The organism is Granulicatella sp. HMSC30F09, from assembly GCF_001806915.1.
Lineage (GTDB): Bacteria > Bacillota > Bacilli > Lactobacillales > Aerococcaceae > Granulicatella > Granulicatella adiacens.
Window position 1 is genome coordinate 57,672 of record NZ_KV786427.1, and the last position, 42,932, is coordinate 100,603.

The following is a 42,932-nucleotide window of genomic DNA, read 5'->3' on the forward strand; positions in this document are numbered from 1 at the left end:
AGGATGATTTCATGAATAATCGATTTAGAATTTTATTATTATTCATCGTCGATTCGTTACTTGTTGTTGGTTCAGTATTTTTAGGATTTCGATTAGTAACTGAAGGGTTGATTCGTAATATTCACGGATTAACGATTACGGCGATTCTATCTTTAATCGCCTACTATATTTTTTCTTATTTCTTCAATTTATATTGGAGAGATTGGGAATATGCCAGTGTCTATGAAGTCATTACGGTTGTGAAATGTGTTTCTGCAACGGTAATTGTTTCTACAATTTCAGGCTTAGCGTTCTTTGACACGAAAGTAACGTGGCAATTTTTAATCGTATGCTGGTTATTGCTGGTGATTTCAATCGGTGGAGTTCGTCTATCGATGCGTGTGTTCCGTGAATTCTTTGCAGATACTAGCGTTATGGAAAATGCGAAACCTACTTTAATTGTAGGAGCAGGAGCTGCAGGTACTTTATTAGTTCGTCAAATGCTCATGCATCCAGCAATGAGAATGGACCCGATTGCCTTTGTGGATGACGATCCAGATAAACTTCGTAAAGATATTTATGGAGTTCGTATTCTTGGTGCTATTAAGGATATTGAGCGTATTGTGGATACAATGGGGATTACAAAAGTAGTTATTGCGATGCCATCTCTTCCGATCAAGAAACTCAATGAAGTATATGATGTAGCCCGTAAGACCGGTGCAGAATGCGTTATTTTACCAAACATTGATGATGTTATGAGTGGGAACTTACATGTTCAACAACTAAGAAATGTGGAGATTGAAGATTTACTAGGGCGTGACCCAGTAGAACTCGATCAAACGATGATTGAAAAACAATTACGTGGTAAGAAAATCCTTGTTACCGGAGCAGGGGGTTCGATTGGTTCAGAAATTTGCCGTCAAGTAGCTAAATTCAAACCAAAAGAAATCATCATCCTAGGACATGGTGAAAATAGTATTTACCAATTAAATATGGAATTAGTAGGGAAGTATTCACAACACTTCACGATTACGCCAGTGATTGCTGATGTGCAAGATCGAAAACGTATCTTTGAAGTGATGGATAAGTATAAACCAGATGTGGTTTATCATGCTGCAGCTCATAAACATGTACCTCTAATGGAAATTAATCCTCGTGAGGCCGTTAAAAATAACATTCTTGGAACAAGAAATGTTGCAGAAGCTGCTAGTCATGCGCGTGTTAAATCGTTCGTAATGGTATCGACTGATAAAGCCGTTAACCCACCAAATATTATGGGAGCGACGAAACGTCTTTGCGAAATGATTGTGCAAGATATGGCGACTCGTAGCGAATATACAAAATTCGTTGCAGTTCGTTTCGGGAATGTTTTAGGTTCACGTGGTTCAGTAATACCGCTCTTCAAGAAGCAAATTGCTGAAGGAGGACCTGTTACGGTGACTCATCCTGATATCGTGCGTTACTTTATGACGATTCCAGAAGCTGCTCAATTAGTCATTCAAGCGGGTTCTCTTGCTCGAGGCGGAGAAATCTTCGTTCTTGATATGGGAAAACCGGTGAAAATTGTAGACTTAGCGAAAAACTTAATTCGTCTTTCAGGATTTAGCGAAGGTGATATTGAAATTAAGTTTACTGGATTACGTCCAGGTGAGAAGATGTACGAGGAATTATTAAATGAAGGGGAAGTAAATCCAAAACAAGTCTTTCCGAAGATTCATATTGGAATTGCAGACAATTCTCAAATTAATCGTGTATATAATTTTATCGAAAATTTTGAAAGTTATTCTGAACAAGAATTACATGATGAATTGATTGATATTGCGAATAAAAAGAAATAAAATAAAAAGGATTGGGATGTTTTGTTCCAATCCTTTTATCATATGACCAAGAGGTGGAAAAATGTTAGTTTCCGTTAATATTAGCGCATATAATGAGCAAGATTATTTGCCAGAAATTTTTGAAAGCTTAAAAAATCAAACGTATCCATTAAAAAATATCGAAGTCGTTTTAGTGAACGCAATGTCGACTGATGGTACGCGTTCTTTAATGGATCAATTCAAACTAGAAAATGAGCACTTATTTTACGGTGTTAAAATTTTAGACAATCCAAGAAAAACTTTAAACACAGGCCTTAATTTAGGGTTTAAAAATTCTGAAGGAGAGTGTTTCTTAAAGATTGATGCGCACTCCAAAATTCCAGTGAATTTTATTGAAGCAAATGTGAAAGTCATTGAATCTGGAGAAAAGGTTTGTGGAGGAAGAAGACCGACTATTGTGCAGGCGGATGATGATTTTTCAAAAACGTTACATATTGTAGAAGAATCTGCGTTAGGGAGTAGTATTGCAAACTACCGTAAAGGGGATGAGAGTCGTTATGTAGATTCTGTGTTCCAAGGGATGTATCACCGTGATGTTGTAAATCAGGTTGGATATTTTGATGAAAAACTAACTCGTACAGAAGATAACGAATATCATTATCGCATTCGTAAAAATGGTTTTAAAATTTGGTACGATACCTCTATCGAATCGTTTCAATATATTCGCCCAACATTGTCTAAAATGATCCATCAAAAATTTGCCAATGGATATTGGATAGGATTAACATCCCATGTTTGTCGTGATTGTTTATCTCTATTCCATTTTGGGCCAGGAGTATTTGTGGCAACTTTATTAGGTTTAATGTTGTTAACGCCGATCAGTTTTGCGCCGCTCGTGACCGTATTTTCGCTATATATATTAGCGGTCTTAGGATTATCAGCGTTTGAAATTTCGAAGCAAAAATTTAACCCTACATTATTATGGATTCCGTTGATTATGATAGCCATTCATTTTGCATATGGAATAGGAACCATAAAGGGTTGGATTTTTGGGTTTCAGTTTAAAAAGGATTATTTTAACGAAGAAGTTAATTCTTAAAAAACTATAAATACTCATGAGTTCAGGGGAATCTATGGTATAATTAACTGATTGTATAGTTATTGGAGTGGAATGAATGAGAGTAAACGAAGAAAAAATATCAAATAGAAGAAAACAAAGAAAAAGTCAAAAAAATAGAAAAATTATCCTTACCGTAGCAATCGCTATTGTTGCTGTTCTAATTGCGGGAGTAGCATATGCATGGAGCCGTATTTCGCAAGCAGAGGATGCGATTCATCAGGAAGTAGATACGCTGCAACTAAGAGATAAAGAATTAACAGATGATAGTAGTTTTTCAGTATTACTTTTGGGGATTGATAATGGTGCCTATGGCCGTGATACAGAAGTGGGCCGTTCAGACACAATGTTGTTGGTAACCGTTAATCCAAAACAAAAGAAAACAACGATGATTAGTATTCCCCGTGACTCTTATACGGAAATTATCGGGTATGGGACTTTTGACAAATTGAACCACGCGTATGCATTTGGGAAAGAAAAATTTGCGATTAATAGTGTTCAAAATATGTTAAATATCCCGATTGATTATTATGTAACAGTAGACATGCAAGGCTTGATGGGGCTTGTAAACGCAGTGGGGGGATTAGAAATTACTCCTGCATTGACATTTACTTATGAAGATGAGTCGTTTACGGAAGGTGTGACACGACATGTAGATGGAGAAGCAGCATTACGATATGCACGTATGCGTTATGATGATCCAGAAGGAGATACTGGTAGACAGAAACGTCAACAATATGTGATTCAAAAATTAGTCGAAAAATTACTGTCATTAGGTTCAGTAACGAAATATGAAGAGATTTTAAAAACTTTAGAAAATTCAGTAAAAACGAATTTTACAGTTGAAAAATTATTCCAAATTGTGCAAACTCACAAAGAAGCTCTTCAACATTTTGAAACAGATACCATTAATGGGGACGGAGCGATGATTAATGGAATTTATTACTTTGTCATCCCAGAAGAAGAAAAATTGAGAATTTCGAATGTACTGAGAAAATCACTTGATTTAGAAACAATTTCTGAATTGCAGCATATTGAGACAAAAGAAACACAATCAACTGTGGATATTCAAAAAAATGCGCCACAGCAGAACTCACCAGTACAAGAAAAAGAAGACACTTATGTAGAGCCAAATGTGACTCCAAATTATAACTATAACTACAATAACAATAACAATAACAATTACAATTACAATAATAGTAATTCGAATAATAATGCTGAGGAAAATGATGCAACGCCTTCAACACCGTCAAGTGCGGCGGATACAAGTGCAGCTACACCAGTTGCTCCTGCTACAAGAGCTCCTGAAGTAACAGCAGCTCCAGAGCAACCTCAAACCCAGGTTCCAGCAACACAAGCAGCACCTGTGACCCAAGAACCGGTAAAGCCAACTCAGCCAACTAAAAACCAAAATCCATAGAAATAGTATTGGAGTGAAACGATGAACGAATCAAATGAATGGAGTAGACAAAGCAGACGTCAACAAAAGAAAAAGAAAAAAGGACGTGTAGCATTTGTATTCATCTGTCTTTTTGCAATTATTGCGGTTCTAGGAACGTATTATGCAAGTAAAATTAATAATACGATTAATACGATTACTCAAAGCGTTGGAAATCGTACAGAACAAGAGGCTAATGAGATTATAAAAAATGCTAAACCAATTAATGTTTTGCTACTAGGAATCGATAATGGTGCATACGGACGTACCGAAGAAGACGGGCGTTCTGACACGATGTTACTTTTGACAATTAATCCTACTACTAAAAAATCTCAATTATTAAGTTTACCTAGAGATACTTATACTGAGATTGTAGGGACAGGTGGGTATGATAAATTAAACCACGCCTATGCATATGGGAAAGCACCAATGGTTATTAATTCCGTTGAGAAGTTGCTTGATACAACCATTGATTTCTATGTACAAATTAACATGGAAGGATTAATGGAGTTTGTTGATGCGGTGGGTGGTATCGAAGTGACGAGTCCATTGACCTTTACGTATGAGGAACGAACATTTATCCAAGGAAAAACAGAAACACTAGACGGAGAAAGTGCCTTACGTTTTGCACGTATGCGTTATGATGATCCAGAAGGAGATACAGGACGACAAAAACGTCAACGAATCGTGATTGAAGAACTCGTTAAGAAATTGATGACGTTTAATTCTATTGCTAACTTCGAGCAATTAATGAATGCGGTAAGCAAAAATGTTAAGACAGACATACCAATTGGCCAAGTAATGGCACTTAAAAACACTTACGGTCCTGCTATTACAGGAAATAATTTAACACAAACCTTTATCGAGGAAAGACAGTTATTATTAACAAACAATGCGGGAGAACAAATTTATTATTCTTATGCAACAGATGATGTCTTGTTAGAAAATAGTAATTCTATCCGTAAATTGATGGGACAACCAACTGTTCAAACGTACCCATTACTTCAACAAAGAGAAGATTTATATTATTTAACAACTCCGTAATTAGGAAAATAAGAGGTGTAGAAAATGATTTATGCAGGGATTTTAGCCGGTGGTACCGGAACTCGTATGGGAATCCAAGAAATGCCAAAACAATTTTTACCATTAGGAAACAAACCAATTATTATTCATACAGTTGAAAAATTCTTGTTTGTTCCAGATGTAGATGTTGTCTATGTGGCTGTTCATCCAAACTGGGTGAGCTACTTCAATGATTTATTGGACAAACACATTTTGACAAATAAAGACAAAATCCGCGTGGTGAGTGGCGGGGGAAATCGAAATGATAGTATTTTAAGTATTATTTCAGATATTAAGAATAGCAGCTCGTTTTCTAGTGAAGATGTACTGATTACACATGATGCGGTTCGTCCGTTTGTTTCATACCGCATGATTGTGGACAATATCGAGGCAATGAAAAACTACGATGTTGCGGATACGGTAGTAATGGCAAATGATACCATTGTGGAATCCGTTGATGGTAAAGTGATCTCTTCCATTCCAAACAGAACTCATATGTATCAAGGTCAAACTCCTCAAACATTTAAAATTCAAGCCTTCACTGATTTGTATGATAGTTTGGCAGATGATGTCAAAGAAATTTTAACGGACGCTTGTAAAGTATTCGTAGTTAATGATGTAAAAGTAGCTCTTGTCGAAGGTGAATACTCAAATATCAAGATTACGACCGTTACGGATTTAAAAATTGCGCAAGCGATGTTAGGGGAGATTTAAAATGATTAATCGAGTGTATCAACTCATTCGCCCATCGTTTTTCTCAATTAAATATGAAGATGTATCTTTTTATGAAAAAGATACTGTAGTCGTAAGACCGAATTACTTAGCCTTATGTCATGCAGATCAACGGTATTTTCAAGGGACAAGACCTGCTAAAATTCTTCAAAAAAAATTACCGATGGCATTGATTCATGAATGTTGTGGAATCGTTGTTGCGGACCCAACAGGAACCTATAAGCCAGGAGATCATGTGGTGATGATTCCAAACCAACCACCACGTGACTTTGATCATAATACTGAATTTTACGAAAACTATGTGAATGGAACATACTTCCGTTCGAGTGGTCACGATGGATTCATGCGCGAATTTGTGACGATTCCAATCGACCGCGTTGTGAAATATGAAGAGGTTCCAGATAAAGTTGCTGCCATTTCTGAATTCGTATCAGTGGGAGTTCATGGACTTCGTCGTTTTGATAAAGTAGCCCATAGTCGTCGTAATCGTATTGTGGTTTGGGGTTCTGGAAGTTTAGCGTATGTCGTAGCAACGATTGCAAAAGCAAAATTCCCTGAATCAACAATTATTGTAGTAGGGAAAGATCCAGAAAAATTACGTTTATTCTCATTTGTGGATGAAGTATATGATGTGAGCAATCTTCCCGAAGATTTTACCTTCGACCATGCGATTGAATGCGTTGGTGGAAGTGGAACACAAGATGCTTATCGCGAAATTATCAGACATATTCAACCTCAAGGAGCAGTTGTAATGATGGGGGTTAGCGAGTTTGAAGTTCCTCTAAATACACGAGATATTCTTGAAAAAGGATTGACATGGGTCGGAAGTTCTCGTTCTGGTCGTAAAGATTTTGAAGAAGCTGTTCAATTCATGTCTGATCCAAAAGTACATGCACGTTTAAATCTAATTATTTTTGAATCCAATCCAATTCAAGAAATGAAAGATATTTATCATTTCTTCGAGGAAGATAAATTAACGCCATTTAAAACAGTGGCAAAATGGGATATTTAAGAAAGTGGGGAACATATGGAACCATTACAGGAGAAATGTTTAGAAATGGCAGAATACTTTGTGTCATTTTGCAAACAACATGAATTATTATGTTATTTATGCGGTGGTGGGGCCATTGGAGCACTTCGCCATAAAGGATTTATCCCTTGGGATGATGATTTAGATTTCTTTATGCCACGAAAAGACTATGAAAAACTCATTGAATTGTGGCCTAAAGAAGCGGACGCGCGTTATGTGATGTCAAACAGTGACGAACATTACTTAGACCGTAATTTATTCGTAACGATTCGAGATAAAGAAACGACTTGTGTGAAACCATATCAACAAGATTTAGAGATTCCGCATGGTTTAGCGATTGATATCCTTCCATTAGATTATTATCCAAAATCAGAATCAGAACGTAAGAAACAAGTGAGATGGGCACTGATTTATTCATTATTCCGTGCACAAACGATTCCAGAAAAACATGGTGGTTTGATGAAATGGGGAAGTTTATTCCTATTAGGATTATTCCCAACAAGTTCATTACGCTATAAGATTTGGAGCAAGGCTGAGCGCGAGATGACAAAGTATACTCGTGAAGAAAGTGACGGGATTACAGAGTTGTGTGCAGGCCCTGGTTATATGAAAAATAAATATCCAATTGAAAGTTTTGAATCGGCATTGTTCCTACCGTTTGAACAAACAGAGATGCCAATTCCTGTTGGATATGACGCTTATCTAAAAACAGCATTTGGAGATTATATGACACCTCCTCCTGTTGAAAAACAAGTTGCACATCATGATGCTGTATTTGTTGATTTAGAGAATGGATATGAAAAATATAAAGGGGAGTATTATGGAACCAAAAATTAGTATTATCGTTCCTGTTTATAACGTTGAGAAGTACTTAGAACGATGTGTAGAATCTTTAATGAATCAATCCTATAAAAATATTGAGATTCTTTTAATTAATGATGGTTCTACCGACAATAGCGGAAAGATTTGTGATGAAATTGCGAAACGTGATTCACGAATTATCGTCCACCATAAAGATAATGGTGGGTTGTCCGATGCCAGAAACTACGGTGTTGATAAAGCGACTGCTGATTTCGTTGGATTTGTGGATAGTGATGACTATGTTGATGAAGATATGTATGAAGTCTTACTCTCAAATCTTTTAAAATATGATGCGGAGATTTCTTTCTGTCGATTATATGATGTTTATAACGATCAAGTTCTAAAAGATGAATCAAAGAATGAGCCTTACTTAATGACAAGTGAAGAAGCCATTAAGATGGTTCTTGAGGCAAAGATATTTTCAGTAACTGCAGTAAATAAACTGTATAAGAAGAGTTTATTTAATCAAATCCGATTTGAAAAAGGAAAAATTGCGGAAGATGCATTTCTAATGGTGGATCTTTTAAGTAGATGTCAAAAAATTGCAGCTACAGAAGTTCATAAGTATTATTATATGCATCGTGAAAACAGTATTACTACACAAAAATTCACTCCGAAATTTTTAAATGTGATAGAAGCCTATGAAAAGAATGCAAAAATAGTTGCAGAAAAATATCCTAATTTACAATATCAAGCAGATACTCGTATCTGTTGGGCTTATTTCTACGTTTTAGATCGTCTTTTAAAAGATGAAGCGTACAAAGACAGTGCTTTAGAAGCTCAATTAATTCAAAATTTGAAGAAGTATAAGAAATTTATTTTAGGAAATTCTTTATTCAATAATAAGCGGAAATTATCATTCTTATTACTATTGATTCATAAGAATCTATACAAAATAATTATTAAAAGAGTTTAGGGAGTAAACATAAGATGTTAAAATGGCTAAAATCAACAATGGCTCATTTATTAGGGAACCACAAAGAGAAAATTTTAAAGTTGCCTATTATTAAAAACTTAAATGATTTAGCAAATAAGAAGATTGATGGAGACCGTCAACTCTTATTGAAAGAAAATGCTCACCAAATTTTGAAAGAGTTTGAAGAAGTGAATCGTCAGTTAGGACACAAAAATTGGATTGAAGCTGGAACTTTACTAGGTTATGAAAGAGAAGGGGCTATTTTAGCTCACGATATCGATATGGATTTTGCAATGATGAGTCCCAAAGACTCGAATGAATTAGAAACCATTATTGAGTTTTTATCAAAAAGAAATTTTGTATTGAATCGTAAATTAATCTATCAAAATCAAGTGAAAGAAATTTCGTTTTCCTATAATGGGTTAAATGTTGATATAATTTTGTTTGACCGAGTAGACGATAATGTGATTTCTACGACCATGATTTGGTACGGAATGAATGCATTAAATAAACCTGTCAATGTTGAAGCTTTTTATTATGAACTACCTATGGAAGACCTTAAAGAAGTCACTTTTATGGAAGCAAAAACTTATGCGCCAACAAATGCAGTAGATTATTTGAAAGCTTATTATGGTGAGGATTATTTGATTCCAAATACCAACTATGATTGGCGTCAAAATAAAATCTATGTTCCTGTAGACGGTAAAGAAGCAAAAGTAGAATTGATTTAAAACGAAAGAGAGTGTTCAATGAGTAAAAATAACATTAAAGTGAATGCGATAGCGAGTACTTTAGTGAGGATACTAAATATTATTTTTCCATTATTAACAGGTCCCTATTTAACAAGAATTCTGGATCCAGAATTATTTGGAGAATTTAATAAAGTAAATTCATTAGCAGCTTGGTTCATTCCTTTTGCTGGATTTGGGGTTTACAACTATGGGATTCGTCTGGTTAGTGGAGTAAGAGAAAATAAGGCTAAAGCATCTCATAATTTTTCTCTTTTATTTTATGCTAGTACATTGAGTTCAATCGTAGTTACATTGGTTTATATTCTGTATATTTGGTTTGCGAATCCTAATAACATGCTATTATACGGGATTTTTATTTTCCAAATTATTGTACAGTTCCTATATGTTGAATGGATGGCAGAAGCGTTCGAAAGCTACAATTTTATTTTGTATAAGACGCTATTTGTTCGTGTATTCATGTTAGTTTCCATCTTCGTATTCGTAAAAAATAGTGACGACATCATTCCTTATGCAATGATCATGACAGTAGCAAACTTCTTAAATTATTTTACAAGTTATATTTACATTCGTAGGAAAGTGAAATTAGTTCGCATTCCATTAAAAGAATTAGTAAAAGTATTTAAGCCTTTGTTTTCAATGCTACTACTTGCAAATGCGAATATGTTATATACGATTTTGGACCGATTATTCCTTTCTTCAGTAAAAAATAATCTTTACATCAGTTATTATACGATATCGCTTAATTTATCGATGATGATTACGGGTGTAGTAGTTTCTATTATTATTGTTAGTATTCCGAGACTGGCTAAGTATAATGCCGAAGAACAGTTTGAAAAATTTAATGATTTACAGTTAAAGACAAGTAGACTTTTTCTATTCCTAGTGATTCCAATTTCTATGGGATTAGCCTGTGTTAGTCAATCCATTATATTCTTGTACGCAGGACCGAAATATATATTAGCTGTACCGACTATGATTATTTGTTCGATTCGAATTTTATCATGGACTTTAGATACGATTTTTGCAAATCAGATTATTTTCCTAAAAGGACATGAGTTGAGTTTAACAAGAATTTATTTTGTCGGTGGATTCTTCAATTTGATTTTTAATAGTGCGTTATATATTTTCGGTATAGAAAATCCAGAATATTATATTTTAACGACTGTGTTCGCGGAAGTTATCGTATTATTTTTAGAAGTTAAATTTATTCGAGATCGTTCTTTATATGATATTCGAAAGATAAAAAATAATTTTATACGATATACAATTGCTTCCTTACCTTTTATTGCAATTAAATTAGCCGTTGATTATTTCATTCCATTTGAATATAATTTAACGAAAGGCTTTATGTTAAATACTGGATTGGTAATTGTAGGCTGTGTCGTCTATTACGCATTATTTGCTATTATTTCAGGCGATATTAAAAAAGTAATTAAACTTTAAGGAGGTAAAAGTATACAAGGTTATACAAACTGATTATGAAAATTTTAGACTTTTTCGAGCAAAACTATTTTAAATTTGGAATATCCTATCTATTATTCTTCACTTTATATATGATGACGAGTATTATTGTTCCACTAAATTTTTTCAATGCTAATAGTTATGTAACAATTTTATTAAGTGGATTAGGAGCTCTTTTCGGACTTTATAATATTGTTGTGAAGAAAGCTTTGACTAAAACCAGAGGAATTCGACCTCTAATAGTGTTATTTGTTGTTATCATCATTTCATTAGTGGTGAATATGAAGTACGGATATATTGATAATGTAAAAGACTTAATCGTGTTTTTCGTATATTTCTTTTCAATCTATCCATTTATTAGTTTTATTACTAAAGAACAAGCCAATCAAACTTTATTAAGTGTTGGTGGTGTTCTAGCAGTGTTATCTACAGGGGCGGTTATCGCTTCTCTATTCCAATTTGTGACCTTTGATGGTTATATTATTGAATCCTATAAAGGGAACGTGTTTCGACAAGGATTTATCGATTCTCGTCTGTTTGGGGTATTTACAGATCCTAATATTCAATCTGTGGTTTCACTATTAACCATTACATATTTAGGGTATTTACAAAATAAAGTTTCTAGACCTTTAAAAGTCCTTCTTTATTTAGCAATATTCTGTAACTTTACTTATATTGTCCTTTCTGGTTCTAGAACGGCTTTAATTATTATTTCTGCAGTATTTGTATATATTTTTATCGTTGCAATCTGTAAGAAAGATCGAAAAAAACAAGTTCTAAATGTAATAATGTTTGGTTTAATTACTTTTGGATCATATCATTTAGTTTACCAAGGCTCTCAGGTGATTCTAAAGGCCAATACACAGGTTATTACTAAGATTAATCAAGAACATAAAAATACCGGGAATTATAAAGTTTTAGCAACATTGCAACGAAATGATACCGATGCGAAAAACATTTCAAATAACCGTTTTTCAATTTGGCAGGATGCTATTAGATTCTCAGTGAAAAGACCGATTTTTGGATATACTTCTGGGAATTGGGAAAAAATTGCAAAAGAAATTGATCCAGATAGCTATATTGTTAAAAAGAGCTATAGGGTCCATAACGGATATTTAGAGATTTTATTCTATAGTGGATTCATTGCCCTACTGGCATTCTTCTGGTATGTAGGAAAACCTATTATCAAAACGATCGTGAATGAATTAAAGACGAATAGCCAAAACCTAATTATAGAGTTTATCTTGATTGGATTAATCATCCTAGGTGTGACCAATATGTTTATTAGTGCAACAATGTATGGTTTTTCAATCTTGGGATTAGTTTTACATTTATCGATCAGCTATTTAAATAATGGGTATTTGCCTCAGTTAGAAACTAAAGACAAATAAAAAGGTCCGGCAGGAATTACCTGCCGGACCTTTTTCTATTTATAATTCAAGATGGTTAATGCTACTTGTAGAACAATAGCCCCAAGGGTTCCGATTAACATTAATACAGCAACCACACGTGTAATTTTTTCAACGGTTGAAAGATTACGTTTTTTCTTTGCCAACACAATCGCTCCTTTTTTCTAGCTTCTGTAATAGTTTACCGTAAACTAGAGTGAATTACTAGTCTTAAATGCTTAAACTACCTTTATAAAATTGAAAATGATTGAAATGAAAACAGAAGGAAAGAAAAGCGGCCAAAAATCTTTCAAATATTAACGATTTTTGTTAACATAAGAATGGAAAATAAAACAAATTGGAGGAAGATTCATGTCAAAACAACAAATTGGTGTCGTTGGTATGGCCGTAATGGGACGTAACTTAGCGTTAAATATTGAAAGCCGTGGATATAGTGTTTCAATTTTCAACCGTTCATCATCTAAAACAGATGAGGTTGTTGCACTACATCCTGATAAAAAATTAGTACCAACATACACTGTAGAAGAATTTGTACAATCTTTAGAAAAACCAAGAAGAATCTTATTAATGGTAAAAGCTGGGGAAGCTACTGATAAGACCATTCAAAGTTTACTTCCACATCTAGATAAAGGTGATATTTTAATCGATGGAGGAAATACATTCTTCAGAGATACAATGCGCCGTAATGAAGAACTAGCAAACTCAGGAATTAACTTCATCGGTACTGGTGTATCTGGTGGGGAAGAAGGAGCCCTAAAAGGACCTTCAATCATGCCTGGTGGACAAAAAGATGCTTATGACTTAGTAGCACCAATCTTAGAAGAAATCTCTGCTAAAGCAGACGATGGCGCTCCATGTGTCACTTACATTGGACCAAACGGAGCAGGTCACTACGTAAAAATGGTTCACAACGGAATCGAATATGGGGACATGCAATTAATCGCTGAAAGTTACGATATCTTACGTCGTGTTGGTGGATTATCTGTAGAAGAATGCGCTGAAGTCTTCCAAGAATGGAATCAAGGCGAATTAGATAGCTACTTAATCGAAATCACAGCGGACATTTTAACAAAGAAAGATCCTGAAACAGGTCGTCCAATGGTTGACGTAATCATGGATACTGCTGGAAACAAAGGTACTGGCAAATGGGCTTCACAAAGCGCATTAGACTTAGGGGTGCCACTTCCATTGATTACGGAATCTGTATTTGCACGTTTCGTTTCTACATTGAAAGAAGAACGTGTGGCAGCAAGTAAAGAATTAGCAGCAACTAAGATTCCTGAATTAACAAATTCAGAACGTCAAGCTTTAATCGAACAAGTTCGTAAAGGATTATACTTCTCTAAAATTATGAGTTACGCGCAAGGATTCGCTCAAATGCGTGTAGCTAGTGAAGAGTTCGATTGGGACTTAAACTACGGCGAAATCGCGAAAATCTTCCGTGCAGGATGTATCATCCGCGCACAATTCTTACAAAAGATTACAGATGCGTTCGAACGTGATCCTCAATTGAAGAACCTATTATTAGATAAATATTTCTTATATGTGACTGAATCCTACCAAGATGCAGTTCGTGATGTTGTTGTAACGGCTGTTCGTGCTGGTATCCCAGTACCAACATTCTCAAGTGCATTAGCTTACTATGATTCATATCGTTCAGAAACATTACCTGCAAACTTAATTCAAGCACAACGTGACTACTTCGGTGCACATACGTACAACCGTGTAGACAAACCAGGAACATTCCACTTCGAATGGGCACAAGAAAAAGAAATTGAACAATAATTGTAAAACCAGTCTTTACAGACTGGTTTTTTATTTTAGGAAGCAAGTGGAGACTTGTTTCGAAATTGGTAACTACCAGTTGATTACGATATCGTTTTCATCTATAATAAACGTATCTATTAGGAGGGAGAATGGAAATGAAATTAAGAAAAGTATTTTTGTGTTTGATTACGTTTTTAGTAGTGGGAGTAGTTCCGTTAAATGATTCAGTAAGTGCGAATGAGATTCACTTTAGAAACTGTTCTGAAGCATGGGCTGCAGGATATGGAGACATTTCAGTTGGCGAAGACGGGTATGCGGATCATCTTGACCGAGATAAAGACGGAACTGCATGTGAAATTGTAAAATCAAAGGGACAATATCGTTCCCGTAGAGCAGATGGAACGCCTTTGAATAAAGTAAAAGCCACTTATTGGGAACAAGTGGGTGGCAATTGGTATTACTACGAAAAAAATGTTCGAGTTACTGGCTGGAAACAAATCAGCGGTACTTGGTATTATTTCAATAGTAATGGAGTAATGCAGACTGGTTGGAGACAAATCAATAATATTTGGTACTATTTCAGTAGTAATGGATATATGCAAACGGGCTGGAAACAAATCGGCTCTAACTGGTATTATTTAAAAGATTCTGGAGCAATGGTAACAGATTGGCAATATTTAGATGGTACGTGGTATCTATTTAATTCTTCAGGTGAGATGCTCACTGGCTGGCAAAAAAATAATAATGTTTGGTATTACTTCAGTAAAGAAGGATATATGCAAACCGGTTGGAAACAAATTAGTGGTAACTGGTATTATCTAAATCAATCAGGTGGTATGGAAACTGGATTGAAACGCATTAGTGGAGAGTTCTATTATTTTGCAGAGTCTGGCGTGATGCAAACCGGTTGGAAACTTATCAATGGAATTTACCATTACTTTAAAGATAGTGGAGCTATGTTGAAAGGTTGGTATCAAGAATACAATCATTGGTATTATTTAGATGAAGATGGAAGAATGGTGACAGGCTTCTATACGGTTTATAAATCAGATTATTACTTTGAAAAATCAGGTGTGATGCAAACTGGCTGGAAATTCATTCAAAATAATTGGTATTATTTTGAACAATCAGGAGCATTGTTAAAAGATCAGTTAACACCAGATGGGTATCGAGTTGATAAAGATGGTGTTTGGAGAGTTGCGGTGGAAACTACAACTACGACAACTACCACAACGGTAACGACTACTTCTCAAGAAGCACCAAGAGAAAACACAGAACCCGCTACACAAGAGACAACTCAAATCCAAATTACAACTGAAGAAGTGAAAGCTCAGTAATTTTCTAGTGAAAAGAATTAAACGATTTAATCGTTTAATTCTTTTTTTTTTATCATATAGAAAAAATTCATTAAATTCTGTTAAGAAACTTATGAATATGGTATGATAATTCTATTAGGGAGAATAATGGAAGGGAGTTTAAATATGCAAGGAAATCAACGTATTTTAATTATTGAAGATGAAAAAAATCTAAGTCGCTTTGTAGAATTAGAGTTGCAGCACGAAGGATATGAAACTAAAGTTTGTTCTGACGGAAGAACGGGATTACAAACCGCAATAGATGAGTCTTGGGATGCTATTTTATTAGATTTAATGTTACCAGAAATGAATGGATTAGAAGTTGTTCGCAGACTACGACAAGTCAAACAAACACCAGTCATCATTATGACTGCACGTGACTCTGTGATGGATAGAGTAGTTGGACTAGATCAAGGGGCAGATGACTATGTGGTAAAACCATTTGAAATCGAAGAAATATTGGCTAGATTACGTGCCTTGTTTAGACGCTTGCAGATGGAAGAACAATCTCGTAATATTAAACAAACAAAAGTAGAGTATCGTGACTTAGTGATTGAAGTTGAAAATCGCGTAGTACGAAGAGCTGGAGAAGTCATTGACTTAACTAAAAAAGAGTATGAACTCCTTCTTTTATTGATGGAAAATATTGATATTGTTTTATCACGGGAAATCTTACTGAAAAAAGTCTGGGGATATAAAAATGAAGTTGAGACGAATGTTATTGACGTTTATGTTCGATATATCCGTAATAAAATTGATGTCCCTGGAAAGGAAAGTTATATTCAAACAGTCCGTGGTACGGGTTATGTAATGAGAAGTTGAGGAAAAGATGATGAACTCAAATAGTCAACATAAATCAGTAGCAAAAAAATGGTGGTGGGTTATTTCGGCCACCATTTTTGCCTTGCTGGGGATATTAACGACAATTCTTATTCATGGTCAAATTATGACTTTACGTGAAAACGAAAAAAATCAGACAATTGTTTATGCTCAAGTAGTTACCGACTTACTTTCAAGGAAGTCAGAAAATTTAACGGCTGCGGATATTGTTTCTATCTTAAATGAAGCGGAGCAGTATGAGCAAGGACAAAACGGCATCTATAAAAAGAACAGTAGCTTTTATCCAATGAATGAGGAATTAAACATTCGTGTATTTGATACAAGTAGGGAACTAATCTTCCAAACACAACAATGGCAAGATCCTTTACAAGTATCTAGTACGCTAGAAACCAAATTCGTTCCTTTATCAACCGGAGAAGAAAGCATTCAAGTAACAATGCCGATTTTATCGAGAACGAATCGTTTGCTAATTGGTCATTTGCAAATTATTAATCGAATGGCAAAATTAACAGAAATGAAAAAACAGTTGCAGAAATTATATATCCAATTGTTGATTATGGAAGCTTTGGTAGCTATTGGGTTGGCTTATTTCATCTCTAGACTCATTTCGAAACCTATCGAACAGATTCATGATATTATAGCGTCCATTAACGAAGATAATATTGATAGTAAGCGTCTGATTATTCCTAAGAAAAATGATGAATTTGCAGTAGTTTCTCAACAGTTTAATGAATTACTAGATAAAATTAGTTTTTATATATCTCAGCAAAAACATTTTGTGGAAGATGTTTCTCATGAGTTACGAACGCCTGTAGCAATTGTCGAAGGACACCTTAAACTGCTGAATCGATGGGGAAAAGATGATCCAGAGGTACTTGAAGAGTCTTTAGAAGCCTCATTAGCAGAAATAAAACGTATGAAAACTCTTGTTCAAGAGATGCTCGATTTGTCTAGAGCTCCTCAAGTAAGAGAGCAGTATAAAGATGCGACTGCAGAAGTGGTGGATACTTTAACCCAAATAGTGTCTAATTTTAAAGTATTGTATCCAGACTTTACGTTTGTCTTCGATATTGATTCGAAGGCTGACCTATTGTCGCCTATCTATAGAAATCATTTTGAACAAGTCATTATCATTTTGTTGGATAATGCGGTCAAATATTCAACGAATCGTAAAGAAATTATCGTTAGCTTATCAACGGTAGCGGATCAAGTGGAAATTGGAATCCAAGATTTTGGGATGGGGTTAAGTGAAGAAGATAAAAAGAAAGTGTTCTCAAGATTCTATCGAGTTGATAAAGCCCGTTCAAGAGAACGTGGGGGGAATGGATTGGGTCTCTCAATAGCAAAAGAACTGATAGAAGGATATAACGGAAGTATCAGCTTAACGTCCCATTTGGATCAGGGAACAGTTTTTAAAGTGAAATTACCGATTGTAAGTTCATAAAAAAGATTAAAATTTCACCCGATTTTACTAGATATCTTTCTAAAAGATGGTAAAATTGGGTGAAAATTATTTTTGAATGGGGAGAATCATTTGGTTAGGATAAAAGCTTTTTGTATTGCAATCGTGCTATCGATTATTTCAGTGGTAGCTTTTCTATTTTTCTATATTCCTTATATTAATAGCTATTATAAGGTAACAGATAATTCTATTAGATATGGGATTAGTCAGGAAAAATACAAAAGCGTTGATATTATTAAAGAAAATTTGGATAAAAATACGCTTGTATTATTCGGTTCATCCGAATTAGAAATTACAAATCATAAAGAATATAGTTTTAATAAAGTATTCAATACAGAAGATTTTCATATTATGCAAATTGGAAGTGGGAATTATCAAAATATTATCCATGCAGCAATGATGGGAGCTCTAGGAGATTCCATTCCAAAGAAAAAAATTGCGATTGTTGAGTCTATGCAATGGTTTGAAGAAAATGATCAGAACCGCAAAGCCTTTGCGAGCAAAGTTTCTAAAGAAGCGGTTTATGGTGCTTTAACAAATGAAAAGCTGAGTCTGGATACAAAGACAAAATTGATTGATCGCATTATCAGTTTGAGTAGCGAAAACAAATCTTTAAAAGAGACATTTGAACGTTACAAACGAGTGCTAGTGGATAAAGAACCTCTTCCAGGAGACGAATGGATTATGCAAGTAGATTTAATGCAGTACAATCAGATCTTGAAATCCGGTTTTGCAAAAAACAAAAAATCTTTTGGACCAAAAGGGGTTAAGTCTGAAAAAGCAGCAGATATTGATTGGGCAAAACTTGAGGATAATGCCGTTAAGGATGCTGAAAAAAATACTCAAGATAATCCTTTTGACATGGATGATACTACTTATAAAAAATATTATGCAGGCAAAGTAAGTAAGGTAAAAGATTCTAAGAAGAATGTCAATTTTGAGAATGCAGCGGAGTTTGATGACTTCAAGTTATTTCTACAGATTGCTAAGGAGCTTGGCATTGAAACTAAAGTAGTGCTGTTTCCTGTAAATGGAAAATGGTATGATCATCTAGGGCTAAATAAAGAAACTAGAGAAAAATATTATTCAAAGATGAAATCTATTATTGAATCTTACGGAGCTTCTGCTTGGGATTTATCTTCTAAAGAATATGAACAAGATTATATGCATGATGGAATTCATCCAGGCTGGAAATCCTGGATTGAAACCAATAAAGCATTGTATGATTTTTTTAATAAATAAATGAAGTTCACTGTTATTAACAGTGAACTTTTTTTGTGATACAATTTACTTGTTGAGAAAATGTAAAGATTAAGCTTTGTTCAACAATGGGAGGAATAAAATGAAAAAAAGAGTAAGTGTGTTACTAGGGCTTGCATGTTTGCTATCCTTGAACATGAAAAATGTATACGCAGATGAACATTCCGTGAATAGAATTCATTTCATTAATACAAAAGGGAATTCAGGAAGCGATGCAATTTTATTAGAAAGTAATGGGCACTTTGCCCTTATTGATACAGGAGAAGATTTTGATTTTCCTGATGGAACGAATCCGCTGTATCCTATTCGTAAAGGAAATACAACTCAAAATTATAAAGTGCTGGAGGATAGGGTCCTCCGTCATCTGAAAAATGTTGGAGTGAATAAATTAGACTTTGTTCTAGGTACCCATGTGCATAGTGATCATATTGGGGGAGTAGATGAAGTATTGAATCACTATTCTGTCGAAAAACTATATTTAAAACGATACAGTGATAATAGATTAACAGATTCTACTAGACTATGGGATAATCTATTCAATTATGACAATGCCCTAAAAGCAGCCAAAAATAAAAATGTTAAGATTATTCAAGATATTTCTGAAAAAGATAGTCACTTTAAATTAGGGGATATGGATATCCAACTTTATAATTATAAGAATGAATATGACAATAATGGAAATCTAAAACGAGTCTATGATGATAATTCAAACTCAATTGTCGCAGTCATTACCGTGAATGGGCAAAAAATCTATTTAGGTGGAGATTTGGATAATGCAGAAGGTGCAGAAGACCAATTAGGACCACAAATTGGGAAAGTGGATTTGATGAAATGGAATCATCATTCGGAATCTACTAAATCCAATTCTATTAACTTCTTAGAAAATTTAAAACCAAGTTTAGTTGTTCAAACAACTGGACAAGATATTAATGTTCCTTCTACGAAAAAATGGTTAGAAGATCGAGGAACAAAAATTGTAAAAGCTACAAGTAAACAATATGATGCAACTGTTTATGACATCAACCAAGCTGGATTTACAGATGTTTCCAATCAATTCCCTCAAATTCCAACGGTTGAAACAAAATGGTATGTAAAAGATGGTTTCCGTATGTATCAATTAGATTCAGGAGAAAAGGCCATTGGATGGCATACGATTGATAATGAAAGTTATTTCTTTGATGGAAAAGGACATCTACAAACAGAAAAGTGGCAATTATCTGATGATTATTGGTATTACTTGCATAAAGATGGGAAGATGGCCAAAGCTGGTTGGCTCCAACTAGGGGATGATTGGTACTATCTAAATCCAAGTGGATCAAGAGAAAATGATAAGTTGTCGCAAATTAATGGCAAGACTTATTTATTCGATGAGAATGGAAAAATGCAGACTGGTTGGAAGACGGTGAATAAGGAAGCAATGTTCTTTGAAGAGAGCGGAGCTTTAAAAGAAAAAAATATCAAACCGTCCTCTTGGAAGCAACACGATTCAAAATGGTATTACTTTGATGAAAATAATCAGATTGTCAAAGGGACAAGAATTGTAAATGGTAAAACATATTACTTTGATTCTAAAGGAATTATGCAAACTGGTTGGAAATGGCATAATGGAGCGTATCATTTTTATGAAGAAAATGGCTCTCAAAAGACAGGATGGTACGAAGAATCTGGTAAGTGGTATTATTTAACTCCAGAAAATGGCGAAATGGCTGTAGGAACTGCTAAAGTATATGGTCTTACTTATTATTTCAATAACGCAGGTGAAATGCAAACCGGATGGAAATGGCATGATGGAGCATATCGTTACTATCAAGAAAGTGGTTCTCAAAAGACAGGATGGCTCCAAGAATCGGGTAAATGGTACTATTTAACTCCAAAAGATGGAAGTATGGCTGTTGGAATGCATGAAATTAAAGAGGCTAAGTACTACTTCAATAATGCAGGTGAAATGCAAACTGGTTGGAAATGGCATGATGGAGCATATCATTATTATCAAGAAAGTGGTGCCCAAAAGACTGGCTGGTTCCAAGAATCTGGTAAGTGGTATTATCTACAAGCTCCAGAAGGAAGAATGGTAACAGGTCTTCAAGAAGTAGCCAATGAGTATTATTACTTCAATACTGCAGGTGAGATGCAAACCGGATGGAAATGGATTGAAGGATATTATCATTATTTCCAAGAATCTGGGAAAATGATTCGTGATGGAGAAACTCCGGATGGATATAAAGTAGATCATAAAGGAAGATGGATACAAGGCGTGGAAACGACGACTACAGTTGAGACAACAGTAGAAACGACGACTAAAGAAACCACTGTTGTTCCAACGACTGAAGTGCCTACAACCCAAGAACCAACAACTGTTGAACCAACAACTGTTGAACCTACAACTGTTGAAGAAACGACGGCAGAACCAACGTCTCAAGAAACAACCACGAAGGAAAAAATTACCATTCCGATTATTCGAGATGATAAAACAATTCGTAGAGTTCAAGATATTTTTTAAACAAAACGCCCTTTCTGAGAGGAAGGGCGTTTTATAGTTTACTTTTCTATTCTTATAACTTAAACTAGAAAAGTAGTATTTAACGTTAAGCAGGCCATAAGCTTGCATATTGATTCAAGGAGGACAATTCATGAGCGAACAACATGTACTTATTACATTGTTTGGAGCAACTGGTGATTTAGCTCATCGTAAACTTTATCCTGCAATTTTCCGTTTATTCCAAAAAGGATTTATTAAAAATCATTTTGCTGTTATTGGGACAGCACGTAGAGAGTGGACTGATAACTATTTTAGAGATGTCGTAAAACAGTCTGTACAATCTTTAGTAAAGAGTGAGGAAGAATTAAATGAATTCTTATCGCATTTTTACTATCAACCACATAATGTGAATGATACTCATCATTATGTCGTTTTAAAAGAACTTTCTGAAAGATTAGATGAAACTTATCAAATCAATGGGAACCGTGTTTTTTATCTTGCGATGGCTCCAAATTTCTTTGGGACTATTACAGAGCACTTAAAAGCAGAGCAATTATTAACACCAAATGGTTATAATCGCTTAATTATTGAAAAACCATTCGGAAAAGATTTTGCATCAGCTCAAGAGTTGAATCATCAACTTCGTCAATCGTTTGATGAAAATCAAATTTATCGAATCGATCATTATTTAGGAAAAGAAATGATTCAAAATATTTCAGCGGTTCGATTTGCAAATCGAGTTTTTGAGGCATTATGGAATAAAGAAAATATTGACCATGTCCAAATTTCATTGTTGGAGCAAGTCAGTGTAGAAGAGCGTGGCGGGTATTACGATACTAGTGGTGCACTTCGTGATATGGTTCAAAACCATATTTTACAAATCCTTGCTCTAGTAGCGATGGAACCACCCGTTTCATTTGGAGACATTCGTAAAAATAAAATTAAGGTGTTAGAGCAACTTCGACCATATACTCCCGAAGAAGTGAAGGAAAACTTTGTCCGCGGGCAATATGGACCTTCCGAAGATGGATTGAAACCGGGGTATCGAGAAGATGCAAATGTAGCAGATGATTCGAATATGGAAACATTTGTTGCAGGAAAAGTATTAATTGATAATGAACGTTGGCAAGGGGTTCCTTTCTATGTTCGTACAGGGAAGAGCTTGAATTCCAAAGAAACCATAATCGATGTTGTATTTAAAGAAGCAAGTTCTCCATTATTCTGTGGAGTAGAAGGATGTCCTTCAAACCGTATTTCCATTCACATCACTCCTCGTGAGGGATTCTGTTTTGTGATTAATTCGAAAGCAGTCGGAAATACCATTGCACTGCAAACGAGTCATTTAGAAAAAATCTTTGATGAAACATTCTCGCTAAGAAGTCCAGAAGCCTATGAACGTTTAATTTTAGACTGTATTGAAGGCGATATGACAAACTTCACTCACTGGGAAGAAGTTGCGGCTTCTTGGAAATATGTAGATACGATTCGACAAACTTGGGACAGCGAAATTGCTGAAGAGTTTCCAAATTATGCTGCTGGAAGCAAAGGACCAAAAGTCAGCTTTGAACTGTTAGAGCGTGAAGGTCGTAAGTGGGTTGAAAGAGATTAATAGCATAAAATGAAGACTAGGGATTCCCTAGTCTTTTTTTGTTCTATAAAAAGTGTAGAAAGCACAATTATTCCCATCTTCAAAAGCGAAGAAAAGCTTCTAAAGGAATTCCTAAAAAAACGTGGATTTCTTATAGTAGCAGTAACGTGAAGAACATCGAAAGTGAATTATGCGGAGTAGGGATAAATCCCGTACTCCGCGTTTGAATCTTCGAAGGTGAGAGACAGAATGGCTCGAACCGGTGTAACGTTACCGCTACTATAAAAAGAAATCCGTAAGGATTTTTAGGAATAGTCATAGAAGCAATTCCTTCGCTCAACCTTGTTTTCTTGAAATGGCTGCTTTTTTTCTGTAAACTGTTTTCTATATAGGAGGCGCACATGACGATTAAAGAATTTATTCGACTTAGTTTATTAAAACCTAATAAAATTTGGACTATTTTACAAAATCCATTGAAAAAGATAAAAGGAATTTTTTTCTTGTTGGTCCTTATCATTTCCATTCCGAATTTTCTTCGAGCAAATGAATTTATTGGAAAAATTGCGGAGAATATAAAAGTAGTAGAACAAAAATTTCCTGAACTTTCAGTAAAGGATGGAAAATTAGTTGCGGATCAACAATCTGGTTTCTTGTATCGTTCGGACGCCTTTAATGTGTTGTTTGATCCAACTGGAAAATCTACAGATAATGATGTTAGTGCGGAATCTAACCAAGGAATTCCAACTATTGCATTTCTACAAGATCATATGGCCTTAGATACAGTCTTAAATTCAGCAAAAATTTCTTATAGTGATATTGGTGAGTTAAACAAAGAGATGATTCATCAGTATATCCAAGAGTTTAATGCGAATCTGTGGATGGTATTATTGGGTGTCATGTTATTCATGTTTGTATACAACAGCTTATTATTATACGTAATATTGATTATTGTAGGCTTTATTGTTCGATTGTTTGCAGCTTTATTTATGGGGGCTTGGATTCAAATGCCAACCTCCGTTTCGAAGCAATTAACGATGGCAGCAGCCTTTCTTCCAGCTGTTTTGTATAGTTTGATTGCCATTTTAGGAGTTGGAGGAGGAATCAGTATTTTCTATTACTTATTAGTAACAACAACTTTTAACTGGCTTCTCGGAATGAAAGAATTTATTGATATAGAAAGTAAAAAGAAACAGTAACTTAAAAACCACCTAGAAACTAATTTTAGTTTCTAGGTGGTTTTCTTTTGATAAAATCTATAAAATAAATAGCAGAGACTGAAGAATAGATTACGAAGAATCATTCGGATTCTATAATCGCAGTAGTGGGGGATAGTATCAAAAGTGAATTAAAGGGAGTTAGGAATGGATTCCTTACTCCCTTTTTGAAGCTTTGAAGGTGAGAGACCTTAGGCTCGAACCGGTACCCCATTACAGCGATTATAGAAAAATCCGAAAGGATTCGAAGTAATCTGATAGTAAGGAAAGTAATCTGTACTATTTATTTTTTGTACGATTTTGTCTGCGCTGTTTTTGACGGATTTCCTGCCCGAGTTTTTTCTTATAGCCAGGTTTTACTTTTTTCTTCGCCTTCTTAATCATCCCTTTGAGGCGTGGATCCAAGTCTTTTGATTGCGTGTTTTTACGTTTCTCGCGACGAGAGCGGTCATAACTTTCGACAAGCTCGCCATTTTTTAATTCAACCGTTTCAAAAGAAATGCCTTTTCCTTCTAATGTTTGGATGGCCTGTTCTTGATCTGGTGTGTAGAAGGTGATGGCTGTTCCTTCAAGACCATTACGTCCTGTACGACCCACACGGTGAATGAAGAATTCTAATTCGCTAGGAATTTCTAAGTTAATTACGTGAGAAACACCTTCGATATCAATCCCACGTGCAGCAAGGTCGGTTGCCACTACGAATTGATAATCCATTTGTTGAATTTGTTTCATCACACGGCGACGTTCTCTTGAAGGAATATCTCCGTGAATCGTTGCTACTTTGAAGTTATGATTGCGGAGGTCTTTTGTCACTTCATCTGCTTTTTGCTTCGTATTTACGAAAATAAGCACGAGGTAAGGGTGACCCATCACCAGTAATTGACGAAGAACATCCATTGGATTTTGAGCCTTTGTCACAAGCAATTGGTTTTTAATCGTTGGTGAAACGAGTTGTGTATTCTCGATTTGAATCACCTTTGGATTGCCCAAGTATTTCTTCAAGAATGGTTTAATCTTATCTGGAATTGTTGCAGAGAAAACGGACATTTGTAAGTTTTCTGGCATACGAGATGCGATCTCATCGACGGTTTCTAAGAATCCTAAGTCAAATGTCATATCCGCTTCATCTACGACCATCATTTGGACCGTTTGAACGAAGAGGGCATTCTCTTGCATTAAGTCGAAAATACGACCTGGTGTCCCAATCACGATATGTGGTTGCGTTTGAGTGAGTTTTGCCACTTGGCGTTTTTTATCTGTACCACCTATACATTTTTCTAATAAAATTTCTGTATCACTAAAGGTAATGAGTTGGGCTGCAACAGCGGTTAATTGTTCTGCGAGTTCACGACTCGGAACTGTAATCACTAATTGTAATTCTTGACGGCTAGGGTCAATTTTGTTGATGAGTGGTAATAGGAAACTATGGCTCTTTCCACTACCCGTTTGAGATTGACCAATCACAGATTCTCCTTTTAATAAAAGAGGGATGATGCGTTCTTGAATAGGTGTTGGTTGTGTAAATTTTAAGTCAGCCAAGGCTTTTTGCAAATAAGGCTGTAATGCGTAATCTGTAAATTTCATGTTTTCATCTCTTTTCTTTCTCTATGTAGCGGGATTATTATACCATAAATTGAAGATTAAAGCTGGAATTGGGAGAGTGGGCATAATTTTTGCCTATCGTGTTTAGGGGATGGTATGATAACTAAAGAAAGAAACAGTTTTCAAAACTGTATTTAAAAATTAGGAGGAATCTAGTAATGACTTACGAATTACCAAAATTAGAATACGCATTTGACGCATTAGAACCACATTTTGATGCACGTACAATGGAGATTCACCATGACAAACATCACAATGCATATGTTACAAATTTAAACGCAGCGGTAGAAAAACACCCTGAGTTATTTGACAAAACAGTTGAAGAATTAATTAACGATTTAAACGCTGTTCCAGAAGATATCCGTGTAGCTGTTCGCAACAATGGTGGTGGACATGCAAACCACAGCTTATTCTGGACTCAATTATCTCTTGATGGTGCAAAAGCTCCAGAAGGTGCTTTATTAGCAGCTATCAATGAAGCGTTCGGAAGCTTCGACGAATTCAAAAAAGTGTTTGCTCAAGCAGCAGCAACTCGCTTTGGTTCAGGTTGGGCTTGGTTAGTCCTTTCTAACGGAAAATTAGAAGTCGTTTCTACTCCAAACCAAGATAGCCCACTATCAGAAGGTAAAACTCCATTACTAGGCTTAGATGTATGGGAACATGCATACTACTTAAACTACCAAAACCGTCGTCCAGACTACATTTCAGCATTCTGGAATGTTGTAAACTGGGATGAAGTAGCTCGTCGTTTCGAAGCTGCTAAATAATCTATAAAAACGAAGACCGATGTCTCCTATGAGGCATCGGTCTTTTTGCGTCTGTTTAACAAAATAAGAATAATAAATACGATAGAAGCAAAGCTAATCATCGAACCTTCAATCAGATAAGGAGTCGTGTAATGATATTCGACAGAATGTTTTCCTGGGGAAATACTAAATCCAAGAAGAGAATCGAGGATTTTATAAGTTTCTACAGGTTGACCATCTACACGAACCATCCATCCAATTGAATATGGAATCGTCGTTAAAACAGTACTTTCTTCTTCTACCGTCATCGTTCCAGAAAAATGGGTAGAGGAGAAGGTATCTATTTTTAATTCTTGAGCTTTCGTTTGTTGAATTCTATCTTGTAATAATGTTTCATTTAAGGAATAAAGATTCAATCTTGTAAATGAAAATTGATCTTTTTGAATCGTGAACTCTATCGTTTGAGGAATTCCTTTTTTCTTGGAAGCAATACTTAAAAGAACGGGTCTTGATTCAACAGGATAAAAGAAATACTCTTTTCCATTTAGGGTCATCGTGAAACTATCTTCTTCCATATTTCCCGCTAATTCTAAATAGATAGGATCATCGGTTTCTGGAGTGAAGGTTAATGTAATGCTCCCTTTTTCTTCACTATTTTCCAACTGTATCGTTTGGTGAGCGAAAGGGCGACCTTTAATATTACTGTAAGCCATTTGAGAAGGAATTCTCGTGAAAATATCCTTTGGTGAATGGGTTCCTGAAAGAGCATTGGATAATTGGTTTTGCATGACAACCGGCTGATTGACGGGGACTTTCATCGCTTTTAATATGGGTTTCATTGGATAAGCAATAGAAAGAACATTGTCATTTTGAACAACAGTACCTTCTTCAAATCGCTGTATAACCTCCATCGTTTCTAAATCTTTTCTTTCCCATCGATGATTATAAGAAGCCTGATCATTTGCGATAAAAGTTGTTTTAATCGCAAGGAGGGCATCCGTTAATAAAGTTCCATTACTATAACTAACAAAGGCAACTCCTTGCCGAACTCCGATAGCTTCAAAGAAACGTTCACTTTCTTTTTCAAAGGTAGATGAAAAATGAGAGATACCGTAAGTAGGGACTTGAAGACTATCGTTTTTTGAACGCGCAATTGTTTTTTCACTTCTAAAGAACGTGTTGTCAGGCGCCGATAGAGATTGGCTCCAAAGCTCTAAAGAGGCTTGATAGTTAGTGAATTCTGAATTCATCACATATCCCAGTCTAGCTAAGTTAATTCCACTATTCAACACAAGTTCAATGAGAACTAAACTAATCCATAACCTACGAGAACGCATGTGGGCTCTCGTTTGAGCGATTAGTCCGTAGAGGATGCCCATTGAAATTCCAAACCCTAGAACGATTTGCCAAGATTGAAGGTAGGATTGGGGATAAAGGATAAAACCAATACTGATGCTAAGCATAAAAAAGAAAAATGTAAAAGCTTCAAACATCGAAATCTTTGAGGACTTCAATGTTTGTTGATACCCGATGTAAACAATCCAGAAACTAAACAAAAATGAGAAACGGTAAGGATACCAATTCGGAAGTTGACCAGCATGCCAAATTCGATCTAAGAAATCGATATTAAAACTCAATAAGAAGAAGAGAGTAATGAGTAAGGCGGTAATTTTTTCAGCGAGTCTAATTTTCTTATGAGTAAAATAGTTAAAAAAGGAAAAGAGTGCCAAGCTTCCAACAAAAATATTTGGGTATCCTTTAGGCATTTGTTGAAAGTCAAAACTACCGATAAATAATTTCGATAGTATTAACAAAGGATTATATTCAGACTTCATAGACCAGAGGCTTTGCTTTGCTGCACCTTTACTTCCAAGTAAACTATATGCACTTGGCAATAGAATAATCATAATGAGCCCAATCGCTAATATACTGTATAGAGCAAAACGAGCTCCCGTTTTAAGAAAATCCTTCCATTGAAACCTTCCTTTTTGAAGCAAGTAAGCATAAGGAAAATAAAACACTAAAAAGAGGCAAATCATATATCCTGTATAATAATTGGCCAAAACGGTGATTGCCAAAGGAAGAATATAACGAATTGGATTTTTATTGTTGATAAGCGAGTCGACCCCTAATAAAATAAGTGGAAGACCAATCAAGGCATCTAGCCACATAATATTGAGTTGGTTGACGGAAAGATAACTCATAAATCCATAAGAGAGTGAAAATAGGAGTGCATTCATATTTCTTCCCCCAAATTTCTTATCTAAAAAATAGGCAAAGCTGACCGTGCAAAAAATGAGTTTCAAGAAAATCAAAAGTGAAACTCCCATTGTAATGTATGATTTTGGAATCATGAGAAATATCAAGTTAAAAGGACTAAATAAATAATAAGACCATAAGCTTACCATTTCTCCACCAATGGATTTGGAAAAGCTGTAAAAAAACTGTTCAGGATGGTGTAATAGAGTATCCTGATAATAAGCAAAGAAATCGACGTATTGTTGACCCAAATCGACGGTCAGCCAGGTACGATTTCCAAAAGGAGTCATTGAAAAAAGAATAAATATAAAAAGTAGAAGGAATACGGGGATTAAAATACTAAGGCTATAGTATTTTCTTTTATTCCAATTGCTTTTAGATTTCATAGGGACCTCCTTAGTTGTATTCAATGATAGCATAGCACGTTCTTAGATTTGCTGCACGAAAAATTTGGTGAGAAGACCAAAATCTTAGTATTTTATTAACCCCTTTTTATATAGTTCAAAAGGGAATTTATGGTATACTGTTATGAGTTACTAGAATATGCATGGAGTTTATTATGTTGAATAAAAGAAAATCGAAAAACAAAAAGAAAAAATCACATATTCCATTTCGTTTAAATTTATTATTTTTAATAGTATTCTTTTCATTTATTGCGTTGATTAGCCGTTTGGCATATGTTCAATTGGTTAAAGGGGATGAATTTGTTGCTCTCGTTCAACGAACTGAAACAACCACTTCCAAAAAAGCTGTTCCACGAGGATCTATCTATGATAGCCAAGGTCGAGTTTTAGTAGGGAACAAGCCTAAATTATCGATTAACTATACAAGACCTGCAGATGCGAAAGCCTCAAAAATGTTAGAAATCGCCAAAAAATTAACCTCATTGATTTCAGTCGATACTTCTGAATTAAAAGAGCGTGATTTGAAAGATTATTGGGTAGCTTTAAATCCTGACAAGTTAGATGGATTACTGACGGCTGAAGAAAAGAAACAAATTTCAAAAGAAAACCTCTCTTCAAGTCAAACGTATGAGATGCAATTAGCTCATATTCCTTCAGATGAGTTAAACTATAGTGAAGCTGAAAAACAAGTGATTGCTATTTTCACAAAGATGAATAGTGCTTATTCTCTTTCAACTGTTACGCTCAAAAATGAAGGAGTAACCGAACAAGAAGTCGCAAAAATCAGTGAACGATTAGGCGAGCTTCGTGGCGTGGATATTGATTCTGATTGGGACCGTGAGTATCCAATGGGGGATATGTTAAAAACAATCCTTGGAACGGTTTCCTCTGAAAAAACAGGGCTACCTTCTTCAAAAGTAAAATCATTACTTGCTCAAGGCTATTCACTCAATGATCGTGTCGGAACGAGTTATTTAGAAGAACAGTATGAGAATGTTTTAAGTGGTTCTAAGACTGTCGTTCAATCTCAAACGAATACAAAAGGTCAAGTCATCAAAAATAACGAAACTTATCCAGGGAAAGCAGGTTCCAATTTAGTATTAACCATTGATACTGAGTTCCAGAAAAAAATAGAAGAAATTGCTAAAACTTCTGTTGAAGAAATGACGGATCCGGCTGCTGATCGTGTGTATATCGTGGTAATGAATCCAAAGAATGGAGACGTTCTAGGAATTACGGGTAAGAAAAAGAAATTTGATGGGAATTTCCAATCCAATGGAGTGGAAGACGATGCTTTAGGAGCGATTAACAACTCATTTGGAATGGGGTCAGTAGTTAAACCAGCGACGGTTCTATCGGGTTATATGGATGGAGCATTGACGCTTGAAGATAATAAAATAGTCGATGAACCGATTGAATTTGAAGCTTCTAAACCGAAGAGTTCATGGTTTAATCGCAATGGACAAATTGAATTAACAGATTTAGATGCATTGGAACGCTCTTCAAACGTATATATGATTAAATTAGCGATGAAAATGGGCGGACAAGCAGAATACGTGAAGGGTGGAAAATTGAATATCAATTTAAGCCTATTTGATAAATTACGTGAGTATTATGCTCAGTTTGGTTTGGGTGTAAGAACCGGAATTGATCTTCCAAATGAAGGAAAAGGATATAATGGTGGAACAGCCGATGCCTTTTCTGCACTTGACTTTGCGTTCGGTCAGTTTGACTTATATACACCGCTTCAATTAGCTCAATATATGTCGACCATTGCCAATGGAGGAACACGTATTGCTCCTCGTTTAGTGAAAGAAATTCATGAAACGAGCCCTAAAGGTGGAATTGGGAATCTTGAAGATGTCATTCCAACCAAAATTATGAATACCCTTCAAGTCGAAAAGAAAATTCTAGATCATATTAAAGAAGGGTTATACCGTGTTACTCATGGGGAGAACGGAACATCTGCTTCTACTTTCAAAAATTACTCTCCTGAAGTGGCTGGTAAAACAGGGACTACAGAAGCATTCTATTCTGGGCCAAATCCTGCTTATAAGAATGAGGCTGTAGAAAACTCAACATTCATTTCATACGCTCCGTATGATAATCCTGAAATTGTTGTGTCTGTAGTAGCACCATACTTTAAAGATGGATCGCCATCAGATTATGCTGCTAAAATTGCTAAAAAAGTGTATGAAGCTTATTTTGGTAAAAAAAGTAATTCTGAAACCAATGCTGCAACAGTAAATACACAAGTACAACAAAATAACAGACAATAATTCGAAAATGAGTGATAGTTTTATCACTCATTTTTTGTCTTTAAAGTTTAGTAAAATCGATTGTTGAAATGCTTAAAACCAATTATAATAAAGCAAAATGGAGGCGAAATTATGGATTTTACAGAAAAAACAATTCAAAGAGATATTAAATATTCAGGACGTATTTTTACAGTAACACAAGATATCGTAGAGCTACCGAATGGGAAAACTTCTACGCGAGACCTCGTATTTCATACGGGAGCAGTAGCAGTACTCGTGATTCGTGACGGAAAGATGCTACTCGTTCGTCAATATAGAAAACCATTAGAAATGCACTTCTTGGAAATTCCAGCAGGGAAATTAGACGGGAAGGAAGAAGTGCCTCTAGAAGCCGCAAAACGTGAATTAGAAGAAGAAACAAACCTAGTTGCCGAAGAATGGGTGAAGATGATGGAAATGGTCTCTACTCCTGGATTCTGCGATGAGAAAATTACATTATTCCAAGCAAAAAATGTGACGGTCAAAGAAAATGCGAAACCAGCAGACGAAGATGAATTTGTTGAAATCTTATGGATGCCACTCGAAGAAGTGATGCAAAAAATCCAAACGGGTGAAATTGCGGATGCGAAGACGATTATTGCAGCACAGTATGCTTGGATGCATAAAGGAGAATAATCAATGCCAAATGAACCTTTATTAACGAGAAAATCGTATAAAGAACAATTAGAAAAACAGAATCGAGAGTTAGAAGAACTTGAAACTAGGCAAGAGCGAAGAGACAGTCGTGGACGTTCTTATGAAAAGGAGGAAGAGTTGTACGCTGAACGCGAGGAAGAAGCTTCACAAGTACACCGCACGCCAAAATCAGGACTTAGAAGATACAATCATTTTCTAAATGTATGGCTGGTTTCTGTCATTGTGATTTTAATCATTGTGATTGCGATTCAAATGTTCTTTTAAACCAACTAAGATTAGTTTTTCTTTTCATTTTGAAGCCATTATGATAGGATAAAGCATATATAGAAAACACATTGATGGAAAAGGGTTTTTAACAAAGCTTTTCAGGGAGGAAGATCCTGACTGCAAGTCTTCCAAGTCACGTTTCAAACTTTTCACTTCCGGAGTGACCATTGGGATTCACTGATGAATAATGGTTCGGGTCGCCCCCGTTAACAGCGTCCAAGTGTCTTGAGCCTGTCTCAAGGAACAAGGGTGGTACCGCGAAATTTCGTCCCTTATAGTCTATTGGCTATAAGGGATTTTTATTTTAAAAGGAGGAATACAATGAATTTAGAAGAAATGAAAGTTCAGTTTGATGCGATTCGTAAAGATGTACTTGCTTCTTTAGAAGAAGTAAAAACATTAAAAGAGCTCGATCAAATTCGTGTACAACAATTAGGGAAAAAAGGACCAATCACAGAAGTTCTTAAAAACATTAAAAACTTAGCCAACGAAGAGAAACCAAAAGTGGGGGCTCTTGCCAATGAATTACGTTCTGTCTTAGAAGAAAAAATCGCTTCAGTTAAAGAAGTATTAGAGGCAAAAGCGTTAGAAGAAGCGTTGCAATCTGAAACGATCGACGTCACAATGCCAGGTCGTCCAGTAGAACGTGGAACTGCGCATGTATTAGCGCACGTTCAAGACCAAGTGGAAGATTTCTTCATCGGCCTTGGATACCAAGTCGTAGAAGGCCCAGAAGTGGAATCAGACCACTATAACTTTGAGATGATGAACTTGCCAAAAGATCACCCAGCGCGTGATATGCAAGATACATTCTACATCACTCCTGAGTACTTACTTCGTACACAAACTTCTCCAGTACAAGCTCGTACAATGGAGAAACATGACTTTACAAAAGGCCCATTGAAGATGTTAAGTCCGGGTCGTGTATTCCGTCGTGATAACGATGATGCGACTCACTCACATCAGTTCTATCAAATCGAAGGTCTTGTGATCGATAAACACATTACGATGTCAGACTTAAAAGGAACTCTTGCCGCATTTGCTAAAGAAATGTTCGGGGAAGACCGTGAAGTGCGTCTTCGCCCAAGTTACTTCCCATTCACGGAGCCATCTCTAGAAGTGGATATTAGCTGCTTCAAATGCGGTGGAGAAGGCTGTTCTGTATGTAAAGGAACAGGTTGGATTGAAGTATTAGGTAGTGGTATGGTGCATCCAAACGTCCTTGAAGCTGCTGGTGTGGATTCAAGTGTTTACGGTGGATTTGCCTTTGGGTTAGGTCAAGACCGTATCGCAATGTTGAAATATGGGATAGAAGATATTCGTTCATTATATACAAACGATGTGCGTTTCTTAAGCCAATTTACGAAAGAATCATAAGAGGAGGAAGAACATGAAATTATCATATGAATGGTTAAATGAATATATTGATTTATCACAAATCACTCCTCAAGAATTAGGAGAAAAAATGTCTCGTACAGGGATCGAAGTTGATAGCGTAACGGTTCCAGGCGAAGGCTTAAAAGGACTAGTGGTTGGTTTAGCAACAGAAGTGGTTGACCATCCAGATTCAGACCACTTACATGTTGTCACGGTAGAAGTAGGACAAGACGAGCCTCTTCAAATCGTGTGTGGCGCTCCAAACATCGCAGCAGGCCAAAAGATTATTGTGGCGACTCACGGAGCACGCATTGCTGGCGGTCATAAAATTAAACGTGGGAAATTACGTGGTGTAGAATCTCAAGGAATGATTTGTTCCTTACAAGAAATCTGTGTGCCAAGTAACTTAGTACCAAAAGAATATGAAGATGGGATTTACGTCTTCACAGATGACAGCATTGAAGTAGGAAGTGACGCAGTTTGTGCCTTAGCGCTTGATTCAGCGATTGTGGAACTCGATATCACTGCAAACCGTTCTGACGCTTTAAGCATGCGCGGTTCTGTTCACGAAATCGGTGCGATTTACAACTTGAAGAACAATTTAGAACCAGACGCGTTTGAAAAAGGAACTTCTTCTGAAATTCCAGGCGTTGTCAAAGTTTCTGTAGAAAACGAAGCAGATACTCCTGCATATCACGCATTCTTAATCGAAGGCGTTAAAGTGGCTCCAAGTCCACAATGGATGCAAAACCGTTTAATCGCAGCTGGAGTTCGTCCAATCAATAATCTGGTAGATGTAACAAACTATATTTTAATGGAATACGGTCAACCGCTTCATGCATTTGACTACGATAAATTACCTGAAAAAGCCATCCATGTGCGTCGAGCAACAGAAGGCGAAACATTAGTGACTTTAGATGGGGAAGAACGTACATTAGAAAACGAAATCATGATTACTTCAGGTGGCCAACCAGTCGCATTAGCTGGTGTAATGGGTGGATTAGACACTGAAATCTCAGACGAAACAACAACAGTGTTATTAGAAGCAGCCTTGTTCGATCCTAAAGCAGTTCGACTAGCTTCACAAAAACATAACTTACGTAGCGAATCAAGTGCTCGTTTTGAAAAAGGCATTAACAAAGCGACGATCGTTCAAGCAGGAAAACGTGCTGCAGCATTGATTGCAAAGCTTGGTGGTGGAACAGTGAAAGAGGCATTTGCTTCAGCACAAAGTTATGACTTAGAATTACCAGTTGTGAGCATCACTCTAGAACGCTTAAATCACGTTTTAGGAACAAGCTTAACACTAGATGAAGTGAAACAAGTATTTGCACAATTAGAATATCCAACAACGGTAGAAGGAACACGTTTCGACGTGACAATCCCTGCATGGAGATTTGATATTTCTATCGAAGCAGACTTAGTAGAAGAAGTGGGACGTATTTACGGATACGATAAAATTCCTGCGACATTACCAACAACTGAAAGTACAGTAGGTGGCTTAACGGATAAACAACGCTTCATCCGTTACACTCGTCAATTCATGCAAGGAGCTGGACTTTCACAAGCATACACTTACGCATTAACAACTCCAGAAAAATCAAAATGGTTTACGAAGAAAGACGCAACAAGCGTGAGTTTAAGCTGGCCAATGAGTGAAGATCGTAGTGAATTACGTCAATCACTATTACCAAGTTTATTAGAAGCCGTTCAATACAACGTGGCTCGTTCACAAAACAACGTGAAATTATTTGAAGCAGGCAGTGTGTTCAAACTAGGAGCTGCTGGAAGTGAAGATTTCATCGAAAACGAGGTCATCGCGGGTATTTTAACAGGAGACGTGACAAGTGCAAACTGGAACCATAAAGCAGAGAAAGTGGATTTCTATGTGGTAAAAGGAATTCTAGAAGCGTACTTCGCACAATTAGACTGCTTAGACCGTGTACGTTTCGAGCCTTTAACAGATATTGAAGAATTACACCCAGGACAATCAGCACGTATTCTTTTAGACGGAGAAGTGATTGGTTTAATCGGTAAAGTTCATCCAACGGTTCAAAAAGCATTAGACTTACAAGACACATTCGTCTTCGAGTTAGATGTGGAACCATTACTTGCAGCTAACTTACAAGAAGCAGTGATTCAATCGGTTGCGAAATATCCAAGTATGACACGCGATATCGCGATCTTAGCACCAACTTCATTAACACATGCTGAGTTAGTGGATGTGATCCGTGCAAATGCTGGTGAGTTCTTATCAAAAGTAACGTTATTCGACGTTTATAAAGGGGAACATGTGCCAGAAGGATTCCAATCATTAGCGTATTCATTATTGTTTGTGAACCGCAATGCGACGTTGGAGGAAGACGTTATTAAGTCCGCCATGACTCGCGTAGAAGAAGCATTAGTGGCTTTAGACAACGTATCTATTCGATAAAATAAAGTAAGTACGAAGATTATTTTATGTAGTACTATAAAAACTTAGATTACCTTCGGTTATCTTCATAATAACGACAATAGCTGTACCGGACTGAGCCTTGCGTCTCAGTTCCTACCGAGCCTCAAACGGATGCTAGGAAATAAATTTCTCACATCCGTAATTCGCATCGGTTACTAGTCGCTATTGTTGTTATTATAGAAACCGAGGTAATCTTTGTTTTTATACATAAGATAGCTAATCTTCGTACTTTTTTATTGTGCGAGTTAGTAAAGTAGGAATACTTCTTCTACGCTCGCTAAAAGGAAGGGCAAGGGGTATTGGCTCGAGCCGGCGTCTCTCGCCTTTGAAGCCTCAAAGCCGGGAGTAAGACCAAAGTCAAAAACGGACTCACAGCGTGAGCCCGTTTTGCTTTGTAGTCTTACCCCCGCAAGGCTGATTAGGATTAAGCGAATCACAAGTGATGAAGCTTAATTCAATCAGCTACTGCGTCTAAATCCATAGAGTTTTTTAGTAAGGAAATCATTTCTTCCTCCTGCTAATTCGCTACAAATACACTCGCTATTGTTGTTATTATAGAAACCGAGGTAATCTTTGTTTTTATACATAAGATAGCTAATCTTCGTACTTTTTTATCGTGATAGTTTATAAAGTGCTAATACTGCTTCTACGCTCGTAAAATAAGAAGAGCGAAGGGCACCGGCTCGAGCCGGTGTCTTTCGCCTTTGAAGCCTCAAAGCTGGAGTAGGAAATAAATTTCATACTCCAGCTTATTCGTTTCAATGCTACTCCCACTATTCTTTCAATAAACTGATTCTTTTTTGTAATCCTTGAACTTTAGTAAGTTAGTTTATCTAACCTCAATAATGCTTCTTCTACGCTCGCTAGAGAAGGAGAGACGATGAAATTATCATATATGATAATTTCCATATTTGATAATTATAGATTTAAGTTGGATTTGAACACGAATGAAATAGGAGTTATATAAAATTTTGTTTGGAAATTTTGAAAATCGTATTGAAAAATATTTAAATCAGCCGTATAATATAAGTCTAAAAACGAACAAGGAGATGTGTTATGAAGAAGAACGTTCGATATACGTTGCTCTTTCCTGGGATTGTTCTATTGTGCTTTTTCTTAGTCCTTCCGTTAATAAGTAGTTTACTTCCAACGGTATTCCCAGAAAGCAGTTTTTCTCTGCAACTGTATATTGATTTTTTCAAAGATTCCTATTTTATGGCGGTGTTAGGACGTACGCTTAGTATTTCCTTGATCGTTACTATTTTTTGTGCTGTTTTAGGATTGCCTGCAGCATACGTAATTTCTGGCGTATCGAAGAAATGGAGAGGGATTCTGATTGCATTAACGCTATTCCCACTATTAACCAACTCTGTTATTCGAAGCTTTGCATGGATTACAATTCTTGGTAAAAACGGAGTCATTAATAATCTACTCATGATGTTTAGCGTAATTAACGAGCCGATGTCACTTTTATATACAGATTTCTCGATTATTATTGGTTCAGTTTATTTATTTTTACCGACAATGATTATGACGCTCGTAGGAGTTCTGGAGAATATTGATGATGACCTGCTAGAAGCGGCGGCAACGCTTGGGCTTAGTCCTTTAAAAGGCTTCTTCAAGATTATCTTGCCACTGTCGCTACCAGGGATGATTGTCGGGAGTATTCTTGTGTTTACAGGAACGCTTACTGCTTATACAACACCACAATTATTAGGTGGAAATAAAAAGATGATGCTAGCCACATTGCTATACCAACGCGCGACAACGCTTGGGGATTGGACAAGTGCGAGTGTGATTGCGCTTGTGATGATTGTGATTACATTTGCCGTGATGAAGGCATTGAATCTCTTAGCGAAATCGATGGATAAGAGAGGTGGAGACATTGCGTAAAAATAAATTACTAACGATGATTGCGACTGTTGTCTTTTTATTCCTATTCTTACCACTCGTGATTATCGTGATTACTTCCTTTGGGACAGAAGCGATTATTACTTTCCCGATTAAAGGATTCACCATTGACTGGTATATTATGGCGCTTACGTCAAAAGCCTTTATGTCGAGCTTACAACTCAGCTTATTAGTGGGCGTTGTGGCAACACTTCTAGCTTTAATTATCGGAGTGCCAGCAGCGTACGTATTATCAAGAGACCAATTTAAAGGGAAGAAGTTAATGAAGGATTTCTTCTTATCGCCAACAATGATTCCAGGGATTGTCGTAGGGTATTCTCTCTATCAAATGATTGTTGTGAGTTTTAAATTCCCAATTCTACCGGGATTACTGATTGGGCACTTCCTCATTAGTATCCCATATGTGATTCGTGTCGTTGGCTCTAGTATGGAACAAGTCGATTTGTCGATGGAAGAGGCTGCTTGGACGCTTGGTTGTACGAAGAAGAGAGCCTTTGCAACGGTGCTCTTACCAAATATCACTTCAGGAATTTTCGCGGCGTTCATGCTTTCGTTCGTGAATTCATTTAACAACGTTCCAGTATCGATGTTCTTATCTGGTCCAGGAGTGACCATGCTTCCAACGACTTTATTAAGTTATATGGAATTTAACTACGATCCATCTGTTTCAGCATTATCGGTGATTTTAATGTTTGTAACGATGGGGATTATGATTACGATTGAAAAAACGTTGGGCTTAGCTTCCATTTCATAAGGAGAAAGATATGTCATTTGTAAAATTAACAGATGTAAATATGATTTACGATAATAAACATCATATTTTAAAAGATTTGAATTTATCGATTGAAAAGGGGGAATTAGTGTCCTTGCTCGGTCCGAGTGGTTGTGGGAAAACGACGACGCTTCGTATTGTAGCAGGGCTCCTCAATCAAAACAGTGGAACCTTCGAATTAGACGGTGAGGATATGACAAAAGTGCCTGTCCATCACAGACAATTCGGGATGGTTTTTCAAAGTTACGCATTATTCCCGCATTTAACAGTGGCTGAAAATGTTGCGTTCGGATTGAAAGTGAGAAAAGAAAGTAAGGCAGCGATTGACGAGAAAGTTGCTAAAATGCTTGAAGTGTGCGGCTTAGCAGAACTTGGAGATCGCTATCCAAAACACCTTTCAGGGGGACAAAGACAACGGGTGGCTCTTGCCAGAGCGCTTGTTATTGAACCAAAACTCTTACTACTCGATGAGCCGTTAAGTAATTTGGATGCCAAACTTAGACTTCAAATGCGTCTAGAAATCAAACGCATCCAGCAACAATTCAAGATTACGACTTTATTTGTCACACACGACCAAGAGGAATGTTTCTCTATTTCAGATAAGGTAGCCGTTATGAATAATGGGATTATCGAACAATACAGTACACCTGAAGAAATCTATCAACATCCAACGACGGAGTTCGTCGCTCGCTTTATTGGATTTGAAAACTTCATCAAAGGAACGGTACAAGTCCAAAACTCTGTTCAATTGTCGAATGGACTTGTTCTTGAAACGTTGGAACATGCTAAAGAAGGAGATGTAACAGTAACGATTCGCCCAGACCATATCGAACTCTTAAACGAGGGCGAAGGCGTTCTTCCAGGTGAAATTTTAGTAAGAACCTTTATCGGAAAAGCGTATCAGTATGAAGTGAAAACAGAAATGGGAGTTCTTCTTGTGAATAATCCATCCGTTTTAGAAGTAGGAAGCCAAGTATCCCTATCTTTCCCTAAAAATCATGTCATTGTGTTATAAAATAAAAAAATTAAGGAGTGTACACACATGAAAAAATTAATTGCAGGACTTGCGGTAGCATCGTTATTAGTATTAGCAGGGTGTGGAAATAGCCAAGCAAATTTATCAAAGAATGATTCAACAACAACAGGAGGAGAGGCTTCAAAAGGAGCTTCTACAGAATTAGTTGTTTCAACATTTGGATTAAGCCAAGATATTGTAGAGCGTGACATTATTAAACCTTTTGAAGAGGCAAATGGTGTTAAAGTGACTTTAGAAGTCGGTAATGCTTCTGAACGTTTAACAAAAGTTCAAAGTGGTGGAAGTAACATTGACGTTATCGAATTATCGCAATCAGGTTCTACAAAAGGAACAACAGAAGGATTATTTGAAACGGTGACTGAAAAAGAAATTCCAAATCTTGCTTTATTAACAGATGGGGCTAAAGAAGTGTTCCAAAACGGTGGAGGAATTCCATTCTCTATTAACAGTATTGCGATTGTTTACGATAAAGAAAAATTAGGTCGTGAAATTAAAGACTGGAGCGACTTATGGTCAGAAGATTTAAAAGGAAAAATCGCCATTCCTGATATCACAACAACAGGTGGTCCATTATTCTTATCTATAGCTGCTGATAAAGGCGGAAAAGCCCTCAAAGATGATAAAGGGGAAGCAGCATTCAAAGCACTTGAAGAATTAAAACCAAATATTGTTAAGACATATTCTAAATCTAGTGACTTAGCAAATATGTTCCAAGCAGGGGAAGTAACAGTTGCAGTTGTTGTAGACTTTGCCATTCCAACTGTGAAAAAAGCAAACTCGAATGTGGTATCTGTCGTTCCTGAATCAGGAACGTATGCAAACTACAACACAGTGAATATCGTAAAAAATGCGAAAAACAAAGAGAATGCCTACAAATATGTAAACTTCCGTATTGGAACTGAAAATCAAACTGTGAAAGCTAAATCATTGAGTGAAGCTCCAGTTAATAAAGATGTAAAATTAGCAGATAACGAAGTGAAAACAATGACTTATGGTGATGTTGCAAAACGTGCAAAAACAGTTGATTTCAAACTTGTAAATGAAAACCTTAAAGCTTGGATTGATCAATGGAATAAAATCCTAAACCAATAGAATATTGAATTTTATTTAAGGACATATCAGGAACGAAATAGATGAAGCCGCTAGACGAATGTTAGACTAGTGGCTTTGTTCTTTTAAATTCGAGTTTTGATTGTTCTTATAATGGAATTCAATTACAATATAATAGACAGGAAAGGGAGCGGCAGTAATGAGAATCGGATATAAAAATGCATGGATTTTAACGATGGATGATGCCTTTACAGAGTACCGAAGTGGGTACTTAGTGATGGAGGGGCACTTAATTGTTGAAGTAGGTGCGATGGATCAATTTGAGGAGAAGAAGGCAGATGATTGGATAGATGCACAGGGTGGAATCCTACTTCCTGGATTCGTGAACGCTCATACGCATTGTGGGATGATTCCTTTCCGCTCATTAGGGGATGATTGCCCAGACCGCCTCAGACGCTTCCTATTTCCATTAGAGCAAGAAGTGGTTGACGAACCGTTAATTGCAAAAAGCACGGCCTATGCGATTGCGGAGATGCAGCTAGCAGGCGTAACTGCGATGTGTGATATGTATTATTTTGAAGATGCAGTTGCCAAAGTCGCCAAAGACATGAAGATGCGTTCTCTCGTAGGTGAAACGATTATCAATATGAAGACGCCCGATAGCAGGAATACTGATGATGCCCTAGCATACACCCAAGCGTTTGTTGATAAATGGAAAACAGACGAACTCGTACATCCATTAATTGCCCCTCATGCTCCGAATACAAATACCGAAGAAGTGATGAGAGCGATTCTCGAGTTTGCCAAAGAAAACCAAGTTCCTATTACGCTTCATGTCTCTGAGATGACGTACGAGATGGATTATTTCCGTAAAACTTATAGCCAAACACCAATTGAATTTTTAGAGTCGCTTGGATTTTTCGAAGTGCCGGTTATCTTAGCTCATGGAATTCTGATGACGGAATCAGATGTCGAAATTCTGGCGAACTATCCAACCGTCAGCGTCGTTCATTGCATCGGCGCCAATACGAAGTCTGCAAAAGGAGTCGCACCAATTCGCAGTTTACTAGACCATGGAGTGACGGTTGGACTAGGAACGGACGGCCCAAGTAGCGGTAATACGCTGGATTTATTCACTCAAATGCGAATGGTAGCTAATTTCCATAAAACGCATCTGAAGGATCGTAGCGCGTTTCCAGCAAAAGAAATTGTGTCACTGGCGACAAAAGGTGGAGCAAAAGCACTTGGCCTTGATGAGGAAGTTGGCACACTCGAAATAGGCAAAAAAGCAGATATATTGCTTGTCGAAACGTCCTCAGTGAATATGTTTCCTGTGCATGATGCGTATGCGGCCTTGGTGTATTCTGCCAATGCCTCTAATGTCCAAGATGTATGGATTAATGGGGAAAGAGTCGTGGATAATAAGAAGCTAGTGAACGTAAGTCTAGAAGCACTTAAAAGAGAGTTGAAAGTCGAAATGACAACGTTTGAAGAGCGTGCTGTAGAACTATCGAACCAATTATCATTCAAATAAAGTAAGTACGAAGATTATTTTATGTA

33 protein-coding genes are annotated in these 42,932 nt (G+C 36.3%); 30 read left to right on the top strand and 3 right to left on the bottom strand.

The genetic code is table 11. The features are described 5' to 3' along the window. Window positions 1-11 precede the first annotated feature (11 nt). The 11 genes from HMPREF3103_RS05515 (at window position 12) to HMPREF3103_RS05565 (ending at window position 12,556) form a co-directional block, all read left to right on the top strand. On the top strand, window positions 12-1,817 hold the full coding sequence (locus HMPREF3103_RS05515; RefSeq protein ID WP_070438048.1) for a polysaccharide biosynthesis protein: 1,806 nt from the start codon (window positions 12-14) through the stop codon (window positions 1,815-1,817). A 61-nt stretch (window positions 1,818-1,878) separates the two neighbouring features. Continuing rightward, entirely contained in the window at window positions 1,879-2,895 is a 1,017-nt protein-coding gene (locus HMPREF3103_RS05520) for a glycosyltransferase family 2 protein (RefSeq protein ID WP_070438051.1), read from the top strand. Between the two features lie 76 nt (window positions 2,896-2,971). After that, complete coding sequence (locus HMPREF3103_RS05525) at window positions 2,972-4,333, top strand: LCP family glycopolymer transferase (protein ID WP_070438054.1); 1,362 nt, start codon at window positions 2,972-2,974, stop codon at window positions 4,331-4,333. Between the two features lie 21 nt (window positions 4,334-4,354). Then, on the top strand, window positions 4,355-5,395 hold the full coding sequence (locus HMPREF3103_RS05530) for an LCP family glycopolymer transferase (protein ID WP_070438057.1): 1,041 nt from the start codon (window positions 4,355-4,357) through the stop codon (window positions 5,393-5,395). 24 nt (window positions 5,396-5,419) lie between these two features. Next, window positions 5,420-6,127: an IspD/TarI family cytidylyltransferase gene (locus HMPREF3103_RS05535; RefSeq protein WP_070438059.1), complete on the top strand. Its 708-nt coding sequence runs from the start codon at window positions 5,420-5,422 to the stop codon at window positions 6,125-6,127. A gap of 1 nt (window position 6,128) precedes the next feature. Further along, window positions 6,129-7,157: an alcohol dehydrogenase catalytic domain-containing protein gene (locus HMPREF3103_RS05540; RefSeq protein ID WP_070438062.1), complete on the top strand. Its 1,029-nt coding sequence runs from the start codon at window positions 6,129-6,131 to the stop codon at window positions 7,155-7,157. Window positions 7,158-7,172: 15 nt separating this feature from the next. Continuing rightward, entirely contained in the window at window positions 7,173-8,012 is an 840-nt protein-coding gene (locus tag HMPREF3103_RS05545) for a LicD family protein (RefSeq protein ID WP_070438065.1), read from the top strand. After that, window positions 7,996-8,952 (top strand): glycosyltransferase family 2 protein, encoded by a 957-nt coding sequence (locus HMPREF3103_RS05550; protein ID WP_070438068.1) that lies wholly within the window; start codon window positions 7,996-7,998, stop codon window positions 8,950-8,952. Before HMPREF3103_RS05545 ends, HMPREF3103_RS05550 begins: the two co-directional genes overlap by 17 nt. A 14-nt stretch (window positions 8,953-8,966) precedes the next feature. Beyond that, complete coding sequence (locus tag HMPREF3103_RS05555) at window positions 8,967-9,683, top strand: hypothetical protein (RefSeq protein WP_070438071.1); 717 nt, start codon at window positions 8,967-8,969, stop codon at window positions 9,681-9,683. A gap of 18 nt (window positions 9,684-9,701) precedes the next feature. After that, window positions 9,702-11,147, top strand: coding sequence for an oligosaccharide flippase family protein (locus HMPREF3103_RS05560; RefSeq protein WP_005606802.1), 1,446 nt, complete (start codon window positions 9,702-9,704; stop codon window positions 11,145-11,147). A 35-nt stretch (window positions 11,148-11,182) separates the two neighbouring features. Next, complete coding sequence (locus tag HMPREF3103_RS05565; protein WP_070438074.1) at window positions 11,183-12,556, top strand: O-antigen ligase family protein; 1,374 nt, start codon at window positions 11,183-11,185, stop codon at window positions 12,554-12,556. A gap of 35 nt (window positions 12,557-12,591) precedes the next feature. On the opposite strand, the gene HMPREF3103_RS09400 is transcribed toward HMPREF3103_RS05565, so the two are convergent. Further along, entirely contained in the window at window positions 12,592-12,720 is a 129-nt protein-coding gene (locus HMPREF3103_RS09400; RefSeq protein ID WP_160313167.1) for a DUF4044 domain-containing protein, read from the bottom strand. Between the two features lie 205 nt (window positions 12,721-12,925). On the opposite strand from HMPREF3103_RS09400, the gene gndA reads away from it, so the two are divergent. The 8 genes from gndA (at window position 12,926) to HMPREF3103_RS05605 (ending at window position 24,521) form a co-directional block, all read left to right on the top strand. Then, window positions 12,926-14,359 carry an NADP-dependent phosphogluconate dehydrogenase gene (gene gndA / locus HMPREF3103_RS05570; RefSeq protein ID WP_070438077.1) on the top strand — a complete coding sequence of 478 codons (1,434 nt, stop codon included), beginning with the start codon at window positions 12,926-12,928 and terminating at the stop codon, window positions 14,357-14,359. A gap of 131 nt (window positions 14,360-14,490) precedes the next feature. Then, window positions 14,491-15,678 (top strand): excalibur calcium-binding domain-containing protein, encoded by a 1,188-nt coding sequence (locus HMPREF3103_RS05575; RefSeq protein ID WP_070438080.1) that lies wholly within the window; start codon window positions 14,491-14,493, stop codon window positions 15,676-15,678. A gap of 144 nt (window positions 15,679-15,822) precedes the next feature. Beyond that, complete coding sequence (locus tag HMPREF3103_RS05580; protein ID WP_039849162.1) at window positions 15,823-16,518, top strand: response regulator transcription factor; 696 nt, start codon at window positions 15,823-15,825, stop codon at window positions 16,516-16,518. Window positions 16,519-16,525: 7 nt separating this feature from the next. Next, window positions 16,526-17,980: a sensor histidine kinase gene (locus HMPREF3103_RS05585; RefSeq protein ID WP_070438083.1), complete on the top strand. Its 1,455-nt coding sequence runs from the start codon at window positions 16,526-16,528 to the stop codon at window positions 17,978-17,980. 72 nt (window positions 17,981-18,052) lie between these two features. After that, window positions 18,053-19,240: a D-alanyl-lipoteichoic acid biosynthesis protein DltD gene (gene dltD / locus HMPREF3103_RS05590; protein ID WP_083278744.1), complete on the top strand. Its 1,188-nt coding sequence runs from the start codon at window positions 18,053-18,055 to the stop codon at window positions 19,238-19,240. Between the two features lie 100 nt (window positions 19,241-19,340). Beyond that, window positions 19,341-21,758 carry an MBL fold metallo-hydrolase gene (locus tag HMPREF3103_RS05595; RefSeq protein WP_070438089.1) on the top strand — a complete coding sequence of 806 codons (2,418 nt, stop codon included), beginning with the start codon at window positions 19,341-19,343 and terminating at the stop codon, window positions 21,756-21,758. 130 nt (window positions 21,759-21,888) lie between these two features. Then, complete coding sequence (gene zwf, locus HMPREF3103_RS05600) at window positions 21,889-23,346, top strand: glucose-6-phosphate dehydrogenase (protein WP_070438092.1); 1,458 nt, start codon at window positions 21,889-21,891, stop codon at window positions 23,344-23,346. A 380-nt stretch (window positions 23,347-23,726) separates the two neighbouring features. Continuing rightward, window positions 23,727-24,521, top strand: a complete 795-nt coding sequence (locus tag HMPREF3103_RS05605; RefSeq protein WP_005606788.1) for a DUF1189 family protein — start codon at window positions 23,727-23,729, stop codon at window positions 24,519-24,521. Window positions 24,522-24,818: 297 nt separating this feature from the next. On the opposite strand, the gene HMPREF3103_RS05610 is transcribed toward HMPREF3103_RS05605, so the two are convergent. Continuing rightward, window positions 24,819-26,123: a DEAD/DEAH box helicase gene (locus tag HMPREF3103_RS05610; protein WP_070438095.1), complete on the bottom strand. Its 1,305-nt coding sequence runs from the start codon at window positions 26,121-26,123 to the stop codon at window positions 24,819-24,821. 176 nt (window positions 26,124-26,299) lie between these two features. Here HMPREF3103_RS05610 and HMPREF3103_RS05615 point away from each other — a divergent pair, with 176 nt between their 5' ends. Then, window positions 26,300-26,908, top strand: a complete 609-nt coding sequence (locus HMPREF3103_RS05615) for a superoxide dismutase (RefSeq protein ID WP_070438099.1) — start codon at window positions 26,300-26,302, stop codon at window positions 26,906-26,908. A 26-nt stretch (window positions 26,909-26,934) separates the two neighbouring features. Here the strand turns inward: HMPREF3103_RS05615 and HMPREF3103_RS05620 are convergent, their stop codons facing one another. Then, window positions 26,935-29,565: a YfhO family protein gene (locus tag HMPREF3103_RS05620; RefSeq protein WP_083278745.1), complete on the bottom strand. Its 2,631-nt coding sequence runs from the start codon at window positions 29,563-29,565 to the stop codon at window positions 26,935-26,937. Window positions 29,566-29,705: 140 nt separating this feature from the next. Between HMPREF3103_RS05620 and HMPREF3103_RS05625 the strand changes: the two genes are divergently transcribed. The 10 genes from HMPREF3103_RS05625 (at window position 29,706) to HMPREF3103_RS05670 (ending at window position 42,906) form a co-directional block, all read left to right on the top strand. Further along, entirely contained in the window at window positions 29,706-31,829 is a 2,124-nt protein-coding gene (locus HMPREF3103_RS05625) for a peptidoglycan D,D-transpeptidase FtsI family protein (RefSeq protein ID WP_246826961.1), read from the top strand. A 111-nt stretch (window positions 31,830-31,940) separates the two neighbouring features. Next, a complete protein-coding gene (locus HMPREF3103_RS05630; RefSeq protein ID WP_070438108.1) occupies window positions 31,941-32,483 on the top strand; it encodes an NUDIX domain-containing protein in 543 nt (180 codons plus the stop codon). Between the two features lie 3 nt (window positions 32,484-32,486). Further along, a complete protein-coding gene (locus HMPREF3103_RS05635; RefSeq protein WP_005606775.1) occupies window positions 32,487-32,768 on the top strand; it encodes a hypothetical protein in 282 nt (93 codons plus the stop codon). Window positions 32,769-33,092: 324 nt separating this feature from the next. Continuing rightward, window positions 33,093-34,148 carry a phenylalanine--tRNA ligase subunit alpha gene (gene pheS, locus HMPREF3103_RS05640; RefSeq protein ID WP_070438112.1) on the top strand — a complete coding sequence of 352 codons (1,056 nt, stop codon included), beginning with the start codon at window positions 33,093-33,095 and terminating at the stop codon, window positions 34,146-34,148. Between the two features lie 13 nt (window positions 34,149-34,161). Then, a complete protein-coding gene (gene pheT / locus HMPREF3103_RS05645) occupies window positions 34,162-36,582 on the top strand; it encodes a phenylalanine--tRNA ligase subunit beta (RefSeq protein ID WP_070438115.1) in 2,421 nt (806 codons plus the stop codon). 1,077 nt (window positions 36,583-37,659) lie between these two features. Continuing rightward, window positions 37,660-38,496, top strand: coding sequence for an ABC transporter permease (locus HMPREF3103_RS05650; RefSeq protein ID WP_070438118.1), 837 nt, complete (start codon window positions 37,660-37,662; stop codon window positions 38,494-38,496). Then, window positions 38,489-39,268 carry an ABC transporter permease gene (locus HMPREF3103_RS05655; RefSeq protein WP_070438121.1) on the top strand — a complete coding sequence of 260 codons (780 nt, stop codon included), beginning with the start codon at window positions 38,489-38,491 and terminating at the stop codon, window positions 39,266-39,268. The genes HMPREF3103_RS05650 and HMPREF3103_RS05655 overlap by 8 nt, the downstream gene beginning before the upstream one ends. A gap of 10 nt (window positions 39,269-39,278) precedes the next feature. Next, complete coding sequence (locus HMPREF3103_RS05660; RefSeq protein WP_070438124.1) at window positions 39,279-40,301, top strand: ABC transporter ATP-binding protein; 1,023 nt, start codon at window positions 39,279-39,281, stop codon at window positions 40,299-40,301. A gap of 27 nt (window positions 40,302-40,328) precedes the next feature. Next, a complete protein-coding gene (locus HMPREF3103_RS05665) occupies window positions 40,329-41,414 on the top strand; it encodes an ABC transporter substrate-binding protein (RefSeq protein WP_070438127.1) in 1,086 nt (361 codons plus the stop codon). Window positions 41,415-41,571: 157 nt separating this feature from the next. Beyond that, window positions 41,572-42,906: an amidohydrolase gene (locus HMPREF3103_RS05670; RefSeq protein ID WP_070438130.1), complete on the top strand. Its 1,335-nt coding sequence runs from the start codon at window positions 41,572-41,574 to the stop codon at window positions 42,904-42,906. The last annotated feature ends 26 nt before the right edge of the window (window positions 42,907-42,932 follow it).

Coding starts and splice junctions, on each gene's coding strand:
- HMPREF3103_RS05670 (WP_070438130.1), top strand. CDS start 41,572: ATGAGAATCGGATATAAAAATGCATGGATTTTAACGATGGATGATGCC.
- HMPREF3103_RS05615 (WP_070438099.1), top strand. CDS start 26,300: ATGACTTACGAATTACCAAAATTAGAATACGCATTTGACGCATTAGAA.
- HMPREF3103_RS05525 (WP_070438054.1), top strand. CDS start 2,972: ATGAGAGTAAACGAAGAAAAAATATCAAATAGAAGAAAACAAAGAAAA.
- HMPREF3103_RS05610 (WP_070438095.1), bottom strand. CDS start 26,123: ATGAAATTTACAGATTACGCATTACAGCCTTATTTGCAAAAAGCCTTG.
- HMPREF3103_RS05630 (WP_070438108.1), top strand. CDS start 31,941: ATGGATTTTACAGAAAAAACAATTCAAAGAGATATTAAATATTCAGGA.
- HMPREF3103_RS05550 (WP_070438068.1), top strand. CDS start 7,996: ATGGAACCAAAAATTAGTATTATCGTTCCTGTTTATAACGTTGAGAAG.
- HMPREF3103_RS05535 (WP_070438059.1), top strand. CDS start 5,420: ATGATTTATGCAGGGATTTTAGCCGGTGGTACCGGAACTCGTATGGGA.
- HMPREF3103_RS05575 (WP_070438080.1), top strand. CDS start 14,491: ATGGAAATGAAATTAAGAAAAGTATTTTTGTGTTTGATTACGTTTTTA.
- HMPREF3103_RS05585 (WP_070438083.1), top strand. CDS start 16,526: ATGATGAACTCAAATAGTCAACATAAATCAGTAGCAAAAAAATGGTGG.
- HMPREF3103_RS05605 (WP_005606788.1), top strand. CDS start 23,727: ATGACGATTAAAGAATTTATTCGACTTAGTTTATTAAAACCTAATAAA.
- HMPREF3103_RS05545 (WP_070438065.1), top strand. CDS start 7,173: ATGGAACCATTACAGGAGAAATGTTTAGAAATGGCAGAATACTTTGTG.
- HMPREF3103_RS05560 (WP_005606802.1), top strand. CDS start 9,702: ATGAGTAAAAATAACATTAAAGTGAATGCGATAGCGAGTACTTTAGTG.
- HMPREF3103_RS05515 (WP_070438048.1), top strand. CDS start 12: ATGAATAATCGATTTAGAATTTTATTATTATTCATCGTCGATTCGTTA.
- HMPREF3103_RS05555 (WP_070438071.1), top strand. CDS start 8,967: ATGTTAAAATGGCTAAAATCAACAATGGCTCATTTATTAGGGAACCAC.
- HMPREF3103_RS05665 (WP_070438127.1), top strand. CDS start 40,329: ATGAAAAAATTAATTGCAGGACTTGCGGTAGCATCGTTATTAGTATTA.
- HMPREF3103_RS05595 (WP_070438089.1), top strand. CDS start 19,341: ATGAAAAAAAGAGTAAGTGTGTTACTAGGGCTTGCATGTTTGCTATCC.
- HMPREF3103_RS05565 (WP_070438074.1), top strand. CDS start 11,183: ATGAAAATTTTAGACTTTTTCGAGCAAAACTATTTTAAATTTGGAATA.
- HMPREF3103_RS05530 (WP_070438057.1), top strand. CDS start 4,355: ATGAACGAATCAAATGAATGGAGTAGACAAAGCAGACGTCAACAAAAG.
- HMPREF3103_RS05580 (WP_039849162.1), top strand. CDS start 15,823: ATGCAAGGAAATCAACGTATTTTAATTATTGAAGATGAAAAAAATCTA.
- HMPREF3103_RS05635 (WP_005606775.1), top strand. CDS start 32,487: ATGCCAAATGAACCTTTATTAACGAGAAAATCGTATAAAGAACAATTA.
- pheS (WP_070438112.1), top strand. CDS start 33,093: ATGAATTTAGAAGAAATGAAAGTTCAGTTTGATGCGATTCGTAAAGAT.
- HMPREF3103_RS05620 (WP_083278745.1), bottom strand. CDS start 29,565: ATGCTATCATTGAATACAACTAAGGAGGTCCCTATGAAATCTAAAAGC.
- HMPREF3103_RS05520 (WP_070438051.1), top strand. CDS start 1,879: ATGTTAGTTTCCGTTAATATTAGCGCATATAATGAGCAAGATTATTTG.
- HMPREF3103_RS05540 (WP_070438062.1), top strand. CDS start 6,129: ATGATTAATCGAGTGTATCAACTCATTCGCCCATCGTTTTTCTCAATT.
- gndA (WP_070438077.1), top strand. CDS start 12,926: ATGTCAAAACAACAAATTGGTGTCGTTGGTATGGCCGTAATGGGACGT.
- pheT (WP_070438115.1), top strand. CDS start 34,162: ATGAAATTATCATATGAATGGTTAAATGAATATATTGATTTATCACAA.
- HMPREF3103_RS05660 (WP_070438124.1), top strand. CDS start 39,279: ATGTCATTTGTAAAATTAACAGATGTAAATATGATTTACGATAATAAA.
- zwf (WP_070438092.1), top strand. CDS start 21,889: ATGAGCGAACAACATGTACTTATTACATTGTTTGGAGCAACTGGTGAT.
- HMPREF3103_RS05650 (WP_070438118.1), top strand. CDS start 37,660: ATGAAGAAGAACGTTCGATATACGTTGCTCTTTCCTGGGATTGTTCTA.
- HMPREF3103_RS05625 (WP_246826961.1), top strand. CDS start 29,706: ATGTTGAATAAAAGAAAATCGAAAAACAAAAAGAAAAAATCACATATT.